A 57,671-nucleotide genomic window follows, 5' to 3' on the forward strand; every position below is an offset into this window, starting at 1 on the left:
ATCTTCATCGATCAGTTTGGCGTGCCCGAATGGCGCACGCCGGGTGATCCAGTGCAAGGTGTTGCTACAAAAGCAGAACAAATAGTCGCCATCGGAAAGCAGGATATTGAAGATGCCGAAACGCTGCAACTGCACACATAACTCGCCCAGATAACGGAACATGGCTTGCATGTCGGCGGGTTTGTTCGGATATTTCCTACCCAGCTCGTTCAGCAGCCAGCAAAACGCGGTTTCGCTGTCGGTATCGCCGACGGGCAGATGCTTGCCGGGTTGCTGCAAGGCTTGGTAATCGCTTAATTGGCCGTTATGGGCAAAGGTCCAAAAACTGCCCCACTGTTCGCAGGTGAAAGGATGGGTGTTTTCCAAAGCAACGTGGCCGCGATTGGCTTGCCGGATATGACCGATAACGGCGCGGCTTTTAATCGGGTAGGCTTGTACCAGTTTGGCAATGGGCGAGTCATAGCAGGGCGCTGAGTCTTTAAAGGTGCGGCAACCTTTGTCTTCATAAAAGGTAATGCCCCAGCCATCCCGATGCGGCCCCGTACGTCCGCCGCGTTGCATCAGACCGGTAAAACTGAAACAAATATCAGTCGGAACATTCGCGCTCATACCCAGTAATTCACACATGGAATTTCCTCACAATGTTATGACAGCTGTCGTCATTATAAACCATTGTTGCTGCTTAGCAGCCGGAAGCAGCAGGCAGAGAATTCAAGAAAAATCTCATTAAGTCATACTTATCATCGTTTCATTAATTTAATAGCGTAGAGTAGTTGTCTAGGGTCTAGCCTTGGTTTACTCCGACATCGGCTGATTCCGGTAAAAAATATCGGAGCCGAGGACGTCTAAATAAATGCCCTACCCCAGATCAAAACCGGCATTGCAGCGAATTTTTTGACCGACGAATTATTTGCCCCCCATACCCTGCCAGCTTGTAAGCAGGCTTGTCATTTGCTCCGCCGGAATTGGGCGGCTAAATAAAAAACCCTGCATTCGTTCACAATCCTGACTGCGTAGGAAATCCATTTGTCTCTGGTTTTCCACGCCTTCGGCGACACTGCTGAGCTGCATATTACGGGCCAGGCTGATAACTGCGCTGGCTATGGAAGCGTCGGCCGAATCCGCCGGCAGATTCAGGACGAAGTCATGGCTTATCTTCAGTGTATCGACAGGAAAGTGTTTCAAGTAGCCGAGCGACGAGACACCGGTACCGAAATCATCAATGGCGATTTTGAGTCCCAGTAGCTTTAATTTTTTCAGAGTTTCCGCGGTCTCTTCCAGATTATCCATCATTACGCTTTCGGTGAGCTCAAGCTCCAACTGCGCGGGTGGAATGTTAAATTCATGCAGCGCTTGCTCGATCATCTCGATCAGGTTGGGTTGGCGAAATTGCCTCCCCGATAAATTCACCGCCATGATCAGCGATGGAAATCCGGCATCCAGCCACTCCCGGATCTGCTTACAAGCAGTCCGGATTACCCATTCGCCAACGGGTAAAATAAGGCCGGTTTCTTCCAATAAAGGGATAAACTCAAGCGGCGACACCAAGCCAAGCTCAGGATGTTGCCAGCGTATCAGGGCTTCCACGCCATTTACGATGCCGCTTTGCATATCAATCTGCGGCTGATAATAAAGCCTGAATTCCTGGCGTTCCAGTGCGCGGCGCAAATTGGTTTCCAGCATTAAGCGCTCGAAAGCTACGGCATTCATATCTGTCGAGTAGAATTTATAGTTGTTGCGCCCGAATTGTTTAGCGTGATACATCGCGACATCGGCGTTTTCCAAAAGCTTTCCGCGGTCATTGTCGATGCCTGGATACAGGTTAATGCCGATACTGGCGGTGATAAACACTTCGTAACCACCCACGGAATAAACGGAAGAAAGAGTTTGGATGATTTTTTGCGCAACCTGCTCGACATCTTCTTCATGAATTATCCGGGTAATGATCACGGCGAATTCATCTCCGCCCAAACGGGCGATGGTATCGGTTTCTCGTGCGCAATGTTTGAGCCGTTCGGCTACAGCAACCAACAGTTCATCGCCGATCACATGCCCCAAGGTATCGTTGATTGCTTTAAACCGATCAAGATCCAGAAACATAACGGCAATCATGTGCTTGCTTCGTTGCGCCTGCAAAACTGCCTGCTCCAGACGGTCGTGAAACAATAGGCGGTTAGGTAATCCGGTTAACGGGTCGTGATGAGCCAAGTAATTGAGCCGTTCTTCCGATAGCTTGAGTTCGGTAATTTCGGTGAATACCGCCACGTAATGACTGATATTGCTAGTTGCGCTGCTGGGGACTGCGCTGATGTTGACCCAAGCCGGGAAAGTTTCGCCGTTTTTGCGGCGGTTCCATATTTCACCGCGCCATTGGCCGGTTTTATTTAGAATATCCCATAACTGGCGGAAAAAGACATGGCTGTGTCGCTCTGATTTTATGAGATTGGGCGTGCTTTCTATGAATTCTTCAACGCAATATCCGGTAATCGAGCACAGAGCCTGATTGACGCTGATAATGTTGGTTTTGGCATCGGTTATTAAAATGCCTTCCAAAGTGCTCTCAAACACCGTTGCGGCAAGGCGCAATTTTTCTTCCGCCCGTTTGCGTTCGATCGCATAATGTATGCTTCGGTGTAATATGCCATTATTTAGATCATTTTTAACCAGATAATCCTGCGCGCCGGCCTGAGCCAATTTTATCGCCAGGTCTTCATCATCAATGCCGGTCAACACGATGATGGGCAAGTTTGGCGCTTGTTGATGCAGTCGTCCGAAAGTATCGTGTCCGAAAGCATCCGGCAGAGATAAATCCAATAACACGAGATCGAAATGTTCTTGTTTTAATAATGCTACCCCCTCTTCCAAGCGTTCGGCATGAACCAAATAGAAAGAGCCCCATGTATCTTCCATTAATAGTTCGCGCAGCAGCACGGCATCGGGTTTATGGTCTTCTATTAGCAGGATTTTCATGTTTACTATGCTTATCAGGATAGAATGGATAAGAGATAAACTGTTGAAGTGGAGTCAACTTTTCGGTTTGCACTCCTACTCCGGACAGTTTTATCACTTATCGCTTTGCGGATGGAGGGCGGCGTATCGTGCGATTAATTCGCTGGCTTCATCCACAGGTAATGGCCGACTGTATAAATAGCCTTGGGCGTCATCGCAGGCGATATGACGAACCATTGCCAGTTGTTTTTCGTTTTCCACACCGGTAGCCAAGCCTTTGATATGAAAAATCCGTGCTATTTCGATAGCGGCTTTGGCGATAATCGTTTCGCTTGAATGGACCGAATCCTGCTGGATCAGCGATTGGTCTATTTTAATGGCGTGTATCGGAAACTTGGTCAATGATTTAAAGGAAATCATGTCGTTGCCGTAATTGTCTAAAGACAGTTTTATACCCATTTGAGCAAGCCGATTTAATACCTGCACGGAATAAACATCATCTTCCCAAAGGGTTGCTTCGTGAAATTCCAGTTCTAAGAGGGACGGAGATACGCAATTCGTTTGTAGTGCTTTGATGACACTGTCAACAAATCCGCTTTGGCGAAACTGCCTGGCCGAAATATTGACCGATATCATCAACGCAGCCAGACCTTGCTGTTGCCAGGATTTGCTTTGAGCGCAGGCTTGGTGTAATACCCAATTGCCTACTGAAACGATAAGCCCGCTGTTTTCCAGATCAGCCATAAAACTTGCCGGAGTCAATAAACCCTGTTCGGGATGCCTCCAGCGCAACAAGGCTTCCATACCGACGATCATACCGCTTCGGATATCCACGGCAGGTTGATAAAACAATTCGAATTCATCGCGATTAAAAGCCGCGCTTAATTGCTGGATTTTATCCGTATCGCGCTTTACTTTTTCTCCCATGGCCGTCGAGAAGAAACAAAAATTGCCTTTTTTGCCGCGACCTGATTCCTTCGCTTGATACATGGCTGTATCGGCTGCACCGATAAGTGTTTCTATATCGTCGCAGTCGTTCGGATAAATGGAGATGCCCAGGCTGGCATACATTGTTGTTTGCTGGGTACTTAAAATGAAAGGCTCGGCCAAAGCCTGTAATATCTTATCGGCGATTAATGCAGCATCCTCGGCATTATTTAAGTTGTTTAAGATAATGGTGAATTCATCGCCGCCCATACGTGCCGCGCAATCGGTTGTGCGAATACAATTCAGCAAGCGCTTAGCCGTTTCCTTGAGCAAATCATCGCCGCTATGGTGACCTAACGAATCGTTTACCAGTTTGAAATCATTAAGATCGAGAAAAATCAGCGCCAGCGATTTTTTAGAACGGCGCGCACTGACAATATCCTGTTTAAGCCGGTCATAGAATAGTTTACGGTTGGCCAAACCGGTCATTACGTCGTAATGAGCCAGATATTGCAGTTGTTCCAGTAAGTTCTTTCGTTCTATCGCGTAATATAAAGAACGCCGCAAAACCAATTCAGATATGCCACTTTTGACTAGAAAGTCCTGCGCACCTAACTGAACCGATTGGATGGCCAGCAATTCGTCTTCTTCGGCGCTTAACACCACGATCGGAATGGTAAGGGCTGCGGTGTATATTCGGGTAAGACTCTCTAATCCGTTACCGTCCGGTAGACCGAGGTCGAGCAATATCGCCGAAATGCCGCCTTGTTCCAAAACCGGAAAAGCCTCGCTGAGCAAGCCGACCCGGATCAATTCGAAGTGTTTATTGCTGTCATTATTGGCTTCCAGCAAGACTTCAACTAATTTGGCGTCACCTGGATTGTCCTCTATCAGCAAAACTTTCGCGATGTTTTGATTCATAGTCTAATCCACGACTTCCGAGGGCAGTTTGACAATAGTCAACCAAAACGTTTCGATTGATTGAACCACTTTAATGAATTGCTCCAAATCAACCGGTTTGTTGACATAACAATTGACGTGTAAGTCGTACGTTTTGAGAATATCCTGCTCGGCCTCCGAGGAAGTAATGATAACTACCGGAATACGTTTTAAACTCGGATCGGCTTTGATTTCCTCCAAAACCTCAAGCCCGTTTTTTTTGGGTAAATTGAGATCGAGCAGGATCACATCGGGACGCGGAGCATCTGTGTATGGCTCTTCCCGGCGCAGAAAAGCCATCGCTTCCATGCCGTCACCGACTATGCTCAGATTGTTTTTTACTTTGCTTTCAGTCAGTGCCTCGCAGGTTAAGCGAACATCGCCCGGATTGTCTTCCACCAGCAAAAATTCAGCGGCACGGCCTATGTTTTCTAAGCTCATCAGTTAGTTTCCTTGGTTAGGGTTTTAAGTAATGTGAAAATAAATGTGGCGCCTTGGCCGCGTTCCGATTCAACCTTGATTTGTCCGCCATGGCGCTCGACGATTTTCTTGCAAATGGAAAGACCGATACCAGTTCCAGGGTAATCTTCTTTATTGTGCAGGCGCTGAAAAATAACAAAAATACGCTCGTAGAATTCGGTAGCAATACCTATACCGTTATCTTGAACCGAAATACGCCAGTATTTATCCGCATCGGATACGTTAATGCTGATTTCAGGAGGTAATTCGCCGCGAAATTTTACCGCATTGCCGATCAGATTTTGAAATAACTGAGTCAGTTGCGTAATGTCGCCGTGTGTGTTGGGTAGCTCGTCGTAAATAATCTTGGCATGGCTTTCCTCAATCGCCACATGCAGATTGGCTAAGGCGCGCTGTAAAACCGAATTAAGATTCACCGATTCAAACGGTTTGGTGCGGGAGCCAATCCGGGAATAAGCGAGTAAATCGTTAATCAGCGTTTGCATCCGCGTTGCGCCATCGACCGCGTAATGAATAAATTCGTCGGCATCGGCATCCAGTTTGCCCCGGTAACGCCGCGACAACAGTTGAGTAAAACTGGCCACCATGCGCAACGGTTCTTGTAAATCATGGGAGGCGACATAAGCAAATTGCTCCAACTCCTTATTAGAGCGCGCCAATTCTTCGGTGCGTTGCGACAACGCTTCCTGGGCGGTACGGTAAGCGCTGATGTCGGAAAATTCAACGATGAAATGAGTGACGATGCCGGTTTCGTCCTTGACGCCGCTGACATTGATCCAAGCAGGGAAGAGATTGCCCTGGCAATGTTGTAATAAGCTTTCGCCTTGCCACGGCTCGCCCTGCTTGATGTCTTGCCAATGGCTGACAAAGGCTTCCCGTTCCTGAGCAGGCAGCAGTAAGGTGATCGGTTGTCCTATCAAATCTTCATTACGGTAGCCGGCAATGGCGGCCACTTTGTTATTGACGTGGAGTATTTGCCTGCGGATATCGGTAATGATGACACCTTCGATATTGCTTTGAAAAACTTGAGCCAGCAGTCTCAACATTTCATGATCAGCCTGAAAATATGCGTCAACAGCCAATTCGATATCGAACAAAATAACCTTGACTATGGCTTGCATCGTGTCGATACAGGCGGTTTGATCGTTTACCAGTTGTTTCTGAATTTCAGGTAACAGCCAGGCCAGGTAATAATGATAGGCGCCGATATACCACTGCGGCTTAAGTCCGATGCGATGATGGGTTTCACCGATGTTAATGCGATCTTTTATATAATCGAGATCGTAACAGCCAGCGGTCAGCCGATCGAAATAGGCTTCCTGTTTGCGTTTCAGACGCTCCACTAAAGCCGAATCGGTCAATAAATTACGGGTCGCATCAAAATTCTGTAATTGTATATAAAAATCATCAATAAATGCGGTATGACGGCCCTTTAACGTATCATGCAGCGCTTTTAGCAAATTGATGTCGCGCGGGTTTAATTGTAAAAACGCCAGGCGTTCGGTAATTTCCTGATCATTAATATTTATCGATGAATTAGAGTCGGTCATATTCGATGAAATGCTGGATTAAATTGACGTCGTTTGCAATTGTCGTAGCATGGTAAAGGTTAGGAAACTCTAGTCTACAAAGTAAGGCAAATTTTATCATATCGATTTCATAAGGGCGTCCAACGCTTGCATGGCATTAAGTATTCTTACGTAGGTTGTTTTACATTTTTTAGACAACGAATGCCAGAAATTATTGATGAGTTATCAATAAAACCTGTGGTGAGCTTGCTCAGGCGATCAATAACGTTTATCAAAAAATGACAGGGAGGAAAAACAGAGGTTAGCGATTGATTCAGTTGCCAGGCTCACCCTGCTTGATAATCATGCTAAGTCAAACAGTTTGTATGTCACAGAAATGACACAATTAACCAGTATACTGATTCGAAATACTAGAATTAGGAGGTTTTTCATGCGAATCGGTTTTTTAGCGCTTTGTCTTTATTGGTTATCGTCTTCTGCCGTTCATGCATCAACCTTGATTGATCTCGGTAGCTCCAGCTGTTCAGAAAGCCTATCTTTCGATTCCAGCGATGGTTTGATTTTAAACTGTACCGGCGATTTTTCATTGAGCTCCGGGACATTATCGTCGGATACGAGCATTTCCTTGCTTTCGTTGCGTAGCCTTACGCTCGACGGGTTTACATTGTCTGCGCCTAACATCATGCTGAAATCTGGTTCTATCTATATCAATTCAAACGTCTCATTGATTGGGAGTTTTATTGATCTATCTGCAAACAGAATTATGTATGGCGATCAGCCGCTGGAAGGGTCACCAATACCAATTTCATCTGATTCCGATATTATTAAACCTCTGTTATCGCCAGACTCGAACGGAAGCATTACACTAAATTCCGGTGGAAATATCAGTCTTGATTCTGGTACCAATCTAACACGCATTAAAGAGGCAGATATCACAATCGATAGAAGCAGAGGTTGGGTGTTGTTAGCTCCCCGTATTATTGAGCCTATTGAGCTTGTTATGACGTCCGAAACCATTATGTCCCGTGGGAGTATTGCCATTACCAGCGTTCCGCTTCCGTCCTCGTTTGTCGCACTGCTGACCGGCTTGCTGATACTCGTCTCTGTTTCCGGGCGGTCATTCTCCAGCAAGGGGCAATCATAATTATTGCCCACACCGGACGATTTATTGTATTTGAAGACACTGAGCAGCTATCTATCGTTTTTAATCCTCAACCGGCTCAATAAATTGCAATGATCCACCCGGCAATGAATTCAATGGATTAGCCATTGGCGCTTCGTATTTCGGCATCCGGAAATTCCGGTAAAAATACCGGAGCCGAGGGGCGTTCATAATAACTGCCCTGCACCAGGTCAAAGCCGGTATTTCGAGCCAGCGACTCGGATTTTTTTTGATCGATTTGTTGCAGGATAGTTTGCCCGCCGGCTGAAGCTACCAGCGTCCTTAAAGCACGCAATTTTTCTAACAGAGCATTATCGCGCACTTGTTCAAGATGCCGCGCCGATAAACTGACGTAATTCGGAGACAGCTTGGTAATCAAGTCGAACGATTGAGTTTCCTGTGCGACGTAATCGAACTTAAGCGCGATTTGATAACCTCGTTGTCGGTAATTATCCAGTCCGGCAACCAGTTCTTGATAATGCCGGGCATATTGACTGTTTACGGTCATAACGATCACGACATTTTTGGTTTCCAAGCCGCATTGTCTGATCACTTCTTCAAAATAAGCACCATGGTCTTGTTTAACGCCCAGTATATGGCGTGGATCGACTTCCAAAAACAGCGAGCCTTGCAAATGGGCTAAAGGCAGATAATTGAGCATATGAACGGTGCGGGACAAGCGATCAAAATTGATGATCGACTCAAAATCGCTAGCTTGATGCGGCTGGTTAGTCAGCAGATTTTCAATTTCGTCTGAATACAGGTGCTGAACTTCATGGGTGGAAACCTTAAGCTTCGCGGCATGGCCGATGATCTCGGCGGATTTTAAAGCCAGTCGTATCGGCGAAAAAACGCTGCCGATTTTAATGGGACCGAACAGGGCGCTAATTTTTCCTTCTTCCAACATAAAAGGGCGAAAACTTGAGCGATGCTCCTGTCCGAATCGGTTATTGAAATAGTCAACTAAGTTTTGTAATGGCATAGATTTATTCCTCCTGATAAAAGTTATATTCATCGACGGATTTTTCGCTTGCTTACTGGGGCGTATTGCAATGCGGTTAAAATTTCGGTCAACTCGAAAAAAATCCGAACCTTTTCCGGTTTAAAAAAAAGCGGGTCGAAACCCGCCAAAAGTAACAATCCATGTCAAAAGTAACAATCCATAGCAGGAGAGGAGGTACAGATAAAAAGTGACATCAACTATATGTTGCAATCAATGCCGTATTATTTTAGTAGGGCGATTTATTGCAGTTGGATATAGCTTAAAGCGATTTTTATTTTTAATAAAATGATATTATTAGAATTCAATATCTATTAAACAGATATTTGGCGGACTCAATCCAACTACTCATCAACAAAGCGTAAAAGGCCGTTGTATTGAGGAGCAGCCGGAATTGTTCGATTGCTGTCGAATGGATTTATCGCCATAAACCATGCAGATAATTTCCCTTTTGGCTTCCAGCCAGTCACGCATTTCGTTTCCAGGTTTAAAAGCGCGTTTTTCGGCTTTGTAGTAGGCCGCTTCGGCGATCATCGCTTTAAGATTCAAGTCCATTTCATAGACAGGCGCAGGCGCTGGATTTGCCGGGGTAAAGCCGAATTTTATCAAGCCTAAAACGGTTTGCGGCGAACTGTTTTTAATGCCGATTTTTGCAGGTTCCCGTTCTATAAATGTGCCGAACAGACGATCCCATATTGAAAAGACCTCACCGTAGTTATTGTCATGTTCGTTACGTTCCGTTGAATGATGCGCGCGGTGCAAATAAGGGACGACAATGACCTGTCCCAAGCGTTTCTCGCCGTAGAATGAAACATTGGTGTGATGAAACATAATGAATAGGGTCAATAGAGCTTCATTAGTAAGCACGGTCGCCTTGTCTACGCCGAATAAAACAATGTAAGCCGATTTCAGCACGGTGATGATCAACAGCTCGATAATATGCAAACGGAATGCGGTCGAGATATTTAGATAAGGATCGTTATGGTGCACTTTATGGAACATCCACAGGCCATCAAAGCTGTGGCTGGTTCTGTGCCAGCAATAGAGCATCAAATCGAGCAATAGAAACGACAGCAGGGCTTTCCATGCAGGGTTGGCAATATAATTCAGCATCCCCCAGTTTGAATAGCGGTCGGCCACCATTAATAGGGGCGTTGACGACAGTAACGAGATAACGATGCTGTTGAAAACAAACAGGCCGGTATTAGTTCGATAAGATTGGCGCAACTGTTTAAGGGGCAATTTGCGCTTGGGATAGTTAAGTTCAAGAGCCGACAGAACGGCAAATGCAACCAGCAGGCTATACGTTGCCAGTTCTCCTGACGCGCTTGAGAGCCATGTTAAATAGGATTCAACAAAGGTGATTAATGACGTGATTTCGCTAGACATTGACTTCTCCTCGGTAAAATAGTCCGTTAACTTAGTACAGTGACATTTTAAGTAAAGACAATGACAGTTTGATGAAAGCCTTAAACGTTAATCTTGAAAGGCTTGCTTCTTTACTTAACAAAATCCCTTGATTAAATATCAGCAAAACCCGCGCCATAAATTATTTTTGACCAAGGAAGACTGTAAGGCGTAGATAAATATCGATTTAGTTATTGATTTTTATGGTATTTATTTTTATACGGAAAGCTGCAACATTACTGAAAAGCTTGTGGGAAACTTATTTATAGACGCTTAATTGCACCGGACCGATGCAATTGTTTGTTCCTATGCACCGATTGCAACATCCAAAGTGACGAGCTTGTCAATATGGCGCCCTCCGTGAGCCGCTTAGCTAATGCTTCATCATTGGCGGCAAAGTCGGATTCAAACTCAGAGACGTGATGCATGTCCCACCGCTTGGCTTCACTTAACAGCTGATGTTACGCACTGTCCACGAAAACCAAAAGTAGGCGCCTCTAGGCGACACGAAAGGCACGAAAAATATCAGCCATGGATTCGCCGTTGACGGCGTCATATCCGGCATTCTTCACATCCCTTTCGAGGTTCTTGAGACAATTTTATTCCAGACTCTATTCGGCCGTTCAGTTAAGGAAAAAGCATTAACCGGGAAACAAGCCGATCGGCAGACCTTCCAGTTTTTCAAAACCTGGAAGGTCTAAGCGGCAACATTCTGAACAGGCGGAACGTTTCGAGCGGAGCAACAATCTCCCGTCCGGCTGGATAGGCTTTGCTGATGGCGTTTTTGGGATCGTTTTTTTCGTGCTTTTTGTGCTTTTCGTGGACGACGCTTTTTTATCATGCGCCTCTACGTAACATCAGTTAACAGGTATTCCTACTTATTGTGCAAACGGCTTGTTTCTTCTAATTTGAATTTGTTTTTGATGTTTTAGTTAATGGGCAGGAATCCAGCATGCGTCATCCGTTAATTTAATGCTTGAGCCCGGCTTGAATATAGTGGCAATCAAGTGCGCTTAGGTTTCCGGGCAAGCTAGCCGCAGTGAATGCCCAGGCAAAATTATAGAAGCAAAAACGCAAAAAGGGCTCCAATCGGATGGAGCTTGCTTCACAAGCTGCTGGATTCTTGGCGATTTTTTCCGGTTTTCCTAAACTGACAATATGTTGCTAAATGTCGGGTCATGTTCATTTAATCCCTGTCCATTAAGAGCTTGGCTATTTCTATGCACATATCATTGCCTGAACGCAGTCAGACCCCATTAACCGACGATCAACGTCGTTCTTTTCAACAATTCATTGCCGCTTTATCGCCGGAGCAAGCCGCCTGGGTTGGGGGATATTTAACCGGGCTGGTTGCCAAAGACTCAACATTCATCCCGGAAATCGGAGGTATTGCCGATATTACCATTCTGGTCGGGTCGCAAACCGGCAACAGTGAAGCGCTGGCCGAACAGACGCACCGGTTGGCTGCCGGCCGCGGATTAAAGACAGTCGTCAAAAAAATGGGCGATTATAAATTTCAGCAATTAAAGGCCGAGAAAAACCTGCTGGTCATCGTCAGCACTTACGGTGAAGGCGAACCTCCCGACAATGCCAAGGAATTGGTTGAATATTTGTTCAGCAAGCGCGCCCCGTCGCTAAAGCAAGTGCAGTTCGCCGTGCTTGGTTTAGGCGATTCCAGTTATGAGTTTTTCTGCAAAACCGCTGTTGATTTAGATCGTCGTTTAGAGGAATTGGGGGCAACGCGGATTCATCCTCGGGTTGATTGCGATGTCGACTATGAGTCTAGCGCCGAAGCTTGGATGCATGGGGTGTTAAATGAACTGTCCATACTGTTGGAAACAAAACCCCAAGCGATCGGTCTGTCGATTCCTTCTCTTACAAGCCCATCTTTTTATTCCCGCAAGAATCCGTTCTCTGCGCTGTTGCTGGAAAATATCGTGCTGAATGGGCGAGGCTCGCTGAAGGAAACCCATCATCTGGAATTGTCGCTGGAAGGTTCCGGCCTGACTTACGAGCCGGGCGATGTACTCGGTGTTTATCCGGCCAATGCGCCTGAGGTGATTGATGCACTGTTGCAGACGCTGCACTTTGACGGTACGGAATGGATTGCATTGAATGATAAGGACGGCTTCCTTTATGACTTGCTGTTTAGTCATTATGAAATCACCACCATTACCCGACCGGTAATGCAAAAATACGCACTATTGGCGAATAATCGAAAGTTGGATCAGTTACTGCGCAACAAGCACAAATTGAACGATTATCTGCATGGCCGTGAGATTATTGATCTGGTAGCGGATTTTCCATCCGAGCACTTATCGCCGCAGGCATTTGTCGACTGCTTGCGCAAACTGCCGCCCCGTTTGTACTCGATTGCTTCCAGCCTGAAACAGCATCCCGACGAGGTGCATATAACCGTGGCTGCCGTGCGTTACCACTCGCATAGCCGGGATCGTAAAGGAGTCGGTTCGACGTTTCTGGCCGAGCGTATTACCGAGGATGCAACCATCCCCGTTTATATCGATCGCAACAGTAATTTCAAGCTTCCGGCCGACCCTGCCACGCCGATTATTATGATTGGCCCCGGTACCGGCATCGCGCCTTTTCGTGCTTTCGTCGAAGAACGTGAAGCGATGGATGCGCCCGGTAAAAACTGGCTGTTTTTCGGCGGCCAGCATTTCGAAACCGATTTTCTGTATCAAGCCGAATGGCTGCGTTTCCTGAAAAACGGCGTATTGACCCGTATGAACGTTGCTTTTTCCCGCGATCAGGAACAAAAAATCTATGTTCAGCATCTGATGGCCGAACACGGCAAGGAACTGTACGCATGGTTGCAAGAGGGCGCACATATTTACGTTTGCGGCGACGAAAAACGGATGGCGCATGATGTGCATGCTGCATTGCTAAACATTGTGGCGGCTGAAACCGGTGCTGACAGTGCGGAAGAGTATGTCGCGAATTTGCAAAAGACCAAGCGCTATCAACGGGATGTGTATTGAATGAGGTTCACTGACCAGCCTCTGCCTGTTGAAAACGTTGCGCGTTAGACCTTCCAGGTTTTTAAAACCTGGAAGGTCTGCATTCCGAAAACTTACGCTAGCTCCTAAACTCCAGTTTGGGAGCCAGCGAAAAAGGAAGTTTATTAAATGTGAGGTGTAAATAATGACCGATATAACTCAGGAAGAATTAGCAAAACGGGCTGAAGTCGAGCGAATCAAGGACGCCAGCAATTATCTTCGCGGCACGTTGGTCAAGAGCCTGCAAGACCCGCTGACCGGCGCACTGGCCGAGTACGATACCCAGTTATCCAAATACCATGGCATTTACCAGCAGGATGACCGCGACTTGCGGGACGAGCGCCGCAGGCAAAAGCTGGAGCCTCGCTATCAGTTTATGGTTCGTATCCGTGTACCCGGCGGAGTATGCACCCCGATGCAATGGCTGGAAGTGGACCGCATCGCCAACACCTGGTGCAACCATACCATCCGGCTGACTTCGAGGCAGGCTTTTCAGCTGCACGGAGTCGTCAAGCGCAACCTGAAAAAAACCATTGCGGAAATTAACGCCGCGCTGCTCGATACCATTGCCGCTTGCGGAGACGTGAACCGCAACGTCACCTGCAATCCCAACCCGCATCAATCGCGGTTGCATGCGGAAGTCTACGAGTATGCCTGCCGCATCAGCGAGCATTTGACTCCCCAAACCACCGCCTACCATGAAATCTGGCTGGATGAGGAACTGCTGTCCTCAAGCCGGCAGGACGAAGAGCCGATCTACGGTAAACACTATCTGCCGCGCAAATTCAAAATAGCGGTCGCCATTCCGCCCAGCAACGATGTCGATATATTTGCCAACGATCTCGGCTTTATCGCGATCGCCGAGGATGATCATCTGCTCGGGTTTAACATCACCGTCGGCGGCGGATTGAGCATGGCCCACGGCGATACCGAAACTTACCCGCGCTTGGCCGACGTAATCGGCTACTGCCCGAAAAATAAGACGCTGCAAGTCGCCGAAGAAATCGTCAAGATTCAGCGTGATAACGGCGATAGAGTCAATCGCAAACACGCGCGATTTAAATACACCATCGAAGACCGAGGCGTCGAGTGGTTCAAGTTCGAACTGAACCAACGCTTAGGCTGGAATATAGAGTCGCCCCGGCCTTTTATTTTTGAGCATTCGGGTGACCGCTACGGCTGGATCGAAGGCATTAACGACACTTGGCATTGCACGTTATTTATTCAAAACGGACGCATACTCGACACCGAAGATTTGCCGATGATGACCGGTCTGCGTGAAATCGCCAAAGTGCATGACGGCGACTTCAGGATCACCGCTAACCAGAATTTGATTATCGGGCAGGTCGGCAGCAAAAGAAAACCTATTATTGATGCGTTGCTGAAAAAATACCGGCTGGCTCATTCCTATCCCCACACCGCGTTGCGCCTGAATTCGATGGCCTGCGTGGCTTTTCCCACCTGCGGCTTGGCGATGGCTGAAAGCGAGCGCTACTTCCCGTCACTGATCGATAAGCTTGACGTAATTATCAAACAGACCGGGCTTGAAAACGATCCGATCCTGGTCCGCATGACCGGCTGCCCGAACGGGTGCGCACGCTCAGTGCTGGCGGAAATCGGCTTTGTCGGCAAAGCGCCGGGCAAGTACAACCTGTATCTGGGGGCAGGTTTTTACGGTCAACGCTTGAATAAACTGTACCGCGAAAATATCGGCGAAGAACAGATTCTTGCCGAATTAACGCCTATTCTTCAGCATTATGCTCGTGAGCGGGAACCGGGCGAACGATTCGGCGATTTTGTAATTAAGGCCGGTTATGTCAAAGAAGTGCTGACCGGTAAAGACTTTCACTCGTAACCGACCAATCGACAAACCACGTATCGGTAGGGCCGCCCCTACCTCAATACTGTTGACTTAAACAGTACAAAGCCCTCTCGGCAATTGCTCTGCATTGCTCTACCTCCTGCATCCTTGCAGTCGTCCAGAGAGAGGGTTGGGTGAGGGGAAATCAAATGGAAAAAAGCTTATTTAAATCCCCTCATCCCAGCCTTCCCGGCAATTGCTCCTGCATTGCTCTACTACCTGCATCCATGCAGGCATCCCTGAGGGAGAAGGGGCGCGCACGCTTAAGTCAACAGTATTGCGCCCCTGCCTTGACATCAAACCCAACTGATTTATTTTACCTTTGTGCCTTCAGGCGCACCGTTTACAATACTCAAAACATTAAAAGTACGGATTCATCAATATGGCGCAAATAAGCGTTGCCTAAAGTGTCCACTGTCGGTGCTTTAGCTCCACACTACAGGTTTTTAGTGTTCACTAGGCTTTTTTCCATAAGGCATTTTCGCCCAAAAATGCTCCACTTGGAGATTGGCGGCTATCTGATTTTTAACCGGTAAGGACTTAAAATGCCTGAACTCGAACATTTTTGGCACAGCTTTGGTATTTTTGCCCAACAGCATGATCATTTCGGCCTGCTTCTTATCGTTGCGCTGATTATTGCCGCGTTGCTATGGCGCTGGAGGCCGCAAGACCGCAAACCGGTTACCACCACTTTACTGTTTTTGACGATTGCACTCTTGGGTCTTGCTCTCAGCGGTGTGCTGGCTGCGTTGGATATTAAATCTTTCGCAACAGGGCTGTATGAAGTCAGCATTTTTGCCGGGGGAATGGCGGCTATTCGGCTTTTCGGTTTGTTTTTGTTCCGTTTAATACTGCCGTTATGCCGTATCAATCTGTTGCGTATCCTTGAAGACCTTGCCGAGCTCGCCGGATACGTCACATGGTTAATGGTTCATTTGCATGCCGCAGGGCTGGATTTGTCCGGCATTATTACAACCTCGGCGGTCATGACCGCCGTGCTGGCTTTTTCGATGCAAGATACCTTAGGCAATATTCTTGGCGGGTTGGCTTTGCAGTTGGATAACTCGATCAAAGTCGGCGATTGGATTAAAGTGGATGACGTCAATGGCCGTGTCACAGATATTCGTTGGCGGTCCACTGCGATAGAAACGCGTAACTGGGAAACGATTGTGATCCCGAACAGTTTGTTGATGAAAAGCAAGTTTTCCGTGATCGGGCGCCGTAGAGGCCAACCTCTGCAATGGCGGCGCTGGATATATTTTGATGTCGGCTACGAACATTTTGCGGGAAAAGTCATCGATATTGCACAAAATGCAGTCCGTAACGGACGTATAGCCAATGTTGCCGATGCGCCGGCGGCGAATTGTTTGCTTATGGATTTCAGCCCCAGTTCGTCGCGTTACGCTTTGCGTTATTGGCTGTGCGATATTGAAGCGGATGACGTCACCGATTCACAAGTGCGCGGTCGGGTATATGCAGCTCTGCAACGGGCCGGGATAAGTTTGCCGTATCCGCAATATCATATTCATATGACCAATAAAGACGATCAATATGAACAGAACAAGCGTCTGCGCCGTATTAAAGAGCGGATGGATGCTTTGCAGCAAGTGGAATTGTTCAACACTTTGCATGGCGATGAATTGGCCGAAATTGCCGAGCGTCTTGTCTATACACCTTTTGTGCAAGGCGACCTGATGATGCGCCAAGGTGCGATAGCGCATTGGCTTTATATCATTATAAGCGGCGTTGCCGATGTATTTCTGGAATTACCGGATGGCGGACGCCGGCGGATCGATACCATTCATGGCGGATGTTTTCTGGGCGAGATGGGCTTAATGACCGGCGATCCACGTAGCGCTACCGTCATTGCTCAATCCGAGGTATTAGCTTACCGGCTGGACAAGGATTCATTTCAAAATGTTCTGGATAACCGCCCCGAGCTTGCCGTGGAAATCAGTAAGCTGTTGGCAAGCCGCCGTTTCAGCGTCGATAACGCGCAGCAACAACTGGATAGCGAATCCGCTGCTCAGCTAATGGCGCAACACCAAAGCACCTTCCTTGGGCAGATTCGCAGTTTTTTTGGGCTTGAGAGTTTTGCTAGGTTATCCGGTGTAAACCCGTCTTGCGAAAATTAAGTACGCTTATTGGTTATACGGATTTTTCCCGTGAGTAAGTTAAGGCGAAAATTTTCAAAATGGCCTGCCCCATCCCTAACCTGCCGATATATCCGTTCCTTGAGTCGTTGACTGACTAACTACGCTTGCGGTATTGATCGACCTTACCCCGGCTGAACTGTCCTTGAGCCCTGCGCCTCTGGACATACAGCCGCCGCGGAACGCAAAATGGCCGCCGCCAACGCCCAGATCGGCGTGGCGAAAGCAGCTTATTACCCGACTTTGAACCTAGTCATGACCAATGCTTTCAATCTCCGACGATAGAGACATTGTTCACCATGGCGCGTCGCTATTGGGCTTTGGGTCCGACCGGTGCGGCGCTGACACTGTTTGACGGCGGCGCTAAAAACACCCAGTACAAACAGGCCATCGACAGTTTCGACGCCAGCGTCGCCGGTTACCGGCAAACGGTGCTGACCGGCTTTCAGGAAGTGGAAGACAATCTGGCCGCCTTGCGGATACTGGATGAAGAATCTCAGGTGCAGGATAGAACCCTCGCCGCAGCCGACCAAGCGCTGGCGCTGACCATCAATCAGTATCAGGCCGGAATCGTCAGTTATCTGAATGTAATGGTCGCGCAAACCGCGGTCTTGTTAAACCGGCAGACCGCCGTACAGCTACAGGGCGAACGGCTGTCGGCCTCGGTATTGCTGGTCAAGGCTTTGGGTGGCGGCTGGAACGTGGCGATGCTGCCGAGTCCGGAGCAAGTGGGCGGCGAGGTTAAGTGGACGGATTATTTGATATTTCCGGTGGATTGATCTGTTTGAGAGGTGTATTTTAAATTTGCCGGATAGGTTGCTATCAATTATTAATTCATATAGCATCTGGTCTAACGGATTGCCGGGGCGGCGTTATACACCGATAATTGGAAATTAATATACACCTAAAAAGGTGTCTACTTTACGTTATGTGTTTAAAAGCTGAGGCACCATGAGCCAGTGCATTGCTCAACGTAAACTTATGTTTAGCCTGAAAGGCAAAAACGAACGAAATCCGTTCGTAGTCCAGGTTTTGGCTCCTCGTGAGCTAAAAGAAGGCGATGTCGAGTTTCAGTTCACAGGAGGCACGGCAGTATGCATCGTTCAATTTGAAGGCTTGCCGAGCGTCAATCCCGAGCACGTGTATGGGGCTGATTCACTTCAGGCACTTCAGCTCGCCGCAGACGTGGAACCTATCCTCAAGCGCCTGAGTAAAAAATACGATCTCTACTTTCCAACGGGAGAAGGCTACTTTGAAGAGTGAGCATCATTTGTGGTGGGTGCCAACACATAACAGGCGCTCAACCGGAGCGCGGTTATAATGCGGTTTTGTTTTTTCAGCTTTCCGGGCCGCGCCCGGTTAGCTTTACGTTAGGCGCCATGAAGCCCACTGCACTGATCCTCTCCGTCGCATGCTCGATAGCTTTCTCAGCCCGAGCTGCGGAGTTCCTTGAAGCTCGTATAGACGATAGCGGTAGCAGATTGACGGTTGTTCGGTCTGATGGTGCAACATTCTCTGCTCCGAAGTTTGAAGACCAAGATAGCTTCGACAAGCCAGCCGTATCCAGCAATCATGGATATGTCGGATGGCTTGCACTATTCCCGAACCAAGGGGCATCATACTCACAACCGCTATACCTTGTCGTACTGGACTCATCAAAGCGCGCTCGACGCTTTGCCGGAGACTTTGGGATGGTGTTCGGTTGGTGCTTTGTAAAGGGGAGCGACACCGTCGTCTACCGGTATCAGTTTCCCCATGGAGTGACACCGATTGGCTTCGACATGCGACGCCTGAAAGATGGAAAGTTATTGCGCCGCGTGCGCGTGCAACCCATCAAACCTGATGAAGACGAGTCCCAAGTCATCCGGGCAAAGGTGCCGGCATGGACGAGGTGCGCACAAGACGGTGCAGCCGCAAAATGACGCCTAACATGGCGCTCAACCGGAGCGCGGTTATAATGCGGTTTTATTTTTTCAGCTTTTCGGGCCGCGCCCGGTTAGCTTTACGTTATGTTGCTCAATGAATACTGATAAAGAAAATGAACTAGTGGCTGCATTCACCACTGCTGCAAGGGAACTTGGCTTTAGGTTTACATCGCCTTTGATTATCGGAAATGACTCCTTTCTTGGTTTGGTACAGGATTTCGGGAGCCCAAAGGGAACGGTAATTTTTTTACTTGGTTTAAAAAACGATTTCACGGAAGTTAAACAAACCGGGCATTTCTTTTCTGAGCTGGCGGGATCGTATTGCGTATTTAACCGAAAAATTTTTGAAGAAACTCTTAATGACTGGGGCTATTTTGGTCCCGCGTCAGAGAAGCCAAGCTGGTTTACGGGGCAACCATGGAGCTAAGCAACATAACACGTCGTCCAACCGGACGCGGTGAGACAGTGCGGCAGTTCTATCAGGTTCGTGGCCCGCGCCGGTTAACTCTGCGTTATACATGTCCAGTTGTGAGGAAAATATGGATATAGTCGCAGCTATTACTGCTCTTGCCGCTTTAGTCACTAGCTTAGCTAGCTTATTCATGATTTTTGAAATGAAGAGGCAGAGAACTGCTACTTCTAAGCCCATATTGAAGGTTCTTACAAAAAGCAGAAGCGCAACCGTCAAAAATGAGAGTAAAACTTGGTTGTGGGATGATAACGAGGCTTCGCATTTCACTAAACTTAGACTTGTGAACTTTGGAACAGGCCCTGCTTTAAATGTTGAAGTTGAATGGGATATTGAGTTAGAGTCATTAGTCAGCGTATTAAAATTTTTTGATCCTTACAACCAATTTGATATTGGACATGAACGCGGCTGGATAAAATTAGATAATTCATTTCACGCCATACATAATCAACGGTCAGCTAGAATTGATGCAGTCCCAGTCAATAAAGTGTCTGATAGTGAGTTCTTAAACGTTCCATCCTACTATTTAAGTGCTTTTGAAAAATATGTTGAGTTAGGGCTTTTAAGTAGGCCGAAAAATGATACAAACACTGCCAAAACAATCGAATTACCTGATTTTCCTGAAATATACGCTAACCTCAAATATGAAGAAATAAATGGAACAAAAATGATGCAAAAATTCAGAATGTTACTCTCTATTATTTCTGTATTACCAGTAGAAGGGACTGAAGAAAAAAAGGTAAGTGCCGAATTTAAGGTCGAAGAAGTCAGCGTGTAATGTATTTACGTATAACAAGTCAGTCAAAGGGACGCGCCGCCCGTTGGCGGTTTTGAAGTTTGGTTTTTTATCAAGGTTCGGCGGCTTCGCTAAAGCTCAGTGAGCGGCGCGCCCCTTACCGTAACGTTAGGCATCCATTTGGAAAATAATAATGGCTTTTGGTTCTGAACTCCCAGCATTAGAATTATTTATTGATAAAACTTCTAAGCTTGAGAATAGTGGCTTTGTAAATAAAATAAGGCAAGAGTTTACTTTAGATATAAACATTGATCTTTCGCGTACAGATGTATTGGAGGTCAGGAGCATTAGACCAAACCAAGAAAATATTGATGCCTTTATATTAACTTTTAGGTTCTTTATACAAGATAATGAAGCAATTTCAATCAGAAAGTTACAAAAATTCTTTGATTCAAATTTTGTAACTAATGAAGAGAAAACTAAGTTCAATGCTATACGAAAAAGCCTTAATGATTTTCTATCGGAAAATTCTAACTTAATATTCAAAGAAGAAAACATTTCAAACAGTTTACTAATGGACACTTTTATTTATGGAGGGTTATCACATGCAACAAAAGGAAAAAAAGAAAAGTTTGATTTATGGATGAGCAGAGATGATGCGCAAGAGTTTTTTTGGCATAAATTCTCAATAATAATTTTCACGGTTTTACAAGCAATTCAATCTATTAGAGACATGCTTTTAATTGTTATAGAAAGAAATAAAAATGCCTAACAAGTCGGTCAAAGGGACGCGCCGCCCGTTGGCGGTTTTGGAGGTTTGGTTTTTATCAAGGTTCGGCGGCTTCGTTTCGCTTTCGTTGGCGGCGCGCCCCTTACCGTAACGTTAGGCGTAGTCGTGCCATGAACTTACCTCTGTACTTCATAATTTTAGCGACTCTAATAACCGGTTGTAACTCAAACTCCAATGAACCGGACGACCAGTTGATCCAACAAAGCTTCCAACAACATTTTGGTAAATATGAAGAGCTGTTGAAAATGTACCGCGAGGATATGACTGAATCAAACGTTAGTTTCGTGAGTGCGGAAGACCCAAGTCGCACACAGTGCAACCTGCGGCCTCATAAAAATAGTTGTAGTTTACGTATAGGAAGGTGGAAAAAATACCAAAGCCTCCTACAGCAATTGGGCATTCTTTGGATAGAACACAATAGCCTAACCGATCCATACTATTTTGTAACCTACTACGAACCAATTCTCATGAACGCTAGGTTAAAGGGAGTTGTTTTCTCTGAAGAAAAATCTCCCCAGGTTTCTGCGTATTACCCAAAGCAGCAATGGCGGTCTATTCAAAGAGGGTGGCATTCATTTCTAATAATTAATGGGTAGCTATTTTGTGTCGCTATGGTTGCGGTTCGGTTTTGGCTTCCGTTGCTTTGGGTGCAGTATCGTTTTGTTTTGTCGACTCTGCGTTTTCAGCTTGGTCGCCCCAAGGTTAGCGTTTAATTTTCTGTTGCTTTGCTGGCATTCTCTCGGCTTTGTGCAGTTTTCACGTTGCCTTCGTTTCGCTTCGTTGGTAAAGTCCGGTCATCGCTGGGTTTGGCGTTCGCCGCACATAGGGGCAAACTAAGCTCTTTTGGTTGGTGGTAGTTTGGCTTTGGCTGTGTTGCCCGGCCTAACAAGTCAGTCAAAGGGACGCGCCGCCCGTTGGCGGTTTTGAAGTTTTGGTTTTTATCAAGGTTCGGCGGCTTCGCTAAAGCTCAGTGAGCGGCGCGCCCCTTACCGTAACGTTAGCCACCAAGAGGTAACATATGACCGACTACATTTATAACTCGCATGGTAGCGCCGTGGGCTTCATCCGAGGGAAGTACATCCACGACATAAGTGGCAATGCGATTGGGCAAATCAACGGCACCCATGTTCATAAGCTTGCGGGCAGTTACGTTGGGGAACTGCATAAAGATATGGTTGTCAACAAACATCTTGGCAACTACGGCAACATCGGACATCCAGGGAATCCTGGCAATCCAGGTAGCCCCGGCAATCCCGGAAATCGGAGGGCGGTAAACTACGGTTATCCCGACGTCTTTGATGAGTTGTTGAAGTAATTGGCAGCTAACCCGGCGCTCAACCGGAGCGCGGTTACAATACGGCTTTATTTTTCAGCTTTCCGTGCCGCGCCCGGTTAGCTCTACGTTAGACGTTCAAAGGAAATTATGAGCACTGCGAAAGTCTCAGAGCCAATCTCAGGTGACAAGGCATATCAAATACGTGCAAGAGTCGCACTCCCATTACTTGTCCGCCAAGCACAGGCGGGTATCCCAATCTTTTATTCCGATCTGGCTGAAGAATTGGGAATACCTAATCCTCGTAACCTCAACTTTGTGTTGGGAAGCATAGGGCAATCATTAGAGCGTCTATCAAAAGCGTGGAAGACTAAAATCCACCGATTAAATGCTTAGTCGTAAATAAAAGCACAAGGCTGCCAGGTGAAGGGATTGGCTGGTTCCTTGTAAAAAAGAAGATTTTTCTGATCTATCGCTACGGCAAAAACGAGCAATTGTTGAGACAGAACTTCAAGCCCGTAAGATGCGGTGAGTTTGCGAACCGCATCGTTCGCGATTGATGCGGTTCCTGTCGTCACCGCATCCTACAGCCCTGTATCGGAGAACGAGAGCCTGCCAGTATAAGCCCGGTCAGAACTCCATGGACCAGGTAAGAATAACGCTGTGACCGCCGAACTGAGGACCTCCCCCGGAGTTTCGCAGGATGCCGAAATTGTAGCTATAGTCCAACGTCACTTCGGAATTGCCTGGCGCGCCTGAAATCAAACCGGCCCCCAGCGAAGGTAATGAATCCATCTGATTTCCCACCTGGCCGTTGTCCTTGAAGCGCGGACGGTCGATCCAAGCCATGGAACCGCGTAAATAGGGATAAACGAAGAACAACGCTTCATAACGATAATGCAGATCTATGAGGCCGTAACTACGCGAATAAAATTCACCGAATACGGTACCCGGTAAATCCGGGATGGATAAGGCGTCCCACTCCCAGGCGGTTGGGCGCGATGACAAGCGAAAGGCGGAAAAGCGATCCAAATTTTTGCCGATTCCGGCATAGGCGCTGGCGATCAAACGGTGCCGTTCATTCTTCACACCTGGGATGCCGCCTGCCTCCACCATATAGGCGCTGGCGGCAAAATAGTCCTGCTGGGCGCCGGCATGAGACGAGCCGAGTTGCGGTTCTCCCCAGTTTTCCCAATTGTTCCGATGGCCATACACGAGGTCCATACCCGTAGACCATCCTTGATGGGCAAGTTCTAAAACATTGCGTTCCAAAGTATCGGCGCGCAGGCGGAAATGCACTCGACCCTCATAGGTATCTTGGGGCGTAATGAAATTCTGCGCGGTATTTTTGTCACGCTCGAACCACAAGTAGCCGGGCTCATAAGTCAACGCCAATTCCAAAGCGTTGTCCGGGTGGCCGGGGCCGATCGGTGTACGATAGCCCAATCCCAGCCCGGCACGCGCGTAATACCATTGCAACTCGACAGGATCGATGCTCTCTCCCTCGACGTACTCGGGCCGTCCGACGGGAATCGTGAGATTCTCGAAGGTAAAGACGAAATCCGGCCCATGCATGGACTCCGGGGCGAAGTTATAGCGCAGGTCGTTGTAGAGCCCTGAAATGACGCCGCGGAAACGCTGTTTGTTATCCTCTGCATGGCGCCAGACGTAGAGTGCTCCGAGGGGTTGTAAGATATCCTGCCCCTTGCTCTGCTGGTTGGGAAACAACAGCGCTCCACCGAAGGGAATGATCACCGGGCTGCTCGGCCCATCCGGAATGTAATTCATCCCCAGCGTCAAAGCGGTCACCCGGTGGCGATTGCGCTTGGGCGCGGTGACCGGCATGCCCCATAACTCCGTATGATACTCTTCGCCGGCCCGTGGCGTGCGATAGTCATCCGCTTGCACGCTTTCCGTCAGCATAGTGGCCGAGAATAGGCTGATCAACCAGACTTTGCTATTCATACGTTTCCTTTCCTCAGTTTATGAGTTTTAGGCTATCGACCAAGTGCCGAGGTATCCAGGTCGCGGGCATTGCATCGCTTAGCTGAGGTTTCCTCCATTCTTTGTTCAATGCAAATGTCTAACTAAGCGGAGAGAATCCGACTTTGAAGGTAAAGCGGCTGACAAGACTTTCCGTCGTTGATGGTTGGAAAAAGAAAATCGGAAAGACAAAGATAGATCTTGCGATATTATCTTTGTGCCGTGAGAACCTTTCTGCCCAGCCGGGGCTTAGCCTACAGGTAGACTCTATTTAACAGAGGTGTATGAGTAAATATGTACAATCACTTACATGAAGACTGTAGGATGCGGTGACGGAACGCCGTTCGGTTGTGCGCGTTGCCCGTGGTGAAAGAGGGATTTGGCAACGCCGTTTCCTTCGAGGTGCTTCCTTCGACAGGCTTCCTTCGACAGGCTCAGGACAGGCTTGGGAGCATTTGATTCGGGACGATGAAAATTATGCGGCACATATCGGTTATTGCCACATCAATCCGTTAAAACACGGGTTAGTTGAACACATGGCGGATTGGCCTTATTCAACGTTTCATCGTTATGTGGATCGTGGGGTTTATCCATCAAATTGGGCGACACGGAGCAGTTGCCGAGGCGAAGCAAAAGAAAGTAACTCACCTTCAGGTGCGAAAACCCGATTCAAATAACCGTCGCGGGAACGACACATTAATAATAAAAATGTTAATACAGTCTAAATTCGAATAAATGGGTAACATCAATTACTAAACAAGGCCGGCAAAGAACTTTATCGGTTGTCCACACGCTGAGTAATGGCACGTATAGCGCAAAATGTTGAACGGAGATCATAATTATAGAGATAAATGAATACTTTCATCATCGCAATCATTTAAGAGACAATACCTTTGGATGCTGATATTTTGTCATCATCCCGTCTCAATCATTAGAGACAATGCATTATGCTGACGCTACCCCGGATAAGATAAATGTCGCCAACCACCTTAAAAACCGAAGCCGATTCTACAATAACCATTCCCAGAGGCTATAGGGAAATTCCGTTTAACTATACGTCTGCGGATGACTGGCAGGTCGTATCTTTCCTGCTGGGTCCGGAAATCGCCTTAATTTTGGAGGAACTGCGCGACCGGCGTGTAACCGGACGCTCAGCCCGTTTACTGATGCGTTTTTTTGGGGAGATTTTGATTTATCGACGCAATCCTTATCTTCTCCAGGAGCTGGTCAGTTCGGCCAGCAGACGCAAGCGTATGTTCGACAATGCCGATAAACACTTGGGTATTATCGAACAGAATATCGGAGATGAAGCCAGGGTGCATAAAGTGCTGATCGCTTCCCGCCAACTGCTGGACGATTTTCGTAAGGATGTCGAAAGCGTACCGGGCTTGCGCCGCCGCATGAAAAGAGAACTAGGCGCAGTGACGGGCGTCAGCAACGTATTGTTCGATCCGTTTACATTGGTCTCTCACGCGACCGATGCGACCGACTGGCGTTTGTTCCTGCCGGTCGCGGTGGTGATGCCGGACAAAGAAGACCAAATTGTGCCGCTGCTCACGGCCATTGCCAAAATGGGGCTCAAAGCCGTGCCGCGCGGCGGCGGTACGGGTCTGACCGGCGGCGCGGTGCCGCTACGTCCCGATTGCGTGGTGATTAACACGGAAAAGCTCGACCGCATCCGCGGCACGCGGGACATGGAATTCAAACTGTGGGACGGACAGACCGCCGTGGCCCAAGTGCTTGAAGTTGAAGTCGGCGTGATCACCGAAAAAGCCCACCAATATGCAAGCAACCGGGGCTTGGTGTTTGCGACCGACCCGACCAGCGCCTGGGCGTCGTCGATAGGCGGCAACATATCCGAAAACGCCGGCGGCAAATGCGCGGTGCGTTGGGGTACCTGCATCGACAACCTGATTTCATGGAGAATGGCGATGCCCGGCGGCAAGCGTTGGGAAGTGCGCAGAATCGATCATCAATTACGCAAAATTTTGCCGGAAGATAACGTGACTTTCGAAGTGCTCGATGACAACGGCGAGTCGCTCAAGATCATTGTGTTAAAAGGCAGCGAAATCAGGAAAAAAGGCCTGTGGAAAGACATCACCAACAAAGCGTTGGGCGGCGTTCCGGGCTTACAAAAAGAAGGCACCGACGGCATTATCACCTCGGCAGAATTCATTCTTTATCCGAAATTCGAAGCCATGCGCACGATTTGCCTGGAGTTTTTCGGGCAGGACATGGAAGAAGCCAGCCGTGTAATTGTTGAGTTATCTAAGGCGTTTCCGTTTCCCGACCAAGGCGAAGACACTCTGGTGGCGCTGGAGCATTTCGATGACGAGTATGTGCGCGCGATCGATTATCAAGTCAAATCAAGCAGTTTCAAAACGCCGAAAGCCGTTCTGTTAATCGATGTTGCAGGACACAATTTAGATCAAGCACAGCGGGGAATCGATAAAATACGCGCCATTTTGGACCGGCACCCCAATAGCGAACTCTTTGAAGCGCACGATGCGGCCGAAGCGGAGCGATACTGGGCAGACCGTAAAAAATTCGGGGCGATTGCCCGGCGCACCAACGCTTTTAAGCTGAATGAGGATGTCGTGATTCCGCTGGAAACATTGGCCGAATTTGCTCGCTTTATCGACGAGGTCAATGTAGAAGAAGAACGTTACGCCCAGATGAAGTTTCTGGATCGGGCGGCGGCTCTATTTCGCGATCCTCCGGTTGAAGACAATGCCGATTCATTTGCGGCGCGGTCCAGCGTTGCGCTATATCTTTATACGACCGCCAAGAACACGCTACCTCTAGCCGATGAAAAAACATTACGCAGCTTGGCTATCATCAATGATTTCAGGCAGGAGTTCGTCGAATTGGCTCGCGGATTCCCAAAAATTATTGCCGCCGTAGATATTGCCCATCAGGAAGTGCGTGACCGGCGTATCGTGCTGGCAACCCACATGCACGCCGGAGACGGCAACGTGCATGTGAACTTGCCGGTGTTGTCCAATGACCGGGACATGCTGGAACGCTCGGGTGAAGTCATCGACCAAGTCATGTTTAAAGTCGTTGAATTGGGCGGCGTGGTGTCCGGTGAGCACGGCATCGGCGTCACCAAACTCAAGTATCTGGAAAAAGAGCGCATAGCCGATCTGAGCGCCTATCGTCGCGAAGTCGATCCTACAGGTCTGATGAATCCCGGCAAGCTTGAAGATTTTGACGCACTGGAACATATCTTCACTCCATCGTTCAACTTACTAGGACTGGAGGCGCGCATTTTGCGTCACGGCCAACTCGAAGAGCTGGCAAACAAAATCGCTCATTGCGTGCGTTGCGGAAAATGCAAACCCGATTGCGGCGTTTTTCATCCTGCGGGCAGCCTGTTTTACCATCCGCGCAACAAGAATTTGGCGATCGGCGCGATTATCGAAGCCCTGCTGTTCGACGCGCAGCGCGAATATTCGACGCAATTCGAATTGCTGCAATGGTTGGAAGAAGTGTCCGATCATTGCACGACCTGCCACAAATGCGCCAAGCCTTGTCCGGTCGATATAGATTCCGCCGACGTATCGGTGTTGGAACGCCGGATTCTGGCGGATTGGGGTTATAAGCGCATGCCGCCAGCGACCAAAATGACGCTGCGCTACTTGAACAGCGGCTCGCCGGCGTTCAATAAAGTGTTCCGCTTCGGCGTACTTCGGGCCGGTGTTGCAGGACAGCAGCTAGGCACGTTGTTAGCCAAGCCGCTGCAACCGAAAAAAGGCCAATCCAAGCATTACCCGTTGCAACTGCTGAGTTCGCCGATGCCGGCTGTGCCGGCACTTACATTGCGTGATTTGTTGCCCGACTGCAAGGACGACCAGGTTTTGGTGTTTGAACCCGAACAGGAAGCCGAACGCACCGTCTTCTATTTTCCGGGTTGCGGTTCCGAACGCATGGTATCCGACATATCAATGGCGGCCATTCATGTCTTGATGGGGTTAAAAATCCGGGTGGTTTTGCCACCGCCTTTCCTGTGCTGCGGATTTCCGGCTTACGCCAACGGTCAGACCGAAATGCATTCGCAAAACGGTTTGCGCGTGACGATCCTGCTCAATCAAATCCGGGACATGTTCACCCATCTGGAGTTCGACGGCTGTGTGGTGACCTGCGGAACCTGCCGCGAGGGGCTGAATGAGATGGAAGCAGCCAAATTGTTCGGCGGTCGGCTAGTCGACATAACCCGTTATGCGCTGGAGCGGGACTTGCATTTGGCGGGCACCGGCAGCGAGAGTTATCTGTATCACGCTCCCTGTCACGATTCGCTGGACGGCAAGGCGCTGGACGTGCTCGATAAGCTCGGCGGATTCGGCAGCGTTCAGCCAGTGCCCAATTGCTGTTCAGAGGCGGGAACGCTGTCGCTGTCGCGTCCCGACATTTCCGCTGCGATGCTGCATCGCAAACGCGAATCGCTGGCGGAAGTCATGCCGGAAAAAGGCAGAGCCACAATCCTGACCAATTGCCCGTCCTGTATGCAGGGGCTGGGCCGGAATAAAGGCATGGGCGTCGATCCGCAGCATCTTGCTGTGGCGTTGGCTGAAAAATTGTCCGGGAAATCCTGGTTGAAGCAGTTTAAGGTGCAGGCGAGTAGGGCTAAGGCGTTTAATTTTTGAGGTGAATTGATTGCTCTCGTATTATTGAGAATGAAAGCATGACGTCAATTAACAGCATTTGTATTTATTGCGGCTCTAGTTCGGGGCGGCTCGATGCGTATGCTTCGGCCGCTCTGTCAATGGCCGAGTCATTAGTCAACCGGAACATCAAACTGGTTTACGGAGGCGCCAGCATCGGCATTATGGGCATGATGGCGGATCAAGTGTTAAAGCTAGGCGGCCAGGCTATCGGCGTTATACCTAAGGCCTTGGCGCATAAGGAAGTCGCACATCAGCATCTGACCGAACTGCATGTCACCCAGTCCATGCATGAGAGGAAGATGCTGATGGCCGAGCTTTCAGACGGATTTATAGCGCTCCCCGGAGGCATAGGAACGCTTGAGGAGTTATTTGAGATTTGGACTTGGGCACAGCTGGGATTTCACCAGAAGCCTTGCGGTTTGCTTAATGTGGAAGGTTATTACGATTCGTTGATTGAATTCTTAGATCACGTAAGGGCAGAGAAATTCGTTAAACACCATCACCGTGCCATGTTGATGGTGGAATCCGGCCCGGAAGCGCTATTGGACCGCTATGTCGATTATCAGCCCCCTACTGTGGAACATTGGCTTGGCAAAGACGAGACCTGATTGATTGTTTTTACATTGTTTTCACTGCTACGCGAATGTGGAGTTATAAGCCCACGGTTAGCTTGAGTGTGGCGATCACGATCATTATTCGAGCCGAAAATAGTTATGTTTGAATATTGTTAAAAAGCGCGAATAAATTCGCGTCTACAAAATAGATTACCTCTTAATTTAACGGCGATGACGTAGCGCATGGAAGGATGAAGGAAAAAATCACCTGGTTTAAAATACGCTTTGCAGTGCTATCCATAATGTGATCCAATGTACTACACAACGCACTAAACCAGGAGAAAATCATGTCCAGCATTAGCGCCAACGATCTCAAAACAAAGGGCGTTTCCGCTATCGAGGCCGAACTTGCGCATCAACCCGAGGCGATTATTTCGGTGCGCGGCAAGGATCGTTTTGTGGTGATGGATATTGCTCATTACCACTATCTGCGGGAATGCGAACTAGAGGCCGCGCTGGCCGAAACACGAGCCGATCTGGCCGCAGGGCGGTTCATCAAGGAGTCGGCAACAGACCATTTGGCGCGTTTGGATAACACTGAATGAGCTATACATTGGTTTTCACCGACCAATACACCCGTCGGGCCGACCGTTTTCTCAAACGGCACCCGGAATTGAAACAGCAATACCTCAAAACCCTGCAATTGCTTGAAGCTAACCCCTTCCATCCTGGACTACGCTTACACTCTCTGAGCGGACGGCTTGACGGCCTGCATTCGGTTTCAATCAATCTTTCTTACCGCATCACGCTGGAATTGCTGGTTACAGAGAAAAAAGAAATCATTCCGGTCAATGTCGGTGGACATGACGCGGTTTATTGACACGGCTAGGACGAAACTCTGTTACTCAGTAGTATTAGCAATAATCTTATGAATCCGTTTAGTGCTAATAGCGAAAATAATCAAAATAAACGGAATAGAAATGCCCTCGACGGTTTCCGGGTTAACTTTCCATCCCATCGTATGAAACACTTCGGCTATTTTGCCGATCAGGCTGGCCGCGTAATAAGTAATGGCGACCATCGAAATGCCTTCAACCATTTGTTGCATCCGTAATTGCATTTTTGCCCGCAAAGCCATTGACGTGAGTAAGCCCTGATTTTGTTTCTCGATAACGATGTCGACACGCGTGCGCAGTAACTGACTGGCGTTGCTGACGCGTTCGGAAAGCTGGGTAAAGCGGCGCGAGATTGATTCGCAAGTATTAATTGCCGGTTCCAAACGTCGTTTGATAAATTCACCCAAGGTTTGAATGCCTTGAATCCGAACTTCACGCAAATCGTTTACACGTTGTTCGACCAATTGATAATAGGCACTGGCAGCCGCAAAGCGGAAGTGATTACTGGATATATAATTTTCAATCTCAGCGGCCAATGTGGTTAGCTCGTCCAATAATTCGCCATCATTATTGTCAGGTAACGTCATTGCGTTAGTGATCGTATACAGCTGCCGGTCGGATTTATTTAATGCCGGGTATAGTTTGCGCGCGATAGGAAAAGCCAGCAACGCCATAACCCGGTACACTTCAATTTCAAATAACCGCTGCAATAATCGCCCTGCCTGTTCGGTTCTTAAGCCATGGTTAATGATCAAAAAGCGGCTGAAACCGTCAACGTGAATGCGAAAATCCGTAAATACCGAGGCGGCACCGCCGGTTACTTTAGAACCGATGACGGCGTTGTTCGCAAAGTAAACCGATAAAGACGACAAATCCGCATTCTCATCGTAATCAATATCGGCAGCGGAAACGATGGATGCATGAGCCGCGACAATCAGTTGCCCGGTTAATTGCGACATCCAATCCACCGGAACTTTTTTTAACGCGCAATCCGTAAAAGGCTCTTTAGGGGTGTCATGTACATAAAAACTGTAAGTACTGAACTCGCCATGTTGTTCCCAACGTATCTGAAAAGAATTGAAAGTCGCACTAAATTGATCCGCTTCTTTTTCGGGCGGTGTAACGCCGAACCGCTCGCAAAGCGTTACCAAGTGCTTACGTTCCTGCATTTTTTCTTCAGTCGACAGTAATAATGCAAGATGGCTGGCTCTGACCGGTAGATTGAGATTAACCGGTGCTCGGGCGTGAACTTCGTTATGAAGTACAAAGCGTTGGGGATGGTTTTTAGGAATAGGGAATAAAGTTGTCACGAATGTTTTTAAGAATCTCTAAGCGAATGAAGAATGAGCCAATTTTACATAAAAAATGCAGCAAGTAGTAAAACCCGTTAAATCCATCCGAGGCGCTTACAAGTACCATAGATGAGGTATACCCCAATGCCGCAAACAAAGAGGCCGAAGATCAGACGAAGCTGCGGCCCTTGCATTTGATTTGCGAAGTAAGCTCCAATCCAGGCTCCCAGGAACATGGTCACGGCAAGAATGATGGCAGCCTTCACATCTACGTTTCCGTGCCGGTAATATTCGAATGCCGCAGCAAGACCAATGGGAGGAAGCAGCACTGCAATGGTTGTTCCCGTCGCCATGTGCTGAGAGAAACCGGCCCAGTAAATAAGCGCCGGTACGATAACTAGGCCTCCGCCGATACCGAAGAAACCCGACGCGATACCTCCAATAAGACCAATAATCACGAATATGAGCCATGATGGCATCCGGATCCTCCTTTCATTGTGGAAGCTTGCGGAAATGAGTATAAGTCCGTAATCAGCCTAAGCGCAATTTATGAGATCATCAAAAGAAGGTCTTGCAGGCCTTAAACACAATCACATTCGCCGATATCTTCAAACCAGATTTGCGGAGAATGCTGGATAAAGCGCTGCATCAGTGAAATACAATCGGCATCGTTCATTTCAACGACTTTAACTCCTGCGTCTTTGAGCCAATTCAAGTGACCCTCGAAGTTGACCGATTCGCCGACCACAACGGTGCCGATATTGAATTGTCGGATCAAACCCGAGCAATACCAGCAAGGCGCCAATGTCGTCACCAAAAATTTGTCGCGGTAATTGGTTTGGCGGCCGGCTTTGCGAAACGCGTCGGTTTCGCCGTGGATGGACGGATCGTTATCTTGCACCCGGCGGTTGCGGCCGCGTCCGAGTAAATTACCATCAGCATCGAACAACGCCGCGCCAACCGGCACGCCGCCCTCATCAAAACCGGCCTGCGCTTCGGCGAATGCTACGGCCAACATGTCTGTATGATTCATCGGGAGTTCTCCGGAATGGGCAAGGGTTAAGCATTGTAGGAGCGGGCGGTACCCGCAATGGAAGAGCTACAACTTTATTTCGCTCCCACGCAACGCGCCCGTCGTTATATACAAGTCTCTATTCCGACAGTCCTAGATCTGGCGTCGGGAGACATGCCGATAGGCAGACCTTCCAGGTTTTTAAAACCTGGAAGGTCTAACTGGCCGCATTCTTAACAGACGGGACAGGGTAATCCTGTCCTAGTCGTTTAATAATTTGTGTATACCGTACAACGAGCGCGCTACGTGGGAACGAGGGCTATATATTTTAAAACGTAGCGACTTCAGTACCCTTGCCGATCAGTACGACATCCGCTGGACGCATCGCAAAAATGCCGACGGTGACTACGCCGGTAATGTTGTTGATGATTTGTTCCATTTTGATCGGATCGATAATGTCCAGGTTATGCACATCGAGAATCACATTGTGGTTATCGGTGATAAAGTTTTCCCGCCACACTGGCTGTCCGCCTAATTTAACCATTTCCCTGGCAACATAACTTCTGGCCATCGGAATGACTTCAACCGGCAAAGGAAATTTGCCCAGAACATCGACGCATTTGGTTTCGTCGGCGATACAGATGAATTTCTTGCTGGCCGCTGCGATGATTTTTTCGCGGGTCAACGCGCCGCCGCCGCCTTTAATCATATATTTGTGCGGATTGACTTCATCAGCTCCGTCAACGTAAACATCCAGCGTACCGACTGCGTTCAGGTCCAGCACAGGAATGCCGACTTGTTTTAATTGTGCGGTGCTCATTTCGGAACTGGAAACCGCGCCTTCAATATCGGCCTTAATGTCGGCCAAATAATTAATGAAATGCTTCACCGTAGAGCCGGTGCCTACGCCGACAATGCCGACACCTTTAACATACTCCAAAGCGGCTTGAGCTACTTTTTGTTTTAATTCGTCTTGTGTCATAAGGTCATCCTGATTTTAGTTATGGGTAATTAAATGGTGTGTGATAATACCTCAGATAGAGTTGTCCAGAAAATTTTTGTGCTCTTGCGGCCGTTTCTAAGAGAGGCATCTGCCGTAAGGCGTGCCGTGCGCGCCTTGGGAGCTAAGGCGCGCACGGCACGCCCTACGTTTTCAGGACAAAATTTACACAACGATTACAGCTGGTTTCTAAAAATGCGAACAATAAATAAAACCGCTCATGTTCATCCTGCACAGCTCCAATAAGACAGAAAACCTGGTCGCCCACCTGACCGTAGTCATCGAAAACTCACCGCTGTCGTCGCCTTTTGCCAAGGAAGTTTTCCTGATCCAAAGCCAGGGCATGGAGCGGTGGTTATCGCAGCAGTTAGCCAGTCAATTTAAGGTCTGGGGAAATTACGAATATTTATTTCCGGGCAAGTTTTTCAGTTCTCTGGCTCAGAACATCGACAGCCGCTTAAGCGATGCGGCTTTTGAGCGTAATTTAATGCTCTGGCGGATTGAGGCATTGCTGCGCAAACTGGACGGCGATACGTTTTTGCCGCTAACACAATACCTGTCGGGAGAGAATATCGATTTAAAACGTTACCAGTTAGCCCAGCAACTGGCGCAGATTTTCGATCAATACCAGATGATGCGGCCGGATATGTTGGCGGCGTGGCAAAAAGGCCAACTGTTATATCAAACAACCGCCGAAGTTTGGCAACAAGCGCTATGGCTGCAAATAACCGAACAGACCGGCAACAAGCATCGCGGCTCGTTATGGCTGGATGTAATCGCCAAGTTGAATGCCGCAAAAGAAGGCGCATTCAGCGAACAGTTGCCGGAGCGGATTTCGGTATTCGGGCTTAACACCATGCCGCCTTTGTTTTTAAGTTATCTGCAAGGCCTGTCCAAACATTGCCAGCTGCATCTTTTCCTGCTCAATCCGGCGCAGGACTTTTGGGCCGACTTGGCGAACAAAAGACAGCGGATGAATGATGAAAACTTTTCCGGCCATCCGTTGTTGTCGACATTAGGCCAGCAAGGGCGCGAGTTTCAGGAGATGTTGCTGGAGCAGGCGCAGTTCGATTTTGAACCGGAAAGCTTTGAACCCGCCGAGGCAAACAATAACTTGCAACGTTTGCAAAACGGTATTTTAAACAACCGGCTGGACGAACCAAGCCTGCAAGCCGATAACTCAATCAGCATCCATGCCTGCCATTCCCGGATGCGCGAGGTGGAAGTACTGAAAAATCAATTGCTGCAAGCCTTGGAAAGCGACCCCACGCTGGAGCTGCGCGACATTGTGGTGATGGCCCCGGATATTCAGGTCTACGAGCCGTTTATTTCCGCCGTGTTCGACGACATACAGCACGCCATCGCCGACCGAAGCTTGCGCCTGAGCAACAATGCGCTGGACGCATTCATCCGATTTTTAAATTTGAGCCAAAGCCGCTTCGGCTGGCAGGCAGTGCTTGATTTACTGGAACAGCCGGTCGTTTATCCGGGCTTCGGTTTGTCCGAAGTCGATTTGGAATTGATCAAGCACTGGGTGCAGGATACGCATGTCCGCTGGGGCAAGTCGGCGGAGCACAAGCAGGAACTCGGCCTGCCCGAACTTAGCGAAAACACTTGGCAAGCGGCGCTGGACAGGTTGCTGATGGGCTACGCAGTGGGCAGCGACCAGGATTTTGTTTTAGGCATACTGCCGTACAAAGATATTGAAGGCTCCCCTGCGCTGGCACTGGGCGGTCTGTGCGATTTTATGCAACTATTGTTTAAAGCCGGCAAGGACTTGAAGCAAGCGAAAACCCTGAAAAACTGGAGTGCGCAGCTTTATTATTACGCCGACCAGTTATTGTCGGCTGCGGAACCCGCCGAACGCCAGCAGCTTAACGAACTGCTGGCCGAACTGTCCGATGAGTTGCCCGCAGTGCATAACGATGCCGTCGAACTGCAAGTGATTGTGGCCTGGCTGGAAGGCATGGTTGCCGAACGAAAATCGTCCAACGGTTTTTTGCGCGGGCAACTGACCTTTTGTTCGATGCTGCCGATGCGCTCGATCCCGTTCAAAGTGATCGCCTTACTGGGCATGAACGACGGCGAATTCCCCAAAATCGACCGTCACCCGACTTTTGATTTGCTGGCTCGTAACTTCCGTAAAGGCGACCGCTCGCATCGTGCCGACGACCGTTACCAGTTTCTGGAAATCCTGCTGTCGGCAAGGCAGCAATTGATCATGACCTATATCGGCCAGTCGATCAGCCATAATGACGCGATTCCGCCGTCGGTGGTGATCAGCGAATTGCTGGAAGTTTTAAAGTATGGCAGTGACCAAGTGGCTGACTTAGCCAGCGCAAAGCCCTCTCCAGAGGGAGAGGGTTGGGTGAGGGGAAATCAAAACATAACCACCCGGCATCCATTACAGCCATTTAGCCGACGCTATTTCGACGGTACGCCCAATTTATTCAGCTTTTCAGAAGCCGATTGCGAAACCGCCACAGCACTGGCCGACAGGGACAGCAAGCCGTCATCCGCCACAGTCAATTTATGGTGGCAAAAAGAACTCGCCAAAGAAGCTGAGGACGCCAGAATAATCGAAGTCATCGAACTCGGTGAATTGTTCAGTTTTTTCCAGCATCCGCAACGCTATTTTTTGCGTCGGCAAATGGATTTGCGCTTTAGCGGCATAGAAGCCGACACCGAAGAACGCGAACCGTTCTCTATCGCCATGCTGGACGGTTACGCTATTTATCATGAATGGATACGCGAAGCGTTAAACGACAAACCAATATCCGTAAAAAAACTGCAAGCTCAGGGCCGATGGCTGGCCGGTGTGCCGGGCGAGCTGGAGTTCGAGCGGCAACAGAAGACGATTAACCAATTTGTCGAATTAATTAAAGCCAAAAACCTAGGCACGCTGTTAGACGATTTGCCGATAGACATCACAATCAATTCCTGCCGACTGGTCGGCAAACTGAGCAACCTTTACCAGAACGGCAGCCTGCTTTACCGTTACGCCAACCTTAAAGGCAAGGATTTTATATGCGCCCTACTGCATCACGCGGTAATTAATCAAGTTCAAAAGCAGACCGCTTTGAGCACTCCCGGCAACTACCCGCCTGTCGGGATCATGCCTTTGGCTACCGATACAACGCCTAAAGAAGCAATCGCGGGTCTGCAATCGACGTTCCTGCTCAGCGCCGATGAAGACTTAAGCTTATTGCCGGAACATTATCAACCGGATCATTTAATGTCATTGATAAACATCTATCGGCTAGGCCGCGAACAGCCCGATGCATTCTTTGTTGAACCGGCTTTCGCGTATATCAAACAGGCTCATAAGCTGGCGGCCAGCAGCCGCGCCTCAAAGTCGGCACTGGATGCGGCAATAGAACAATTGACCAAAGCTATAGAGCAACCCTACGAACCGGAACTCAGACGGCTTTACGGTAATGTGGCAAACTTGGGAGTGGTGCTGGGCGATTCATTCGAGCAGCAATGCCAGACGCTTTTGCAGCCGATTTGGAATGCAACGCATTGATATCCCCGTCTCTATTACAAAATTAAGTGGAAAGACCTAAACAACAGATTGTTCACGGATCTTCTATCATTTCCACATCATCCATATTTTGCTTAAAACTAGAATGATCGGAACGCCAGCGAATCTTTCTTCTTTGGTCATATAACGGAAAATCTTTTTCCGAAAGTGGTACCACTCCAGAAATATCTATTCCAGGTGCGTTCTGGAAAGCGACCTTTATATTATCGACATATCTATCAAGGCAATCTTCATCAATTAACTTTCTAAAAGCAGCCTCTTCATAAATCAGAGCGACTGTTAATGTGTAGTTTTTATCACTTGCTAATTCATCTCTAGGATTCAATTCAATATAAATTGCCAACATCCCATTAGCTTCAGTTTTACTCAAAAGCTTATTTAATTTACCTCGTACTGGATCAATTCTTTTCTCGAACTGATCGGGCAACGCTTGTCCCATATAACGATTTGCTAACCACCGGACTAAAGTAGCTTTCTGCGAATCTATAAGCCGAACATGCTGTACAGGCTTATTTTTTAACAACAAAGCTCTATTAAGAAATGCCCTATCAATAATATTCAGTTCAAAAGGGATTGATGAGTTATCAATTTCAAGTTCTATATGTAACTTTCTAGGGTTTTTCGTGTGTGTGAAGTTTCCATCTAATTTACCAATCTTACGCGCCACTATATATTCTAAGAATGGTTCGGCAATCAACGAATCATTAATAATGGCGCAATCATGCGTAATAGCTATAAAAACGAAAGATTCATCTTGCGAATGATTTTCAGCCATTGATGACACAAGCTCTGGGCAGCTAAACTGTGTAAAGCAAGCCCCCATTTGCCAGCCATTACTTTTTAGAATTTCACGATCTATCTTTGACACACTGCATTCCATTAAGCTAATGGTTTAGCATTTGATGATAGTTTATCCAACAGAAGAGCATTTTTTTGACCTATGAACCTGTATTTAGCTTGTCTAATAGCGCTTTTAATTTCATTCATATCCGGTTCTTTTGATACTAAAGCTTCATAAAGTCTGCAACAATCTTCGTCCAGGCGCTTTCTCAGCATTGGTCCTAATGAGGCAGCGTAACCAGTCTTTTCTATTTCACTTAATGCCTCTTTTACAAAGCGCACCCTAGTGTGATTCGTTTCTGTCAGTCGTGAGTTCTCATTATTAAGCCACGTATCTAGAGTAGGTCTCGAAACATTGAGTATTTTCGACAATTGATCTTTCCCAAGATTAAAGTCTTTAAGATAGTTGTTGATCTCGCTAGAAAACAAATCTCTTTCGGTTCTTATCCCTTGGTTATTATTTATAACAAATAGTTTAATACTTCCTGTCGATTCAATATTTACTGGCGGACTAGATCCTGCTGTTCCATTAAAAAATAGTAATGATGAGGTTTGTGGATTTACATAATCGATGAATGGAGCTTCAGTTAACATTATTTGTTCTCCAAAAAGTTAATGCTTCTTCGGTCACAATCTGGCGAAAAGCCATAGACGCTCCTTGGTGCAATAAATCAAGTTTCGCAATCACATCGCTAATATTTAATTTAATTAAAGAAGTCGGCATATAGATATGATCCGTATCAAGTAGCAAAAAATTTTCCGTTATAGGTCGCATCAACGCCGAACCATCAATTAATTGTTGAACCAAAGCAGCTAAATCTGGTGGAACACCTGGATGATCTTTCAAGCTAAAACAACGAAGATACAGGACTCCCTCTTCAGAGTCATAAGCATGTTCCATTCTTGAGTGTGCAGGACTAAGTTTATTTGATATATCTGGACTTAAAAAAGTAGCTTTAACTTGTCGAGTTAAAGGCAATTGTTCATTGGCAAAAATATTATCAATGTATCGTATTCCAATTTTTTTGGTGTATTCGATACGAGCAATTGGGCAAATTATCTCCAATATTTTTGTTAGTTTTTCTGCGAATTCATTGAAATGTGTGTAATTTGTAGTTTGTAAAATCACACGGTTTTCGTTAATTGAAACGCCCCAAGAATTATCCACATTGTTAAGCTTCCAATTTTTATCCTTTCTTTCTCGCGTATCAATTGTCCCTGACTCTTTAAAATTAACTTCCCATGATTGGGTAAAATAGTCTCCAATATCAGGGTAATCGCTTCTTAAAGATTCCATAATGGTATTAATGTACGATTCGATTTTTGGAATTGGTGCATATTCAACCATTGCAACGGTGTACACCAAAGGTGCTCTTATCAGATGGCCTAGGGAGCTGTACATGAGGTATTTCCCAATAGTTATATGAATTTGATTGTAGTTAAGTTCGACGAACTTTACACAAAACTTTACGTGGTTGCCACGCTCTTGATGAAAAAATATTAGCTTATCAACTGACTTATATTCATAAAACACAATATGTTGAGTTTCTGTGAAAAATATATCTATATGTTGTATAGCATAAAAAAGGGATGGATTAATTTTCTTCGTACAATAACGCAATCAATGCTTTTTTGAACATTACAACCAAGTAGATCGGAATAAGTCTGTTTGAGTGGTAGAAAACTGGCGTTTCCGGCATGCCTCGCCAGAATCCGCCGGAAGAAAACTTCCCTTGCGCTACTCTCGGGGAAGTCTTATTCCTGCCTATGAAGCTAATTCCCACTCAACCCCATAATAGCGTCCACAACCATTCCCGTTCCTATCGACAGTAACAGAATATCGGAATTCACTCTGGCATAACGGTAGCCCGGCATCGGCAGCCCCATCTGGGCGAGGATGGCCGAAGGCAGATCGTAGTAAATCACGTCACGCGGCAGCGGCCGGCCTATCTGCCACTTCTTTGCCTGTCCCGGCGGCATGCAGCCGTTGTGCTTCTTGGCGAGTCCGGGCGGGCAATGGCCGGAATGAAACTGCTCGGCATAGTAATTATTGATGATAGTTCGATGCCGGTCGTCGAAATAGCGGTTTTCTCTATAATCGCGCTCGTCTCTTTGATCAAACTGCCGATCATCGCGGTCCCGGTCATGGCTTTGTTTTTCGTGTCGCTGATGTTTACCGGCTTTACCGTGACCGTTCCATGATGGCTTGTCAGCGAGCGCCGGGACGGCTACCAACGTTCCGGCTATGACAAGGGCTAAGGTGTTGTGGCTTGTTTTGAAAGTAAATCGCTGCATGACTCTATTCTCCATCAGAAAATTAGCATCCGCCGACTGCTTTGTTTGCGCAATATGCGCAACAGTTTTTGAGGTTTGCCTGGAGATTCAATATTAGTAGAGATGCCAGCTTCATCCAATAGATAAAACATACATAAATGCTAGGAACTTCTCAAGAAGCGATATCTTGGGCTTTAACTCGCTCATTTAGCACTACGACGGCCTCGTGTTTTTGGATTTTTTCTTTGCCGTACAAATCGATGACTTCAACTTTAATGTTGTCATCCGGTGCCGTAGCCAAAAAATCCTCGATTGTTTCCAAAATGTCGTGATCGATAAACTTGGCTTTGCTGGCATCAATGGTTGCTGTGCTGTTTTCCTGAATGCTCAGGATGAATTTTCTGAGCAGGGCTTTATTCAGGAAAGAAACGTCTTTGTTGAATGACAGCATATAATGCGAACCATCCTGAATTAATGTAATCGCCGCGTGATAATTAGCTTTGATAACAAAGAACAAACCGAAACCTAAGCCGATGACCATGCCCTTTAATAAATCGGTGAATAGAATCGCAAGCACGGTAATCGCAAACGGTAGAAATTGACTCATGCCTTTCTTGTAATATTCCACAAACAAACCGGGTTTCGCCAATTTATAACCAGTGTGCAGCAAAATGGCCGATAAGCAGGCCAGTGGTATAAAGTTTAAATAGTGCGCAAGAAACATCACGCTCAGCAGTAGACACAAGCCATGAATAAAACAGGACAGACTGGTTTGCCCACCCGCATTGATATTGGCGGAGCTTCGTACAATGACGGCAGTGATCGGCAGGCCGCCTAATAATCCGCTGATAATATTTCCGACTCCTTGGGCTTTTAATTCCCGATTGGTTGGAGCGAGCCGTTTCAACGGATCGAGTTTATCGACCGCCTCAAGGCTTAACAATGTTTCCAGGCTGGCAATGATTGCCAGCGTCGCAGCTACAATGTAGACCTGCGGATTAGCCAGATAGCTAAAATCCGGAAGCATGAAGTTGTTGAAAAAATCGGCGGCTTGCTCGGAAACGGGCAATTTGACCAGATGTTTTTCGCTGACAGCCCAAGCGGGCGCGAACTGTGTAGCGAATAAGTTGTAACTGACTCCCCATGCCACCGCGACTAACGGACCGGGAATCAGTTTTAATAATCGCTGTTTTTTAAACCAGGGCATTTCCCAGATCATCAATAATAACAACGCAACCGTACTGATAATAACAGCGCCCGGCGTAATGCCGCTGAAGGCATCGAACAGCTCAAGGAAACTCGATTTGGCCGTTTCTCTCATATAACTTTCATCGCCTTCATAACTGGTATCGTAACCGGTGGCGTGAGGAATCTGCTTGATGATCAAAATCAAGCCGATAGCCGCCAGCATGCCTTTAATGACGGCGGAAGGGAAAAATGCGCCGATAATCCCGGCCCTGAGATAGCCCAACGTGAGTTGTATGATGCCCGCTAGAATACAGGCGACCAGCAATCCCTGAAAACTACCTAGGGTTTCAATAGCGTTGAATACAATCACGGTAAGACCGGCAGCGGGGCCTGAAACACTCAGTTGCGAGCCGCTTAGCCAGGAGACGATCAGCCCGCCGACCAAGCCCGCAATCAATCCGGAAAACAACGGTGCGCCGGAGGCCAAGGCGATGCCCAGACATAACGGCAGAGCGACCAGGAACACTACAATTCCGGCAGGAAAATCATCTTTTAGATGGCGGAAATAATATTGAGCGTGTTTGTGTATCATATTAATAATCCTTTAGTCACGTTAGAAGCATTTTCCAGCAGAAGCGTCCCGTTCATATTGGCAACGCAACCGGGTAGCATCGCCCCATAGCCAACATCATAAATGCTTACTTTGCCTGTTGTAATATCGGGGCGGCCTCCAATAATTCCAATCGCAGCCGTTTCAATAATTGCCTTTAAGCTAGGGCTGCGTTCCATAATGGCATCTTTTAATCAATGGCGGCTACTTTTTCTACAAATGCTTTAGGTGGATTCGCGCCAGCGATCTTCGGCGAATGGAGCCCTGACATTGGAAACCCATAGATTTTCCCAAAAAGAGACTTTTTAAGCATGATTGTATCGGATATTGTGGATAGGCGGCTTGTCGGTGATTCACTGCCGGCCGCGTTCCCATGCAGCGCGCTCGTCGTTATACACAATTTTGCGAGTTAGACCTTCCAGGTTTTAAAAACCTGGAAGGTCTACATTTTGGAACGGATGTTGAGCGTAGGGAAGGGGTTTAACCTTTGCATCCGTGATTTAATGGTCATAGAGTGTGCCGTGCGGAGGATGTCTTTATTTATCCGGTCCCACGCGTTGCGCGAGGTGGCGTTGCCTAGATGGGTAGGTAAGAGGCGTGAGCAGGCGTTTGCCGGAAACACCGGTTCTCGCTATCGCTCGAACCGGCTTATTCCGGCATCTGGAATTCGTCATTACGGTGTCTATGCCAAATGACAGTCTGGGTAAAGCCGGGGACTGGGTTTTAGTCCCCAAGTATCGGTATCAAAAAGTGGCCGTTAGTTGGATTTCGGATCGGGATGGCCGATGAACCGGCTGGATAATAATGCCTTCATTAAGGTCATCCGGTCATCAACATGTTTGATCGCCAGTACCGGTATTTTAGACTCCGCCATAACTTGGGACGTTACGCTGCCCAGCAGGATGGTGGCTGCCCGGCTATGCCCCCGGGTGCCTATCACGATAAGATCGGCATTGTATTCCCCGGCTTTGCGAAGAATGGCGTGAGCGACATTGATACTTTCTTCGGACGCTAGCTTGGTCGTGACGCCGTGGGTATCGATGCCGGTCATGAACTTGGCGAAAGCCGCCGCCTCCTCGCCGCGAACGATGTCCTGATGCTCGTCGTAGCGAATCACCGATTCGTCGAAGAAGACATGCAATGCCAAACATTCGGCAATATTATTGGAACGGGCCAAGGCGGTTGCTTGCGACAAGCTATCGGCCGAAGGCAGAGAGAAATCGATAGGCGCGATAATGCGCGTAATCTCTGCATCACTCTCTTGCGGAACCATCCATACCGAGCAATTTGTAATCATCGCCAAGCGCCGCGCCAAAGAACGCTGGCCCGACCTGTTATTGCGATGCCCCAGTAAAATCAGGTCGGACTTGGCCGCCAACGTGAGATGAACCAGTTCATCCATGCGCGACGGCCCTTCCAACGCTTGGAAATCAACTTTTACATGCTTGAACTCACCGTTAAAGTAGCTTTGAACTTCTTCGGTCATACCTCTTATTAAATCTTTATCCGAAGCGGCATTGCGTTTTCTTTCATTTGGCGTAATCACATGAACGAAATGGAACTCTTTACCGATGCCCAGTTTGGCAAGGCGCGCCGCATAGCGCAAAAGCCCTTTATCATCCTCGGTCATCGCTAATGGAACGGTTACGCTATGGAAGCAACCGGGTGTCGATACGATGCTTGGTTGTTCGATAGACAGCGGCGCTGCGGCTCTTTCCACTCTTTTCGTTTCCCCGGCAGGTTTATCGAGAAACCGGTAGGTGACAAAATAAATGACGAGCGCTGAAAGAACGCCGGTCAAAAAATCGGTCGCCGGCACCATTATCGCGGTATACACCATCAAACCGGCGTGAAATTTATTGTGGTTAAGCACTTCCTTGATTTCCGAAATTTTGATCATATTTGTTGCAACCCACAACAAAATACCACCGATACAGGCCATTGGCACCATTTCCAAATAACTGGCTATGTAATAGGCTAAAGCCAGTTTAAGTATGCCTTTGAAATAACCGGCCAGCGGTGTTACGGCGCCGGCTTTAATGCTGGTAGCGGTACGCGCCAGGGCACCGGTGCAAGGAAAGCCGTTGACCATCGGTACGATGACTTGAACCAGGCCTTGTCCCCAAAACTCTTTATCGGGATTGAACGGTGTTTTGCGGTTGTCGGCCATACGGTCGGCCATCGAAGAGCATAATAAACTTTCAACTGCCGAGACGAACACAATGGCGGAAACAAAATAGGCGATGTCGATTGCCACCCCCGCATTGATAGTCGGCATTATAGGTGGGGTAAAGACAAAGAAATTATTGGGAATGGAACCGTAAATGTCCCGCACCAGCACGACGCCTTTGTCGGCCATGACTGTCGCAGCCAACAAGGTACTGACGCCGATGGCAATTAACGGCGCAGGGATAAAAATGGAGATACGCAACAGACCTTTAGTCAAAATGAAAGTCGCCAGACCCAAGGTTACCGACCAGATGTTGACTTTATCGATATTGGCGTAAGCCGCCGAAATATTGTGTAAAAATCCTCCTTTAATATCTTCGTCTTCACCTAATAAGTCGGCGAAAGATTCAATGCCCAGGATGGATTCGAAGTTGCTCATCGCAATCGCCACGGCAATACCCGCGGTAAACCCGACGATGATGGAGTTGGGCACCAGTTTGGCGTATTTGCCGAGTCCAAACACCCCCATCAGCATCAGGACGATACCGGCGATCAGCGATACCATAACAAGAAAACCGTGGCCCTCAGCAAACGTTCCTCCGCCGGCTTCCCCGTATTTAGCCATCAGCGCTGCAATAATGGGGATAAAAGCCGCAGTGGGACCGTACACCTGATATTTAGAACCGCCCCAGGTACGGCCGATCATGCATGCCAGTGCACCGGCAATGATGCCTTGCTCGGGTCTCAGGCCCATGGCCATTGCGAATCCCATTGCCATCGGAATAGCCGTCAGCGCAACAATTAAACCGGCGCTAAAATCGCGATAGGTGGTTTTAACCCAGGTCTCCTTGGTTAAATCTTCGAAACGGCTGTCCCAGAAAGTATTGAACGCCTTTAACCTTTGCAGGATAACTCGTCCCGTACTTGGTGTAGATGGAGATACAGCTGATCGGGCTTTATAGTCATTGGGTATGTTATCTATAAGATTCTCTGTCGTTTTCATAGTCTGGGCTGCTTTGGGTTGAGGTCAATAAAAAAGTCGGCGTGATGACGATGCGCGAATAAATGTTTGGCAACAGCGTTAAATCCCTTTCTGCGACAACTATGCATACTCAATTTCCTCGACAGCAGCCGATTTTAAAACGGCTCTATGGGGTAATATCAGGGTGTCAGCATAAAAACTTACTCTCCCCGTTGTAATATCATGATTAGCTCCAACGATTCCGATCGCACCCGTTTCAATCATGTCCTTTAAGATAGGGCTGCGTTGCATAATGGACTGAACTGTTCTTTTTATATTGATTGCGGCGACTTTTTCAACAAACTCATCATTGTTTGAATTGCGACTCTCCAGTACGGTTTTTTCATCATAAACAGCAGGCTGTATTTTGCTTAATAGCGCTGTCAGATTGCCCATTTCGACATGATCGCAAGCTCCTTTTATGGCGCCGCATCTTGTATGGCCTAAAACTACTATGATTTTAGCGCCGGCTATTTTGCAGCCGAATTCCATGCTGCCTAAAATATCTTCATTAATAATATTGCCCGCAATGCGAATACTGAACACATCCCCTAAGCCCTGGTCAAAAATCAACTCAACCGAGGTACGGGAATCTATGCAACTTAAAATAACCGCAAACGGATGTTGCCCGTCGGATGTTTCATTTGCTTGTTGTAACAGGTTGCGGTTTACTTTAAGGTTGTTGATAAATCTCTTATTGCCCTCTTTTAGCAGTTCTAATGCCATGGTGGGGGTAATAGAGGCTTGTATCTCTTTAGTTAACGTTTTCATGTTCTTCCCCAATTTAAGACAACTTCAAATTTAAACAGCATTCGCCATTTATCCCGATGAGACTTATCCTAGTTTCTTAACCTTTCAAGAACCTTTCACAACGTCCTGAGTATATGAACATTTTATTAATAGAAGACGATCCCGTTCTGGCCGACGGCTTGACTCATACCTTGAGCGATAGCGGTTATTCGGTTACCTCTGCGATTACCGGCGGTTACGCCGAACAATTGATTCAGGCGCAGGATTTCGATTTGGTCGTGCTGGATTTGGGGCTGCCGGATATGGACGGGTTGGAGTTATTGCGTAGGCTGCGCAGCCGCAAGGTTCCGTTGCCTATCATGATATTGACGGCGCGAGACGGAATTAACGACAGGATCAACGGTATTAAACAGGGTGCCGATGACTATATGACCAAGCCTTTTGAGCTCCGGGAACTGGAGGCACGGGTTCACGCGCTGATTCGGCGCTGCTATGGCGGTTTTAGCAATGATATTGTAATCGGCCGTCTGGTACTGGACACCCAGAGCCATCAAGTCCTGGTAGACGGGCAGGCGATTAGTTTGTCGGCCCGGGAGTACGGCGTACTGGAAATACTGCTGCTTCAGGCAGGCAAAGTCGTCAGCAAAGACCGTATTGCGCAACGCCTGGCCGTGGATGGCGACGCGCTGACCGATAATGCGGTTGAAATCTACGTACACCGATTGCGTAAACGTATCGAACCGTATGATGCGGTGATCAGGACAGTGCGCGGTCTCGGTTATTTACTGGAACGGTCGGATGATAAATAAAAAGCAAAAGCGCAGCCTTAAAACCGAGATTCTTCTACGGTTGTCGATCCCGTTGATTTTTTTTATCAGCATCGAGTCCGTATTGTCTTATTTTGTTACTTTGCATCATGTCGACGTGGCTTACGATCGCTGGCTACTCGATTCCGCGCGGTCGTTAACCCAGGAAATCAAAGCGCAGGAAGGCAAGGTGTTCGTCGAGTTGCCGCCTGCCGCACTGGAGATTTTCAAATGGGACGAGTCGGACAAAACCTACTTTAAAATTATCTCCGAAGAAAAAGGCATGTTGGCGGGGGACAAATTCGTTCCCGAGCCCTTTGATATAGAAACCGACTGGTCGCGGCCCGTTTATTTTGACGACGAGATGTATGGCGAACCGGTCAGGGTGGTATCCATGCTGATTACGCCCGAGCATAGTTCGGAAAAGGTATTCGTCCATGTTGCGGAGACCTTAAATAAACGGCGGAACATGATGATGGATATTTTGCTGGCCGACCTTGTACCGCAGATGACGCTGGTTCTACTGGCCGGTATTTATTTGGTAGTCGGCGTAAAACGCGGTTTGCAACCGCTGCATGCATTGACCGATGAAATAGCCCAGCGCTCATCGCGCGATTTGCGGCCCATTCCGGAACAGCATGTTTTTTTGGAAGTGCGTGCGTTGACCGATACGATCAACGATTTGCTGGAGCGTTTGGGTTCGGCTATCGCAACCCAGCAACGCTTTATCGCCAATGCCGCGCATCAATTGCGAACCCCGCTGGCAGGCCTGAAACTGCAAGTCGAACGCGCACAGCGCGAACAGGATTTACCCGCGATGAAACCCGCCTTGATGCAAATTCAAGGATGCGCGGACCGCATGTCGCATCTGACTACGCAATTATTGATTTTAGCCCGCTCGGAACCGATCGATGGCGCTTACGAATTACGGCCGGTGGATTTATGCAAACTGACTAAAGAAACCTGTATGGATTGGGTTCCTAAAGCATTGCAGCGGCACATGGAGCTCAGCTTTGAAGGCTTGGAACAACCAGTGCATGTACGCGGCGATGAGGTGCTGCTGCGGGAGTTGCTGGCTAACTTATTGGATAACGCCATTTGTTATGGCCATGACCAGGGCAATATTATAGTTAAAATCGAGTCTTATCCATCGACTCGCTTGAGTGTTGAAGATGACGGCTCAGGCATACCGGAGATTGAAATGGACAAAGTTTTCGAGCGATTTTATCGTATCCCCGGAAGCCCCGGCGACGGCTGCGGCTTGGGGCTGGCAATCGTCAAGGAGATTGCCGACCTGCATAAAGCGCGGCTTGAGTTAAGTAGCGCTACTGCGACAGGCGGTACTCGAATTGAACTGGTTTTTAAAGAATCGTAAAAATATATCGGCTTGAAGTTGAGGATTATCTCAGGTTAGCGTCTATCCCATGGAGCCTTTGTTGCTAAAAGGCTAATAAGTAACTTATTGTTTTTTTATTATTAATTACAGGTACTGCAACCAATAGACTCAATTTTTTGTGGATTTACAACTTATTTGGCGATCTGTTGCGCTGTCATCAAACTGTAATAAAACTGTCATTAAGTTGTCATCTTATTTCCATATTCTTGCTCGGACTTTTTGATAATAACCAAGAGCAAAATATGAAAATTTCTAAACTTACATTGGCAATCGCTACCGTTTTAGGTGCAGGCGCAACATCCGGCGCTTTTGCCATGGAACTTTATGTTGATACCAAAACCAAACAGATTTATGCAGAACCCGGTCCACATAGACAACTGTTGGGCTCTTTCGAGAAGGTTCAGGATGCTCCTGCGAAAGCGGCGGATAAAGCAGATACCTTAGATAAAGCGGAAATTAAAGCTATCCGTGAAGATTTGGCATTAAAGCAAAATGAAATTAAGGCATTGCAAGAACACGCCGCAGAAGCTTCAGGACCTGAATCAGTTCATGTGAAGCTTAGTGATGGTATACATTTCGCAACCAAAGACGGTAATTTTACCGCTGGAATTAACGGTCGTTTGCAGGTGGATTCTCAGACCAATGTTAACAACCAAGTCGCCAACGCTACCAACGGTAATACAACCAACGCATTAGCTGATGGCATGTCGATTCGTCGTGCCCGTCTGGGTATTGAAGGTACTTTTTTCAAAGATACAGATTACAAATTTGAGTACGATTTTACTCGGGGTAACGGCACGACTGGGGCCGGAGTTACCGACGCTTTTATTCGTTATAATTTTTCCAAACCGTTTTCAGTTAAATTCGGTGCCTTTAAAGAGCCGTTCAGTTTAGAAGAAGCCACCAGCAACCGCTATATCACGTTCATACAACGTAATCAGGCAGTCGACACTTTCGTCGATGACCTTAATACTTACAAAATGGGTATAGGCGCTAACTATGCAACCGAACGTTGGCAGGTTGGCACATCGTTGCAAACCGAGCCCGTTGGCGCCAACGGAGCCAGCAACAGTTCACTTAATACTAACGGAAACGCTAACCGCAACAACGGCAGTGGCGATACTAACTGGGAAGTCAATGCCCGTGTGACCGGCTTGCCGTGGATGGAAAGCAAAACCAAATTCCTGCATGTGGGTACCTCAGGGTCGTACGTCGATGTTAATAACAATTACCTTGCTAACGGTACGTTTAGTAACGGTAGTATTGCATTCGCCCACGGCCTTAATAACAACGTAGACCGTACCGCTATATTAAATACGGGTACCTTGACTTCGGGTAATATAGCAACGGGTAATCAAGTAAATCATTTCACCCGCTTTGGTGCGGAATCTGCTCTGGTTTATGGACCGTTTTCAGCACAAGGCGAATATATCGCGACAAATATTTCCGGTAGAGGCTATAACAACGGTGAAACCCTGGATGGTTACTACGGCTATATGACCTACTTTTTAACCGGCGAATCGCGCGCTTACAAAGCTAAAACTGGTGCTTGGGATCGCTTAAAGCCCAATCGCAACTTTGATATGAAAGGCGGCTGGGGAGCATGGGAAGTGGCCGCAGGTTACGATGCACTTAACTTGAATAGCGGCGTGATTAGAGGCGGCCGGGCGTCAACTGCCAAGTTTGGTATTAACTGGTATCCCAATTCTCATGTTCGCGTAATGGCTAACTATATTCATGCGCTGGATATTAATACCCAAGGTGTTAACAATATTTCCACTGCTGGAGTTCAGACTGCAAATACTCGTGCTCAAGCTTTCAATAACGCCGATTTGGACGTTATTGAAACACGTGTTCAGTTGGATTGGTAAAAATTGCATAAGATTCGTTAGCTCGGGTTTTATTCACAACCCTAGTTAACGAAGCTGGCAATAACCAAATAAAAAGCCGCACTGGAAAAACCAGTGCGGCTTTTTTATGAGGAAGATTCTTTATCTTAATGCTGAGCGTTTTTTGTAATCCCGATATTCTTAATCATGCCGCACTATTTTTAGTTGGGCACGCAGCTTTTCAAGCTCTTCCATCAAATCCAATGCCAATGCGATACCGGCCAGATTAAGACCCAAATCGCGTTGTAGCCTTAGCGCAGAGCGTACCCGCACCAAGCTTGCTCCTGAAAAACGCCACACATGTATTTCATTGCCTTGCGGTTCGATAATACTTTCTTCAACCAAGCTGATAACCCAGTCCGTTTGCACATCGCAAGCATGGCACAGTTGCTCCAAAGTCAGGCTATCATCTTCAATGACTGTTCCGGTATGAACTGGCAATAAGTCATGTGAATTCATAAACTTTATACCCCCAGAGATAGGCGCGGGTTAAAATCAAGTTCTTGCTGCATTTTTTGATAGGCCGCTTTTGCGCGGTCGGTGTTTGCAGGCGGTAGGGCGATTTGCAGCACTACGAGGAAGTCTCCCGGTATTTTGGCGGGTAATCCGCGGCCTTTTAAACGCAGTTTACTGCCTTGACGGGAATTGGGCGGTATTTTCAGGTCAACATTCCCTTCCGGTGTAGGCACTTTGATTTTAGAGCCTAACGCGGCCTCCCACGGAGTGACAGGCACATCCAGATAAATGTCGGTGTCGGAGATCCGGTACAGCGGATGAGGGTTGAAGGCGATTTCAAGCAGCAGGTCGCCGGGTTTGCCGCCGCCTGAACCGGGGTCGCCCTGACCCGAGAGCCGGATATGCTGTCCGGGTTTAATGCCTTTGGGGATTTTGATGTTCAGGCTTCGCTGCTTAACCTGCACATAGCCTTGCGCATCCATTTCAGGCGAACTCAGGGAAATATTGCGCGTTGCGCCTCGTATACTGTCTTCCAGGTTAATATAAATTTTTGCATGGCTGTCCTGTCCTCGCATGTGGAAACCGTGCTGCTCTCGACCCGCTGTATGGAACCCGGCGCGCCCGAACAATTGCTCAAAAAAATCGCTAAAAACACCGGCTCCGCCACCGGGAAAACCGCCGCCTTTGAACTCGAAGCCTTCATCCCAGTTTGGAGGCGGCTTGAAATCCTCGCCCGCTTTCCAGTTGCTGCCTAGCTTATCGTAAGCGGCTCTTTTTTCCGGATCTTTAAGTACTTCGTAAGCTTCGCCCAATTCCTTGAATTTTGCCTCGGCTCCTTTTTCCTTACTGACATCGGGATGGTACTTGCGCGCCAGCTTACGATAGGCCCGCTTGACCTCGTCTTGGGTGGCGTTTCTGGATAGACCCATGATCTTGTAGTAATCTTTGTACTGCATGCTATGCCTGCCCGATTACAATTGAATTAGCCTGGAAAAAGCCCAGGTAGATTTTATTTTTGCGTAACGGTAAAACAGTTACCCTTAAAAACCGCAGTTGAAAATTTTTTTCGTTTTGTTCGCCTGAGCCCCTTTCGACTATGGCTCAGAAAAGCTTTGTCGAAAGGGCGCGGGATTTTGAAATATTCACCCCCAATAATTGGAAGTAAAGAAGCCGTTCATGTTTCAACAGGTTCGGCACGAAAGCTTACACGTTTACTCCAACTACAGTTTTAGGTTAATCGTAAGTTTTGTATAGCCTAAGCAGAGGCTTGTCAGCCCTGCTGCCGTCACACCTCCCAATCTAAAAGTCATCAAGCCATTTGGGCTTAAAGAAAATAATATAGAGAAAAAATCTCCGACATGGGTATGAACACGAAAAGATAATGAACAAGCAAAAAGAACTATAAATAACGATTGACTTTCAAATACTTAGCTAAAGTGACTTTTGGCATCGTATTTTCCTATTAGGTTGCCTCTCAGGTTTTGATGCAATCCGTATCTAGTTCTTAAGGTTGTCCTAATTTTTATAAAACCCGTTTTTTACGGAGAAATGGGAGTGCGTGAAATTATTCCTCCGAAGTTACATTGATGCGCTTTGGTTTGACAGGTTCGTGTTTAGGAATGACTATTTCCAATACGCCGAGTTTGCATTTTGCATTGATTGCTTCGCCGTTGGCGGAATCGGGCAGACTGAAACGACGGTAAAAAGAACCGGATGTTCTTTCGACTCGTTTATAGCCTTCTTTTTCAGTTTTGGTTTCGGATTCTTTTTCGCCTTTTACGGTCAAGACGCCTGCTTCCATGCTGACTTCGATATCTTCGGGCTTGACGCCGGGAATATCGGCATGGATAACAAATTTGTCAGCTTCTTCTTTTATATCAACCGCAGGCGCCCACTCGGCGGTTGCAATCGAACCCTCACCTGCTCTATCGTCCCTTGAAGATGACAGCTCTTTTTGTAATTGATTCAGTAAACCCCAAGGTTCGTAACGTATGATAGCCATTTTATTGTCTCCTAAAAATTAATGTTCTAATTTAATAACAAACTTAAAAACGATTATTCGTGTTCATTGCCGAGTATGGGGTCAGCGGTTTTTTTGTCAAGTGACTTAAGTGATTTTGGTTTAAATTTTAATGTTCTTTTGTATACTTGCCCGATAGGCGCGTATTAGAGCGACAAACGCCAGGAAATCATACAAGCCATGAATAATTATCGGAGTTAATAAATTTCTGTTGCCGCCATAATCGAGGGATAGACTTAAATAAACGCCTACTAAAGCCGCCAGCACAGCATAAAGCGGCGTCACAGCATGAGCCAAACCAAAAATAATATTGCCGCCCACCAAGCCTGCCGTCATGCCCCATGAAGACTCTATCCAAGGCTGGATAACGCCGCGAAACAACAGTTCTTCCGATAGCCCGGCAATTGACGCCAGTATCAATAAATCAGTCCAGTGATAACGGTGCAAGCCGGTGCCTAGGGTTTCAAATAGTATGTTTTTAATCTTTACTATCGGTTCTGCCTGTATCTGCTCCATGATCCGAAATAACAAGAATAAAGGGATTGTCCCTATTATGCCGTAAACAATGGCTAGTTCTGAAAAATGTAGGTAAGCGAAAGGATTAATGTTGGCTATCTGACCTAAAAATATCGCGACTAAAATCAGGGCCGCTTCAAAAAAACAAGCCTTTTTAAAAAAGTCATTAGAGTCGATGGAATATTTATCCATAAGTACAACGCTTGCTTATCAGATGATATTAGATTCCAAAAATTCCGCTAATTGAGCGCTGGTAAGCCTAAGCCGCTGGCTCAACGCACGAGAAATATTCCATACAATTTTAAACGCCAAAGTAGGATGCTTGTCAGCCAAGATCAGCATACTGGCTTTGTCTAATGCCAAAAAAACAGTTTCCTCTTCCGCGCGGGCCGTTGCTGATCGGGGTTGCGCATCAATCACCGACATTTCACCGAAAGTACGTCCAACCCGCAGGGTTGAAATCAGCTTATCATTTTTATAAACCCCAATAGCTCCCTTAACAATAATTCCCATAGAAGTTCCTATTTCACCTTCTTTATAAATCACCATTCCTTTGGATGCGGAATAAGGCTTAAAATAATGGCTTATGGATTGTAACTGCTCCCATGAAAAATCCTCTCCCCAATGTGAAGAATCAAGTATTTGCGCGTTTGTTTGCAGCGAATTTTCAATAGTTATTAACTGAGGGAATTTGGATTCGGCCATAGGATATGATCAGTTTAATTTACTTTTGTAACAATGATAGCACTTAAACCCCGCGATTTTTATAAAAACATGGGATGTCAAGGTCAAGTTTTATCGGTTTCGGTCATTAATCAGTTTAAGGTGGCTTGTCTGCGCTGGATCAAATCGCAATTGTGGCTCCATTTGTAATGCCTTTTCTTCCAATTCAGCTTATTATATCGGCCATTACTTACAATGACTGTAGCAGCGATTAATCGCTCTCTCCAGTTATGTTTTCCAATAATGATGAATGATAGCGCGCCATGAAACCTTATAATTTACTGCTTTTGCTGCTAATCCCGGTTATCTCAGGCTGCGGACAACCGGGCCCGCTTTATTTGCCGAGTCAAGCAGCACCGATTCATGTTGAGCCTGAAGCAGCGCCAAAACCAGAACCTAAGCCCGAAAAAAGCAAATAACCATGGATTATTTTAATTATCGAAACAACGAACTCTTCGCTGAAGATATTGCTGTTCAGGACATCGTCTATAAATACGGCAGCCCCTGCTATATCTATTCAAGAGCTACGCTGGAACGGCACTGGAAGGCTTTCGATCAAGCTTTCGGCGAACAAGCGCATTTAATCTGTTATGCGGTAAAAGCCAATTCCAATATTGCGATACTTAATCTATTGGCCCGTTTAGGTTCGGGGTTCGATATCGTTTCTTTAGGTGAATTGGAACGGGTTATTGCCGCCGGCGGCGATCCTAAAAAAATCGTGTTTTCCGGTGTCGGCAAGCGTGAAGATGAAATTCTGGCGGCATTAAAGATCGGCATACGCTGTTTTAATATTGAAGTCAGCGGCGAACTGGATCGGATCAACCGGTTGGCAGGACAAGTGGGCGTTATTGCATCGGTGTCTTTTCGGGTAAATCCCGATGTCGATGCAAAAACCCACCCTTATATTTCCACCGGCTTAAAGGAAAATAAGTTCGGCATAGACATTCAGCAGGCTTTGATTGAATATCGCCGTGCGGCGGCTATGCCCAATATCGAAGTGACCGGCATAGATTGCCATATCGGTTCGCAGTTGACCGAAACCCGGCCTTTTCTGGACGCGCTGGATAAGATACTGGATTTGGTTGCAACGCTTGAAGCCGAAGGGATTAAGCTGCATCATCTGGACCTCGGCGGCGGCTTAGGCATTTGTTATAAGGATGAACAACCGCCTGAGCCTACTGAGTATATTCAGGCTATTTTGGCGCGACTTGGCAAGACCGATTCATTCGGTAAGCTCAGGACAGGTTTTGAAATTTTACTGGAACCGGGTCGCGCTATCATCGGCAATGCCGGTATTCTGGTGACTCAAGTTGAATATCTTAAGCCGACGGCCAATAAAAATTTTGCTATCGTCGATGCAGCCATGAATGATCTGGTACGGCCTTCTTTATATAGCGCATGGCAAAACATTATTCCGGTAAGCCTGCAAAGCGATGCTGAGGAAATAACGTGGGACATAGTCGGGCCGGTCTGTGAAACCGGCGATTTCCTGGGCAAAGCCCGTCCTCTTAAAATTGCCCAAGGCGATTTGCTGGCGATACGTTCATCCGGCGCCTATGGCTTTACGATGAGTTCGAATTATAATTCCAGGCCGCGCTTGGCTGAGCTGATTGTCGATGGCAGCAGTCTTCATTTGATCAGAGAAAGAGAAACGATTGCGCAGCTTTGGGCGGGCGAGCATTTGCTGCCGTGAATTTTTAACTATTCAGCTCATAGAGAAATGGAACACGGATGCCAAAAGTAGGCGCCTCTAGGCGACGCAGATGATTATGATAAACGCAGATAACCTCAAAATGGCGATCAGCTGATTTTCTCAGGATAATTCAAAAAATCTTATTCAATCATAAATATCAGCGTCATCTGCGTTCTATTTTTTTAGCCGCCGAATAGTTATCAAATAATTAAACTCACTTACCTAGTGTAAAACACCGACTAAATGATCAACTTCACTAAAATGCACGGCCTCGGTAATGATTTTGTGGTCATTGACGCGATCAATCAACACATCGCCTTAACATCCGAGCAAATCCGGCTGCTGTCCGACCGGCACTTTGGCATAGGCTTCGATCAGCTGTTACTGGTCGAGAAGGCAGCAAACTCCAATGCCGATTTCAAATACCGTATTTTTAACGCCGATGGCGGAGAAGTCGCTCAATGCGGAAATGGCGCGCGTTGCTTTGCACGTTTCGTTCGCGATAAAAAGTTGTCGGACAAGGATGAAATCCGCGTCGATACCAATTCAGGCCAATTGTTGCTACGTTTTGACGCGGACAACCTGATCACCGTCAATATGGGCATTCCAAGGCATGCACCTGCTGAAATCCCCTTGCTGGCAGAAGAAGAGTCCCGGTTTTATACCGTGAAAGTCAACGATACTGAAAAAGCTTTTGGTGCTGTATCAATGGGCAATCCACACGCTGTCATTCAAGTCACTGATGTTAAAACCGCTCCAGTAGCTGAATTGGGAAGAGCTTTGGAAAGCCACGCTTTTTTCCCTGAACGGGTTAATGTCGGTTTTATGCAGGTCATCGATCGCCAACATGTCAAACTGCGAGTGTTCGAACGCGGCGCCGCAGAAACCCTGGCTTGCGGCAGCGGCGCTTGTGCCGCCGTAGTCATCGGCATTGAACAAAACTTGCTGGATCATACTGTCAGTGTTGACCTGCCCGGTGGAACGCTGGCTATCAGCTGGCTGGGCCGCGGCGAACCGGTTTTGATGACTGGGCCCGCTATTTCTGTTTTTGAAGGACGAATAACGCTATGAACGAACAACTCCCTGAACTTACTTCAGCCCAGGTAGAAGACTATCTACGGAAACATCCCGAGTTCTTTCATGAACACTTGAGTTTATTGGAGCACATGAGCATTCCTCATCCTACCGGCAATGCGGTTTCCCTCATTTCAAAACAGCTGGAACTGTTTAGAAGCCGGCACCATGATATGGAAAACCAGCTCACTGCGCTGATAGAGATCGCCAGGGATAACGACACCTCTTTGAACCGTATGCACAAACTGACCCTGGCGCTGCTGGATGCCACAACGCTGGAAGAAGCCGTTGCCAATCTTGATACGGTGCTGTCGGAATATTTTTTGATCGACTTTGTTGCAGTGCGGATCATCAAACACAATCCCGATACCGCTATTACCAATCTGTTTATTGAGCCGGACAGCAAAGACCTGGAACCGTTTGCCGGCGAGCTGGCCAGCAGTCAGCCAAAATGCGGCCGGCCGACGATGGCTCAGGCGAGAGTTTTATTCGGCGAGTTGGCGTTTGAAGTGAAATCCTGCGCGATTATTCCAATGGCATTTACTGAATTGGAAGGGATTTTAGCCATCGGCAGCCGAGAAGAGGGCAGGTTTCATTACAGCATGGGCAATCTGTTTTTAAACCAAATGAGCGAAATCATAGGTACCCGGCTGATCACTTTGTTGCAGCAAAATTAATATG

The 57,671-nt window shown here is 47.5% G+C and carries 51 protein-coding genes (1 of these 51 running past the window's edge); 26 read left to right on the plus strand and 25 right to left on the minus strand.

Translation table 11 applies throughout. The annotated features are described in order from the left end of the window. From EPO18_RS07530 to EPO18_RS07550, 5 genes are all read right to left on the minus strand, one after another. Nucleotides 1-627 (minus strand): class II glutamine amidotransferase (locus EPO18_RS07530; RefSeq protein ID WP_292432619.1); only part of this gene is annotated, 627 nt, incomplete at its 3' end. 279 nt (nt 628-906) lie between these two features. Then, a complete protein-coding gene (locus tag EPO18_RS07535; RefSeq protein WP_292432620.1) occupies nt 907-2,970 on the minus strand; it encodes a putative bifunctional diguanylate cyclase/phosphodiesterase in 2,064 nt (687 codons plus the stop codon). 93 nt (nt 2,971-3,063) lie between these two features. Continuing rightward, nucleotides 3,064-4,797 (minus strand): two-component system response regulator, encoded by a 1,734-nt coding sequence (locus EPO18_RS07540; protein WP_292432621.1) that lies wholly within the window; start codon nt 4,795-4,797, stop codon nt 3,064-3,066. A gap of 3 nt (nt 4,798-4,800) precedes the next feature. Further along, nucleotides 4,801-5,256, minus strand: coding sequence for a response regulator (locus EPO18_RS07545; RefSeq protein WP_292432622.1), 456 nt, complete (start codon nt 5,254-5,256; stop codon nt 4,801-4,803). Continuing rightward, nucleotides 5,256-6,845, minus strand: a complete 1,590-nt coding sequence (locus tag EPO18_RS07550; protein ID WP_292432623.1) for a sensor histidine kinase — start codon at nt 6,843-6,845, stop codon at nt 5,256-5,258. The genes EPO18_RS07545 and EPO18_RS07550 overlap by 1 nt, the downstream gene beginning before the upstream one ends. A 409-nt stretch (nt 6,846-7,254) precedes the next feature. Between EPO18_RS07550 and EPO18_RS07555 the strand changes: the two genes are divergently transcribed. Further along, complete coding sequence (locus EPO18_RS07555) at nt 7,255-7,968, plus strand: hypothetical protein (protein ID WP_292432625.1); 714 nt, start codon at nt 7,255-7,257, stop codon at nt 7,966-7,968. 118 nt (nt 7,969-8,086) lie between these two features. On the opposite strand, the gene EPO18_RS07560 is transcribed toward EPO18_RS07555, so the two are convergent. Next, nucleotides 8,087-8,968, minus strand: a complete 882-nt coding sequence (locus tag EPO18_RS07560) for an EAL domain-containing protein (protein WP_292432627.1) — start codon at nt 8,966-8,968, stop codon at nt 8,087-8,089. A 369-nt stretch (nt 8,969-9,337) separates the two neighbouring features. After that, nucleotides 9,338-10,375 (minus strand): sterol desaturase family protein, encoded by a 1,038-nt coding sequence (locus tag EPO18_RS07565; protein WP_292432628.1) that lies wholly within the window; start codon nt 10,373-10,375, stop codon nt 9,338-9,340. Between the two features lie 1,238 nt (nt 10,376-11,613). Here EPO18_RS07565 and EPO18_RS07570 point away from each other — a divergent pair. From EPO18_RS07570 to EPO18_RS07615, 10 genes are all read left to right on the plus strand, one after another. Further along, nucleotides 11,614-13,392 (plus strand): assimilatory sulfite reductase (NADPH) flavoprotein subunit, encoded by a 1,779-nt coding sequence (locus tag EPO18_RS07570; RefSeq protein WP_292432629.1) that lies wholly within the window; start codon nt 11,614-11,616, stop codon nt 13,390-13,392. Nucleotides 13,393-13,555: 163 nt separating this feature from the next. Further along, the gene (gene cysI, locus EPO18_RS07575) at nt 13,556-15,265 is read left to right on the plus strand and encodes an assimilatory sulfite reductase (NADPH) hemoprotein subunit (protein ID WP_292432630.1); all 1,710 of its coding nucleotides are present in this window, start codon (nt 13,556-13,558) and stop codon (nt 15,263-15,265) included. A gap of 551 nt (nt 15,266-15,816) precedes the next feature. Continuing rightward, nucleotides 15,817-17,406 (plus strand): mechanosensitive ion channel family protein, encoded by a 1,590-nt coding sequence (locus EPO18_RS07580; protein ID WP_292432632.1) that lies wholly within the window; start codon nt 15,817-15,819, stop codon nt 17,404-17,406. A 308-nt stretch (nt 17,407-17,714) separates the two neighbouring features. After that, nucleotides 17,715-18,203: a TolC family protein gene (locus tag EPO18_RS07585; protein WP_472850879.1), complete on the plus strand. Its 489-nt coding sequence runs from the start codon at nt 17,715-17,717 to the stop codon at nt 18,201-18,203. A gap of 172 nt (nt 18,204-18,375) precedes the next feature. Continuing rightward, nucleotides 18,376-18,687, plus strand: a complete 312-nt coding sequence (locus EPO18_RS07590) for a hypothetical protein (protein WP_292432636.1) — start codon at nt 18,376-18,378, stop codon at nt 18,685-18,687. A 116-nt stretch (nt 18,688-18,803) separates the two neighbouring features. Next, nucleotides 18,804-19,346 carry a hypothetical protein gene (locus EPO18_RS07595; protein ID WP_292432637.1) on the plus strand — a complete coding sequence of 181 codons (543 nt, stop codon included), beginning with the start codon at nt 18,804-18,806 and terminating at the stop codon, nt 19,344-19,346. Between the two features lie 97 nt (nt 19,347-19,443). Continuing rightward, nucleotides 19,444-19,776, plus strand: a complete 333-nt coding sequence (locus EPO18_RS07600) for a hypothetical protein (RefSeq protein ID WP_292432639.1) — start codon at nt 19,444-19,446, stop codon at nt 19,774-19,776. A 112-nt stretch (nt 19,777-19,888) separates the two neighbouring features. Continuing rightward, on the plus strand, nt 19,889-20,596 hold the full coding sequence (locus EPO18_RS07605; RefSeq protein WP_292432641.1) for a hypothetical protein: 708 nt from the start codon (nt 19,889-19,891) through the stop codon (nt 20,594-20,596). 151 nt (nt 20,597-20,747) lie between these two features. Beyond that, entirely contained in the window at nt 20,748-21,326 is a 579-nt protein-coding gene (locus EPO18_RS07610; protein ID WP_292432643.1) for a hypothetical protein, read from the plus strand. Between the two features lie 1,036 nt (nt 21,327-22,362). Further along, a complete protein-coding gene (locus tag EPO18_RS07615) occupies nt 22,363-22,659 on the plus strand; it encodes a 4-fold beta flower protein (protein ID WP_292432645.1) in 297 nt (98 codons plus the stop codon). Nucleotides 22,660-23,247: 588 nt separating this feature from the next. On the opposite strand, the gene EPO18_RS07620 is transcribed toward EPO18_RS07615, so the two are convergent. Further along, nucleotides 23,248-24,582: a hypothetical protein gene (locus tag EPO18_RS07620; RefSeq protein ID WP_292432647.1), complete on the minus strand. Its 1,335-nt coding sequence runs from the start codon at nt 24,580-24,582 to the stop codon at nt 23,248-23,250. 347 nt (nt 24,583-24,929) lie between these two features. On the opposite strand from EPO18_RS07620, the gene EPO18_RS07625 reads away from it, so the two are divergent. From EPO18_RS07625 to EPO18_RS07645, 5 genes are all read left to right on the plus strand, one after another. After that, entirely contained in the window at nt 24,930-25,277 is a 348-nt protein-coding gene (locus tag EPO18_RS07625; RefSeq protein ID WP_292432648.1) for a hypothetical protein, read from the plus strand. A gap of 297 nt (nt 25,278-25,574) precedes the next feature. Then, nucleotides 25,575-29,246, plus strand: coding sequence for a DUF3683 domain-containing protein (locus tag EPO18_RS07630; RefSeq protein WP_292432650.1), 3,672 nt, complete (start codon nt 25,575-25,577; stop codon nt 29,244-29,246). A gap of 38 nt (nt 29,247-29,284) precedes the next feature. After that, a complete protein-coding gene (locus EPO18_RS07635; RefSeq protein ID WP_292432653.1) occupies nt 29,285-29,875 on the plus strand; it encodes an LOG family protein in 591 nt (196 codons plus the stop codon). Nucleotides 29,876-30,168: 293 nt separating this feature from the next. Next, nucleotides 30,169-30,426 carry a type II toxin-antitoxin system Phd/YefM family antitoxin gene (locus tag EPO18_RS07640; protein ID WP_292432655.1) on the plus strand — a complete coding sequence of 86 codons (258 nt, stop codon included), beginning with the start codon at nt 30,169-30,171 and terminating at the stop codon, nt 30,424-30,426. Next, the gene (locus tag EPO18_RS07645) at nt 30,423-30,701 is read left to right on the plus strand and encodes a type II toxin-antitoxin system RelE/ParE family toxin (protein WP_292432657.1); all 279 of its coding nucleotides are present in this window, start codon (nt 30,423-30,425) and stop codon (nt 30,699-30,701) included. Before EPO18_RS07640 ends, EPO18_RS07645 begins: the two co-directional genes overlap by 4 nt. Before the next feature lie 21 nt (nt 30,702-30,722). Here the strand turns inward: EPO18_RS07645 and EPO18_RS07650 are convergent, their stop codons facing one another. The 4 genes from EPO18_RS07650 to rpiA all read right to left on the minus strand — a co-directional run bounded on the left by EPO18_RS07650 (nt 30,723) and on the right by rpiA (nt 34,003). After that, nucleotides 30,723-32,027 (minus strand): DUF3422 family protein, encoded by a 1,305-nt coding sequence (locus tag EPO18_RS07650; RefSeq protein ID WP_292432659.1) that lies wholly within the window; start codon nt 32,025-32,027, stop codon nt 30,723-30,725. A 77-nt stretch (nt 32,028-32,104) separates the two neighbouring features. Next, nucleotides 32,105-32,530 (minus strand): sulfite exporter TauE/SafE family protein, encoded by a 426-nt coding sequence (locus EPO18_RS07655; RefSeq protein ID WP_363331488.1) that lies wholly within the window; start codon nt 32,528-32,530, stop codon nt 32,105-32,107. A gap of 59 nt (nt 32,531-32,589) precedes the next feature. Continuing rightward, nucleotides 32,590-33,042, minus strand: coding sequence for a nucleoside deaminase (locus EPO18_RS07660; protein WP_292432661.1), 453 nt, complete (start codon nt 33,040-33,042; stop codon nt 32,590-32,592). A 307-nt stretch (nt 33,043-33,349) separates the two neighbouring features. Beyond that, complete coding sequence (rpiA, locus tag EPO18_RS07665) at nt 33,350-34,003, minus strand: ribose-5-phosphate isomerase RpiA (RefSeq protein ID WP_292432663.1); 654 nt, start codon at nt 34,001-34,003, stop codon at nt 33,350-33,352. Between the two features lie 238 nt (nt 34,004-34,241). Here rpiA and recC point away from each other — a divergent pair, with 238 nt between their 5' ends. Further along, the gene (recC, locus tag EPO18_RS07670) at nt 34,242-37,547 is read left to right on the plus strand and encodes an exodeoxyribonuclease V subunit gamma (RefSeq protein ID WP_292432665.1); all 3,306 of its coding nucleotides are present in this window, start codon (nt 34,242-34,244) and stop codon (nt 37,545-37,547) included. A gap of 52 nt (nt 37,548-37,599) precedes the next feature. Here the strand turns inward: recC and EPO18_RS07675 are convergent, their stop codons facing one another. From EPO18_RS07675 to EPO18_RS07700, 6 genes are all read right to left on the minus strand, one after another. Then, a complete protein-coding gene (locus tag EPO18_RS07675) occupies nt 37,600-38,433 on the minus strand; it encodes a hypothetical protein (protein ID WP_292432667.1) in 834 nt (277 codons plus the stop codon). 11 nt (nt 38,434-38,444) lie between these two features. Beyond that, nucleotides 38,445-38,999, minus strand: a complete 555-nt coding sequence (locus tag EPO18_RS07680) for a hypothetical protein (RefSeq protein WP_292432669.1) — start codon at nt 38,997-38,999, stop codon at nt 38,445-38,447. Then, nucleotides 38,989-39,807, minus strand: a complete 819-nt coding sequence (locus EPO18_RS07685; RefSeq protein WP_292432671.1) for a TIGR04255 family protein — start codon at nt 39,805-39,807, stop codon at nt 38,989-38,991. The genes EPO18_RS07680 and EPO18_RS07685 overlap by 11 nt, the downstream gene beginning before the upstream one ends. A gap of 371 nt (nt 39,808-40,178) precedes the next feature. Continuing rightward, nucleotides 40,179-40,700 carry a hypothetical protein gene (locus EPO18_RS07690; RefSeq protein ID WP_292432674.1) on the minus strand — a complete coding sequence of 174 codons (522 nt, stop codon included), beginning with the start codon at nt 40,698-40,700 and terminating at the stop codon, nt 40,179-40,181. A 151-nt stretch (nt 40,701-40,851) separates the two neighbouring features. After that, on the minus strand, nt 40,852-42,459 hold the full coding sequence (locus tag EPO18_RS07695; protein ID WP_292432676.1) for a SulP family inorganic anion transporter: 1,608 nt from the start codon (nt 42,457-42,459) through the stop codon (nt 40,852-40,854). Continuing rightward, complete coding sequence (locus EPO18_RS07700) at nt 42,456-42,656, minus strand: hypothetical protein (RefSeq protein ID WP_292432677.1); 201 nt, start codon at nt 42,654-42,656, stop codon at nt 42,456-42,458. Before EPO18_RS07700 ends, EPO18_RS07695 begins: the two co-directional genes overlap by 4 nt. Nucleotides 42,657-43,074: 418 nt before the next feature. Between EPO18_RS07700 and EPO18_RS07705 the strand changes: the two genes are divergently transcribed. Continuing rightward, nucleotides 43,075-43,266 carry a hypothetical protein gene (locus EPO18_RS07705; RefSeq protein WP_292432678.1) on the plus strand — a complete coding sequence of 64 codons (192 nt, stop codon included), beginning with the start codon at nt 43,075-43,077 and terminating at the stop codon, nt 43,264-43,266. Here the strand turns inward: EPO18_RS07705 and EPO18_RS07710 are convergent. Together EPO18_RS07710 and EPO18_RS07715 are read right to left on the minus strand one after the other, a co-directional pair. Beyond that, nucleotides 43,235-45,649, minus strand: coding sequence for a SulP family inorganic anion transporter (locus tag EPO18_RS07710; protein WP_292432680.1), 2,415 nt, complete (start codon nt 45,647-45,649; stop codon nt 43,235-43,237). The two genes, EPO18_RS07705 and EPO18_RS07710, sit on opposite strands and share 32 nt — an antisense overlap. 99 nt (nt 45,650-45,748) lie before the next feature. Further along, entirely contained in the window at nt 45,749-46,438 is a 690-nt protein-coding gene (locus EPO18_RS07715) for a carbonic anhydrase family protein (protein ID WP_292432681.1), read from the minus strand. Between the two features lie 113 nt (nt 46,439-46,551). Between EPO18_RS07715 and EPO18_RS07720 the strand changes: the two genes are divergently transcribed. The 3 genes from EPO18_RS07720 to EPO18_RS07730 all read left to right on the plus strand — a co-directional run bounded on the left by EPO18_RS07720 (nt 46,552) and on the right by EPO18_RS07730 (nt 50,490). Beyond that, complete coding sequence (locus tag EPO18_RS07720; RefSeq protein ID WP_292432683.1) at nt 46,552-47,226, plus strand: response regulator; 675 nt, start codon at nt 46,552-46,554, stop codon at nt 47,224-47,226. After that, nucleotides 47,216-48,598 (plus strand): sensor histidine kinase N-terminal domain-containing protein, encoded by a 1,383-nt coding sequence (locus tag EPO18_RS07725; protein WP_292432684.1) that lies wholly within the window; start codon nt 47,216-47,218, stop codon nt 48,596-48,598. Before EPO18_RS07720 ends, EPO18_RS07725 begins: the two co-directional genes overlap by 11 nt. A gap of 263 nt (nt 48,599-48,861) precedes the next feature. Further along, nucleotides 48,862-50,490, plus strand: a complete 1,629-nt coding sequence (locus tag EPO18_RS07730; RefSeq protein WP_292432686.1) for an OprO/OprP family phosphate-selective porin — start codon at nt 48,862-48,864, stop codon at nt 50,488-50,490. Between the two features lie 159 nt (nt 50,491-50,649). Here the strand turns inward: EPO18_RS07730 and EPO18_RS07735 are convergent, their stop codons facing one another. The 5 genes from EPO18_RS07735 to EPO18_RS07755 all read right to left on the minus strand — a co-directional run bounded on the left by EPO18_RS07735 (nt 50,650) and on the right by EPO18_RS07755 (nt 54,205). Next, entirely contained in the window at nt 50,650-50,967 is a 318-nt protein-coding gene (locus EPO18_RS07735; RefSeq protein ID WP_292432688.1) for a chaperone modulator CbpM, read from the minus strand. A gap of 5 nt (nt 50,968-50,972) precedes the next feature. After that, entirely contained in the window at nt 50,973-51,920 is a 948-nt protein-coding gene (locus tag EPO18_RS07740) for a DnaJ C-terminal domain-containing protein (RefSeq protein WP_292432689.1), read from the minus strand. A 608-nt stretch (nt 51,921-52,528) separates the two neighbouring features. After that, nucleotides 52,529-52,966, minus strand: a complete 438-nt coding sequence (locus EPO18_RS07745) for an Hsp20/alpha crystallin family protein (RefSeq protein ID WP_292432691.1) — start codon at nt 52,964-52,966, stop codon at nt 52,529-52,531. A 120-nt stretch (nt 52,967-53,086) separates the two neighbouring features. Further along, entirely contained in the window at nt 53,087-53,692 is a 606-nt protein-coding gene (locus tag EPO18_RS07750; RefSeq protein WP_292432693.1) for a CPBP family intramembrane glutamic endopeptidase, read from the minus strand. Nucleotides 53,693-53,710: 18 nt separating this feature from the next. Continuing rightward, nucleotides 53,711-54,205 carry a Crp/Fnr family transcriptional regulator gene (locus tag EPO18_RS07755; protein ID WP_292432694.1) on the minus strand — a complete coding sequence of 165 codons (495 nt, stop codon included), beginning with the start codon at nt 54,203-54,205 and terminating at the stop codon, nt 53,711-53,713. 281 nt (nt 54,206-54,486) lie between these two features. Here EPO18_RS07755 and lptM point away from each other — a divergent pair, with 281 nt between their 5' ends. From lptM to xerC, 5 genes are all read left to right on the plus strand, one after another. After that, complete coding sequence (lptM, locus tag EPO18_RS20800) at nt 54,487-54,642, plus strand: LPS translocon maturation chaperone LptM (protein ID WP_472850880.1); 156 nt, start codon at nt 54,487-54,489, stop codon at nt 54,640-54,642. Nucleotides 54,643-54,644: 2 nt separating this feature from the next. After that, nucleotides 54,645-55,916, plus strand: coding sequence for a diaminopimelate decarboxylase (gene lysA / locus EPO18_RS07760; protein WP_292432696.1), 1,272 nt, complete (start codon nt 54,645-54,647; stop codon nt 55,914-55,916). 243 nt (nt 55,917-56,159) lie between these two features. Beyond that, nucleotides 56,160-56,987: a diaminopimelate epimerase gene (gene dapF, locus EPO18_RS07765; protein ID WP_292432699.1), complete on the plus strand. Its 828-nt coding sequence runs from the start codon at nt 56,160-56,162 to the stop codon at nt 56,985-56,987. Further along, nucleotides 56,984-57,667 (plus strand): DUF484 family protein, encoded by a 684-nt coding sequence (locus tag EPO18_RS07770; protein WP_292432700.1) that lies wholly within the window; start codon nt 56,984-56,986, stop codon nt 57,665-57,667. Before dapF ends, EPO18_RS07770 begins: the two co-directional genes overlap by 4 nt. Nucleotide 57,668: 1 nt before the next feature. Next, nucleotides 57,669-57,671, plus strand: partial view of a tyrosine recombinase XerC gene (gene xerC, locus EPO18_RS07775; protein WP_292432702.1) — the 5' portion only. 906 nt of this gene lie beyond the right edge of the window; 3 of the gene's 909 nt are visible here — the first part of the coding sequence; its start codon is at nt 57,669-57,671; its stop codon lies beyond the right edge, outside the window.

Origin of the sequence: Methylobacter sp. (assembly GCF_004322395.1) — a bacterium.
Classification (GTDB): domain Bacteria; phylum Pseudomonadota; class Gammaproteobacteria; order Methylococcales; family Methylomonadaceae; genus Methylobacter_A.

What these genes read in the sequence shown, in the direction of transcription:
- EPO18_RS07535 (WP_292432620.1), bottom strand. Translation starts at nt 2,970, where the DNA reads ATGAAAATCCTGCTAATAGAAGACCATAAACCCGATGCCGTGCTGCTG.
- EPO18_RS07540 (WP_292432621.1), bottom strand. Translation starts at nt 4,797, where the DNA reads ATGAATCAAAACATCGCGAAAGTTTTGCTGATAGAGGACAATCCAGGT.
- EPO18_RS07545 (WP_292432622.1), bottom strand. Translation starts at nt 5,256, where the DNA reads ATGAGCTTAGAAAACATAGGCCGTGCCGCTGAATTTTTGCTGGTGGAA.
- EPO18_RS07550 (WP_292432623.1), bottom strand. Translation starts at nt 6,845, where the DNA reads ATGACCGACTCTAATTCATCGATAAATATTAATGATCAGGAAATTACC.
- EPO18_RS07555 (WP_292432625.1), top strand. Translation starts at nt 7,255, where the DNA reads ATGCGAATCGGTTTTTTAGCGCTTTGTCTTTATTGGTTATCGTCTTCT.
- EPO18_RS07560 (WP_292432627.1), bottom strand. Translation starts at nt 8,968, where the DNA reads ATGCCATTACAAAACTTAGTTGACTATTTCAATAACCGATTCGGACAG.
- EPO18_RS07565 (WP_292432628.1), bottom strand. Translation starts at nt 10,375, where the DNA reads ATGTCTAGCGAAATCACGTCATTAATCACCTTTGTTGAATCCTATTTA.
- EPO18_RS07570 (WP_292432629.1), top strand. Translation starts at nt 11,614, where the DNA reads ATGCACATATCATTGCCTGAACGCAGTCAGACCCCATTAACCGACGAT.
- cysI (WP_292432630.1), top strand. Translation starts at nt 13,556, where the DNA reads ATGACCGATATAACTCAGGAAGAATTAGCAAAACGGGCTGAAGTCGAG.
- EPO18_RS07580 (WP_292432632.1), top strand. Translation starts at nt 15,817, where the DNA reads ATGCCTGAACTCGAACATTTTTGGCACAGCTTTGGTATTTTTGCCCAA.
- EPO18_RS07590 (WP_292432636.1), top strand. Translation starts at nt 18,376, where the DNA reads ATGAGCCAGTGCATTGCTCAACGTAAACTTATGTTTAGCCTGAAAGGC.
- EPO18_RS07595 (WP_292432637.1), top strand. Translation starts at nt 18,804, where the DNA reads ATGAAGCCCACTGCACTGATCCTCTCCGTCGCATGCTCGATAGCTTTC.
- EPO18_RS07600 (WP_292432639.1), top strand. Translation starts at nt 19,444, where the DNA reads ATGAATACTGATAAAGAAAATGAACTAGTGGCTGCATTCACCACTGCT.
- EPO18_RS07605 (WP_292432641.1), top strand. Translation starts at nt 19,889, where the DNA reads ATGGATATAGTCGCAGCTATTACTGCTCTTGCCGCTTTAGTCACTAGC.
- EPO18_RS07610 (WP_292432643.1), top strand. Translation starts at nt 20,748, where the DNA reads ATGGCTTTTGGTTCTGAACTCCCAGCATTAGAATTATTTATTGATAAA.
- EPO18_RS07615 (WP_292432645.1), top strand. Translation starts at nt 22,363, where the DNA reads ATGACCGACTACATTTATAACTCGCATGGTAGCGCCGTGGGCTTCATC.
- EPO18_RS07620 (WP_292432647.1), bottom strand. Translation starts at nt 24,582, where the DNA reads ATGAATAGCAAAGTCTGGTTGATCAGCCTATTCTCGGCCACTATGCTG.
- EPO18_RS07630 (WP_292432650.1), top strand. Translation starts at nt 25,575, where the DNA reads ATGTCGCCAACCACCTTAAAAACCGAAGCCGATTCTACAATAACCATT.
- EPO18_RS07635 (WP_292432653.1), top strand. Translation starts at nt 29,285, where the DNA reads ATGACGTCAATTAACAGCATTTGTATTTATTGCGGCTCTAGTTCGGGG.
- EPO18_RS07640 (WP_292432655.1), top strand. Translation starts at nt 30,169, where the DNA reads ATGTCCAGCATTAGCGCCAACGATCTCAAAACAAAGGGCGTTTCCGCT.
- EPO18_RS07645 (WP_292432657.1), top strand. Translation starts at nt 30,423, where the DNA reads ATGAGCTATACATTGGTTTTCACCGACCAATACACCCGTCGGGCCGAC.
- EPO18_RS07660 (WP_292432661.1), bottom strand. Translation starts at nt 33,042, where the DNA reads ATGAATCATACAGACATGTTGGCCGTAGCATTCGCCGAAGCGCAGGCC.
- rpiA (WP_292432663.1), bottom strand. Translation starts at nt 34,003, where the DNA reads ATGACACAAGACGAATTAAAACAAAAAGTAGCTCAAGCCGCTTTGGAG.
- recC (WP_292432665.1), top strand. Translation starts at nt 34,242, where the DNA reads ATGTTCATCCTGCACAGCTCCAATAAGACAGAAAACCTGGTCGCCCAC.
- EPO18_RS07680 (WP_292432669.1), bottom strand. Translation starts at nt 38,999, where the DNA reads ATGTTAACTGAAGCTCCATTCATCGATTATGTAAATCCACAAACCTCA.
- EPO18_RS07685 (WP_292432671.1), bottom strand. Translation starts at nt 39,807, where the DNA reads ATGTACAGCTCCCTAGGCCATCTGATAAGAGCACCTTTGGTGTACACC.
- EPO18_RS07690 (WP_292432674.1), bottom strand. Translation starts at nt 40,700, where the DNA reads ATGCAGCGATTTACTTTCAAAACAAGCCACAACACCTTAGCCCTTGTC.
- EPO18_RS07695 (WP_292432676.1), bottom strand. Translation starts at nt 42,459, where the DNA reads ATGATACACAAACACGCTCAATATTATTTCCGCCATCTAAAAGATGAT.
- EPO18_RS07700 (WP_292432677.1), bottom strand. Translation starts at nt 42,656, where the DNA reads ATGGAACGCAGCCCTAGCTTAAAGGCAATTATTGAAACGGCTGCGATT.
- EPO18_RS07710 (WP_292432680.1), bottom strand. Translation starts at nt 45,649, where the DNA reads ATGAAAACGACAGAGAATCTTATAGATAACATACCCAATGACTATAAA.
- EPO18_RS07715 (WP_292432681.1), bottom strand. Translation starts at nt 46,438, where the DNA reads ATGAAAACGTTAACTAAAGAGATACAAGCCTCTATTACCCCCACCATG.
- EPO18_RS07720 (WP_292432683.1), top strand. Translation starts at nt 46,552, where the DNA reads ATGAACATTTTATTAATAGAAGACGATCCCGTTCTGGCCGACGGCTTG.
- EPO18_RS07725 (WP_292432684.1), top strand. Translation starts at nt 47,216, where the DNA reads ATGATAAATAAAAAGCAAAAGCGCAGCCTTAAAACCGAGATTCTTCTA.
- EPO18_RS07730 (WP_292432686.1), top strand. Translation starts at nt 48,862, where the DNA reads ATGAAAATTTCTAAACTTACATTGGCAATCGCTACCGTTTTAGGTGCA.
- EPO18_RS07735 (WP_292432688.1), bottom strand. Translation starts at nt 50,967, where the DNA reads ATGAATTCACATGACTTATTGCCAGTTCATACCGGAACAGTCATTGAA.
- EPO18_RS07740 (WP_292432689.1), bottom strand. Translation starts at nt 51,920, where the DNA reads ATGCAGTACAAAGATTACTACAAGATCATGGGTCTATCCAGAAACGCC.
- EPO18_RS07745 (WP_292432691.1), bottom strand. Translation starts at nt 52,966, where the DNA reads ATGGCTATCATACGTTACGAACCTTGGGGTTTACTGAATCAATTACAA.
- EPO18_RS07750 (WP_292432693.1), bottom strand. Translation starts at nt 53,692, where the DNA reads ATGGATAAATATTCCATCGACTCTAATGACTTTTTTAAAAAGGCTTGT.
- EPO18_RS07755 (WP_292432694.1), bottom strand. Translation starts at nt 54,205, where the DNA reads ATGGCCGAATCCAAATTCCCTCAGTTAATAACTATTGAAAATTCGCTG.
- lptM (WP_472850880.1), top strand. Translation starts at nt 54,487, where the DNA reads ATGAAACCTTATAATTTACTGCTTTTGCTGCTAATCCCGGTTATCTCA.
- lysA (WP_292432696.1), top strand. Translation starts at nt 54,645, where the DNA reads ATGGATTATTTTAATTATCGAAACAACGAACTCTTCGCTGAAGATATT.
- dapF (WP_292432699.1), top strand. Translation starts at nt 56,160, where the DNA reads ATGATCAACTTCACTAAAATGCACGGCCTCGGTAATGATTTTGTGGTC.
- EPO18_RS07770 (WP_292432700.1), top strand. Translation starts at nt 56,984, where the DNA reads ATGAACGAACAACTCCCTGAACTTACTTCAGCCCAGGTAGAAGACTAT.